This window comes from Nonomuraea sp. NPDC049625 (assembly GCF_040675285.1).
GTDB lineage: Bacteria > Actinomycetota > Actinomycetes > Streptosporangiales > Streptosporangiaceae > Nonomuraea > Nonomuraea angiospora_A.
Window position 1 is genome coordinate 340921 of record NZ_JBFAOQ010000011.1, and the last position, 51569, is coordinate 392489.

Annotated in this window: 49 protein-coding genes and 1 pseudogene (1 of these 50 running past the window's edge); 19 read left to right on the forward strand and 31 right to left on the reverse strand. The window is 72.2% G+C overall.

Annotated features, from left to right (window positions below):
* The 8 genes in view from AB0J87_RS40305 to AB0J87_RS40340 are tightly spaced (at most 28 nt apart) and all read right to left on the reverse strand, a layout consistent with a single transcriptional unit that may run on beyond the window.
* Positions 1-756, reverse strand: the 5' portion of a protein-coding gene (locus tag AB0J87_RS40305) for an exo-alpha-sialidase (protein WP_363974780.1). The gene continues 471 nt to the left of window position 1, outside the view; 756 of the gene's 1227 nt are visible here — the first part of the coding sequence; it begins with the start codon at positions 754-756; its stop codon lies beyond the left edge, outside the window.
* Positions 753-1535, reverse strand: a complete 783-nt coding sequence (locus AB0J87_RS40310) for an aldolase/citrate lyase family protein (RefSeq protein ID WP_363974783.1) — start codon at positions 1533-1535, stop codon at positions 753-755. Before AB0J87_RS40310 ends, AB0J87_RS40305 begins: the two co-directional genes overlap by 4 nt.
* Positions 1536-1563: 28 nt before the next feature.
* A complete protein-coding gene (locus AB0J87_RS40315) occupies positions 1564-2580 on the reverse strand; it encodes an aldo/keto reductase (RefSeq protein ID WP_363974786.1) in 1017 nt (338 codons plus the stop codon).
* The gene (locus tag AB0J87_RS40320) at positions 2577-3440 is read right to left on the reverse strand and encodes an ATP-binding cassette domain-containing protein (protein ID WP_363974789.1); all 864 of its coding nucleotides are present in this window, start codon (positions 3438-3440) and stop codon (positions 2577-2579) included. Before AB0J87_RS40320 ends, AB0J87_RS40315 begins: the two co-directional genes overlap by 4 nt.
* Positions 3437-4333: an ABC transporter ATP-binding protein gene (locus tag AB0J87_RS40325; RefSeq protein ID WP_363974792.1), complete on the reverse strand. Its 897-nt coding sequence runs from the start codon at positions 4331-4333 to the stop codon at positions 3437-3439. The genes AB0J87_RS40320 and AB0J87_RS40325 overlap by 4 nt, the downstream gene beginning before the upstream one ends.
* Positions 4330-5277: an ABC transporter permease gene (locus AB0J87_RS40330; protein ID WP_363974795.1), complete on the reverse strand. Its 948-nt coding sequence runs from the start codon at positions 5275-5277 to the stop codon at positions 4330-4332. The genes AB0J87_RS40325 and AB0J87_RS40330 overlap by 4 nt, the downstream gene beginning before the upstream one ends.
* On the reverse strand, positions 5274-6209 hold the full coding sequence (locus tag AB0J87_RS40335) for an ABC transporter permease (protein WP_363974798.1): 936 nt from the start codon (positions 6207-6209) through the stop codon (positions 5274-5276). The genes AB0J87_RS40330 and AB0J87_RS40335 overlap by 4 nt, the downstream gene beginning before the upstream one ends.
* A 3-nt stretch (positions 6210-6212) precedes the next feature.
* Positions 6213-7739: an ABC transporter substrate-binding protein gene (locus tag AB0J87_RS40340; protein ID WP_350727680.1), complete on the reverse strand. Its 1527-nt coding sequence runs from the start codon at positions 7737-7739 to the stop codon at positions 6213-6215.
* Between the two features lie 291 nt (positions 7740-8030).
* Here AB0J87_RS40340 and pdxA point away from each other — a divergent pair, with 291 nt between their 5' ends.
* Positions 8031-10496: a 4-hydroxythreonine-4-phosphate dehydrogenase PdxA gene (gene pdxA, locus AB0J87_RS40345; protein WP_363974801.1), complete on the forward strand. Its 2466-nt coding sequence runs from the start codon at positions 8031-8033 to the stop codon at positions 10494-10496.
* Between the two features lie 38 nt (positions 10497-10534).
* The gene (locus AB0J87_RS40350; RefSeq protein ID WP_350727678.1) at positions 10535-11356 is read left to right on the forward strand and encodes a DeoR/GlpR family DNA-binding transcription regulator; all 822 of its coding nucleotides are present in this window, start codon (positions 10535-10537) and stop codon (positions 11354-11356) included.
* A gap of 51 nt (positions 11357-11407) precedes the next feature.
* On the opposite strand, the gene AB0J87_RS40355 is transcribed toward AB0J87_RS40350, so the two are convergent.
* The 4 genes from AB0J87_RS40355 to AB0J87_RS40370 form a co-directional block, all read right to left on the reverse strand.
* Positions 11408-12121, reverse strand: coding sequence for an SDR family NAD(P)-dependent oxidoreductase (locus tag AB0J87_RS40355; protein ID WP_363974804.1), 714 nt, complete (start codon positions 12119-12121; stop codon positions 11408-11410).
* Positions 12122-12171: 50 nt separating this feature from the next.
* Positions 12172-13053, reverse strand: a complete 882-nt coding sequence (locus tag AB0J87_RS40360; protein WP_363974807.1) for a helix-turn-helix transcriptional regulator — start codon at positions 13051-13053, stop codon at positions 12172-12174.
* Between the two features lie 66 nt (positions 13054-13119).
* Positions 13120-14142, reverse strand: a complete 1023-nt coding sequence (locus tag AB0J87_RS40365; protein WP_363974810.1) for a zinc-dependent alcohol dehydrogenase family protein — start codon at positions 14140-14142, stop codon at positions 13120-13122.
* 199 nt (positions 14143-14341) lie between these two features.
* Entirely contained in the window at positions 14342-15826 is a 1485-nt protein-coding gene (locus AB0J87_RS40370; RefSeq protein ID WP_363974813.1) for an IclR family transcriptional regulator C-terminal domain-containing protein, read from the reverse strand.
* A 99-nt stretch (positions 15827-15925) separates the two neighbouring features.
* Here AB0J87_RS40370 and AB0J87_RS40375 point away from each other — a divergent pair, with 99 nt between their 5' ends.
* From AB0J87_RS40375 to pcaG, 5 genes are read left to right on the forward strand one after another with little or no spacing between them, the layout of a single operon-like run.
* A complete protein-coding gene (locus tag AB0J87_RS40375; protein ID WP_363974815.1) occupies positions 15926-16678 on the forward strand; it encodes a CoA transferase subunit A in 753 nt (250 codons plus the stop codon).
* The gene (locus tag AB0J87_RS40380) at positions 16675-17304 is read left to right on the forward strand and encodes a CoA transferase subunit B (RefSeq protein ID WP_363974818.1); all 630 of its coding nucleotides are present in this window, start codon (positions 16675-16677) and stop codon (positions 17302-17304) included. Before AB0J87_RS40375 ends, AB0J87_RS40380 begins: the two co-directional genes overlap by 4 nt.
* Positions 17301-18446 (forward strand): thiolase family protein, encoded by a 1146-nt coding sequence (locus AB0J87_RS40385; protein ID WP_363974821.1) that lies wholly within the window; start codon positions 17301-17303, stop codon positions 18444-18446. Before AB0J87_RS40380 ends, AB0J87_RS40385 begins: the two co-directional genes overlap by 4 nt.
* A gap of 6 nt (positions 18447-18452) precedes the next feature.
* Positions 18453-19205 (forward strand): protocatechuate 3,4-dioxygenase subunit beta, encoded by a 753-nt coding sequence (pcaH, locus tag AB0J87_RS40390; RefSeq protein ID WP_363974824.1) that lies wholly within the window; start codon positions 18453-18455, stop codon positions 19203-19205.
* A complete protein-coding gene (pcaG, locus tag AB0J87_RS40395) occupies positions 19202-19726 on the forward strand; it encodes a protocatechuate 3,4-dioxygenase subunit alpha (protein WP_363974827.1) in 525 nt (174 codons plus the stop codon). Before pcaH ends, pcaG begins: the two co-directional genes overlap by 4 nt.
* Before the next feature lie 5 nt (positions 19727-19731).
* Here pcaG and AB0J87_RS40400 read toward each other — a convergent pair whose 3' ends face one another.
* The 4 genes from AB0J87_RS40400 to AB0J87_RS40415 form a co-directional block, all read right to left on the reverse strand.
* Entirely contained in the window at positions 19732-20397 is a 666-nt protein-coding gene (locus tag AB0J87_RS40400) for a hypothetical protein (RefSeq protein WP_350727666.1), read from the reverse strand.
* A gap of 68 nt (positions 20398-20465) precedes the next feature.
* Positions 20466-20891 (reverse strand): hypothetical protein, encoded by a 426-nt coding sequence (locus AB0J87_RS40405; RefSeq protein ID WP_363974830.1) that lies wholly within the window; start codon positions 20889-20891, stop codon positions 20466-20468.
* Between the two features lie 76 nt (positions 20892-20967).
* Positions 20968-22662 carry a histidine kinase gene (locus AB0J87_RS40410; protein ID WP_363974833.1) on the reverse strand — a complete coding sequence of 565 codons (1695 nt, stop codon included), beginning with the start codon at positions 22660-22662 and terminating at the stop codon, positions 20968-20970.
* A gap of 78 nt (positions 22663-22740) precedes the next feature.
* Positions 22741-24588: a serine hydrolase domain-containing protein gene (locus AB0J87_RS40415; protein WP_363974836.1), complete on the reverse strand. Its 1848-nt coding sequence runs from the start codon at positions 24586-24588 to the stop codon at positions 22741-22743.
* Between the two features lie 123 nt (positions 24589-24711).
* On the opposite strand from AB0J87_RS40415, the gene AB0J87_RS40420 reads away from it, so the two are divergent.
* Positions 24712-25317 carry a response regulator transcription factor gene (locus AB0J87_RS40420; protein ID WP_363974839.1) on the forward strand — a complete coding sequence of 202 codons (606 nt, stop codon included), beginning with the start codon at positions 24712-24714 and terminating at the stop codon, positions 25315-25317.
* Between the two features lie 7 nt (positions 25318-25324).
* Here the strand turns inward: AB0J87_RS40420 and AB0J87_RS40425 are convergent, their stop codons facing one another.
* Positions 25325-25516, reverse strand: a complete 192-nt coding sequence (locus AB0J87_RS40425) for a DUF5708 family protein (RefSeq protein ID WP_363974842.1) — start codon at positions 25514-25516, stop codon at positions 25325-25327.
* Between the two features lie 123 nt (positions 25517-25639).
* Positions 25640-26059, reverse strand: coding sequence for a hypothetical protein (locus AB0J87_RS40430; protein ID WP_363974845.1), 420 nt, complete (start codon positions 26057-26059; stop codon positions 25640-25642).
* A gap of 290 nt (positions 26060-26349) precedes the next feature.
* On the opposite strand from AB0J87_RS40430, the gene AB0J87_RS40435 reads away from it, so the two are divergent.
* Complete coding sequence (locus tag AB0J87_RS40435; protein ID WP_363974848.1) at positions 26350-28728, forward strand: LuxR C-terminal-related transcriptional regulator; 2379 nt, start codon at positions 26350-26352, stop codon at positions 28726-28728.
* Positions 28725-30893, forward strand: coding sequence for an AAA family ATPase (locus AB0J87_RS40440; protein WP_363974851.1), 2169 nt, complete (start codon positions 28725-28727; stop codon positions 30891-30893). The genes AB0J87_RS40435 and AB0J87_RS40440 overlap by 4 nt, the downstream gene beginning before the upstream one ends.
* Here AB0J87_RS40440 and AB0J87_RS40445 read toward each other — a convergent pair.
* Positions 30835-31752, reverse strand: a complete 918-nt coding sequence (locus AB0J87_RS40445; RefSeq protein WP_363974854.1) for a LysR family transcriptional regulator — start codon at positions 31750-31752, stop codon at positions 30835-30837. The two genes, AB0J87_RS40440 and AB0J87_RS40445, sit on opposite strands and share 59 nt — an antisense overlap.
* A gap of 101 nt (positions 31753-31853) precedes the next feature.
* Between AB0J87_RS40445 and AB0J87_RS40450 the strand changes: the two genes are divergently transcribed.
* A complete protein-coding gene (locus AB0J87_RS40450) occupies positions 31854-32939 on the forward strand; it encodes a pyridoxal-phosphate dependent enzyme (RefSeq protein ID WP_350727656.1) in 1086 nt (361 codons plus the stop codon).
* 8 nt (positions 32940-32947) lie between these two features.
* Here AB0J87_RS40450 and AB0J87_RS40455 read toward each other — a convergent pair whose 3' ends face one another.
* From AB0J87_RS40455 to AB0J87_RS40465, 3 genes are all read right to left on the reverse strand, one after another.
* Positions 32948-33466: a nitroreductase family deazaflavin-dependent oxidoreductase gene (locus tag AB0J87_RS40455; RefSeq protein WP_350727655.1), complete on the reverse strand. Its 519-nt coding sequence runs from the start codon at positions 33464-33466 to the stop codon at positions 32948-32950.
* 66 nt (positions 33467-33532) lie between these two features.
* Entirely contained in the window at positions 33533-34078 is a 546-nt protein-coding gene (locus tag AB0J87_RS40460) for a GNAT family N-acetyltransferase (protein ID WP_363974859.1), read from the reverse strand.
* The gene (locus tag AB0J87_RS40465) at positions 34078-34650 is read right to left on the reverse strand and encodes an ABATE domain-containing protein (protein ID WP_363974862.1); all 573 of its coding nucleotides are present in this window, start codon (positions 34648-34650) and stop codon (positions 34078-34080) included. Before AB0J87_RS40465 ends, AB0J87_RS40460 begins: the two co-directional genes overlap by 1 nt.
* A gap of 86 nt (positions 34651-34736) precedes the next feature.
* On the opposite strand from AB0J87_RS40465, the gene AB0J87_RS40470 reads away from it, so the two are divergent.
* The gene (locus AB0J87_RS40470) at positions 34737-35336 is read left to right on the forward strand and encodes a TetR family transcriptional regulator (RefSeq protein ID WP_363974865.1); all 600 of its coding nucleotides are present in this window, start codon (positions 34737-34739) and stop codon (positions 35334-35336) included.
* Between the two features lie 25 nt (positions 35337-35361).
* On the opposite strand, the gene AB0J87_RS40475 is transcribed toward AB0J87_RS40470, so the two are convergent.
* Both AB0J87_RS40475 and AB0J87_RS40480 read right to left on the reverse strand, forming a co-directional pair.
* A complete protein-coding gene (locus AB0J87_RS40475) occupies positions 35362-36564 on the reverse strand; it encodes a hypothetical protein (protein ID WP_363974868.1) in 1203 nt (400 codons plus the stop codon).
* A gap of 34 nt (positions 36565-36598) precedes the next feature.
* Entirely contained in the window at positions 36599-37285 is a 687-nt protein-coding gene (locus AB0J87_RS40480) for a DivIVA domain-containing protein (RefSeq protein ID WP_363974871.1), read from the reverse strand.
* Positions 37286-37585: 300 nt separating this feature from the next.
* Here AB0J87_RS40480 and AB0J87_RS40485 point away from each other — a divergent pair, with 300 nt between their 5' ends.
* The 4 genes from AB0J87_RS40485 to AB0J87_RS40500 are packed head-to-tail and all read left to right on the forward strand — an operon-like array spanning position 37586 to position 40134.
* Positions 37586-38155, forward strand: coding sequence for a dihydrofolate reductase family protein (locus AB0J87_RS40485; protein ID WP_363974874.1), 570 nt, complete (start codon positions 37586-37588; stop codon positions 38153-38155).
* Positions 38156-38166: 11 nt separating this feature from the next.
* Positions 38167-38505: a YciI family protein gene (locus AB0J87_RS40490; RefSeq protein WP_350727648.1), complete on the forward strand. Its 339-nt coding sequence runs from the start codon at positions 38167-38169 to the stop codon at positions 38503-38505.
* Positions 38506-38508: 3 nt separating this feature from the next.
* Positions 38509-39672, forward strand: coding sequence for a sigma-70 family RNA polymerase sigma factor (locus tag AB0J87_RS40495; protein WP_363974877.1), 1164 nt, complete (start codon positions 38509-38511; stop codon positions 39670-39672).
* Positions 39673-39711: 39 nt separating this feature from the next.
* The gene (locus AB0J87_RS40500; RefSeq protein ID WP_363974880.1) at positions 39712-40134 is read left to right on the forward strand and encodes a thioesterase family protein; all 423 of its coding nucleotides are present in this window, start codon (positions 39712-39714) and stop codon (positions 40132-40134) included.
* A 355-nt stretch (positions 40135-40489) separates the two neighbouring features.
* Here the strand turns inward: AB0J87_RS40500 and AB0J87_RS40505 are convergent, their stop codons facing one another.
* The gene (locus AB0J87_RS40505) at positions 40490-41131 is read right to left on the reverse strand and encodes a nucleoside/nucleotide kinase family protein (protein ID WP_363974883.1); all 642 of its coding nucleotides are present in this window, start codon (positions 41129-41131) and stop codon (positions 40490-40492) included.
* 194 nt (positions 41132-41325) lie between these two features.
* On the opposite strand from AB0J87_RS40505, the gene AB0J87_RS40510 reads away from it, so the two are divergent.
* Positions 41326-41814: a DUF4396 domain-containing protein gene (locus AB0J87_RS40510; protein ID WP_363974886.1), complete on the forward strand. Its 489-nt coding sequence runs from the start codon at positions 41326-41328 to the stop codon at positions 41812-41814.
* A 4-nt stretch (positions 41815-41818) separates the two neighbouring features.
* Here the strand turns inward: AB0J87_RS40510 and AB0J87_RS40515 are convergent, their stop codons facing one another.
* Complete coding sequence (locus tag AB0J87_RS40515; RefSeq protein ID WP_363974889.1) at positions 41819-43615, reverse strand: ABC transporter ATP-binding protein; 1797 nt, start codon at positions 43613-43615, stop codon at positions 41819-41821.
* A gap of 28 nt (positions 43616-43643) precedes the next feature.
* Positions 43644-45353 (reverse strand): ABC transporter ATP-binding protein, encoded by a 1710-nt coding sequence (locus AB0J87_RS40520; protein WP_363974892.1) that lies wholly within the window; start codon positions 45351-45353, stop codon positions 43644-43646.
* A 115-nt stretch (positions 45354-45468) separates the two neighbouring features.
* Here AB0J87_RS40520 and AB0J87_RS40525 point away from each other — a divergent pair, with 115 nt between their 5' ends.
* The gene (locus AB0J87_RS40525; protein ID WP_363974895.1) at positions 45469-45951 is read left to right on the forward strand and encodes a hemerythrin domain-containing protein; all 483 of its coding nucleotides are present in this window, start codon (positions 45469-45471) and stop codon (positions 45949-45951) included.
* On the opposite strand, the gene AB0J87_RS40530 is transcribed toward AB0J87_RS40525, so the two are convergent.
* From AB0J87_RS40530 to AB0J87_RS40540, 3 genes are read right to left on the reverse strand one after another with little or no spacing between them, the layout of a single operon-like run.
* On the reverse strand, positions 45952-47202 hold the full coding sequence (locus tag AB0J87_RS40530; protein ID WP_363974898.1) for a cytochrome P450: 1251 nt from the start codon (positions 47200-47202) through the stop codon (positions 45952-45954).
* Positions 47199-48599, reverse strand: coding sequence for an aldehyde dehydrogenase family protein (locus AB0J87_RS40535; protein ID WP_363974901.1), 1401 nt, complete (start codon positions 48597-48599; stop codon positions 47199-47201). The genes AB0J87_RS40530 and AB0J87_RS40535 overlap by 4 nt, the downstream gene beginning before the upstream one ends.
* A complete protein-coding gene (locus tag AB0J87_RS40540) occupies positions 48596-49672 on the reverse strand; it encodes an NAD(P)-dependent alcohol dehydrogenase (protein WP_363974903.1) in 1077 nt (358 codons plus the stop codon). The genes AB0J87_RS40535 and AB0J87_RS40540 overlap by 4 nt, the downstream gene beginning before the upstream one ends.
* Before the next feature lie 158 nt (positions 49673-49830).
* Between AB0J87_RS40540 and AB0J87_RS40545 the strand changes: the two genes are divergently transcribed.
* Complete coding sequence (locus AB0J87_RS40545; protein WP_363974906.1) at positions 49831-51048, forward strand: CoA transferase; 1218 nt, start codon at positions 49831-49833, stop codon at positions 51046-51048.
* Between the two features lie 120 nt (positions 51049-51168).
* Here the strand turns inward: AB0J87_RS40545 and AB0J87_RS40550 are convergent.
* Positions 51169-51477, reverse strand: a pseudogene (locus tag AB0J87_RS40550) (RNA-guided endonuclease TnpB family protein); the annotation flags it as partial.
* Between the last annotated feature and the right edge of the window lie 92 nt (positions 51478-51569).

Below are 51569 nucleotides of genomic sequence, written 5' to 3' on the forward strand. Positions count from 1 at the left end.
GGCGGGAGCGCTCCAGGTCACGCCCTCGTCCTCCGACCGGCTGGCGTGGATCGAATCCGCCCAGCGGCTGCGGAACAGCGCGAGCAGCGTGCCGTCGGCCAGGAGGTGGACGTTCATGTGGACGCAGCCCGTGCTGTCGGGGACGAGCTGCTCGCGCCAGGTTCGTCCCTCGTCGTCGGAGATCATGAGGGAGCTGGTGTCACGGTCGCCGACCCAGCGCCTGCCCGGCGTGGTGACGCAGTTGAAGACGGGCAGGAGCCATCGGCCGGAGGGCAGCACGAGCACGGGCTGCCGGACGAAGACGCCGCCGCGGCTCGTGGCGGGGAAGAGGGTGTGCACGGGCCCCCAGGTCTGACCGTCGTCTCGGGAGATGCGACGGCGGACTTCGGCGGTGTCCTGGTTCCCGGCGTGCTGGGCGGTGTACAGCAGCCACAGCTCTCCGGCGGGTGTAGGGAACAGGACCGGGTTCTGCTCGGAACGCGTCATGTCGTCGGACAGCCGCGTGGGCGTGGACCAGGTGTCCGCGCCCTTCTGCAGCCGGGAGAACCAGATGGAGATGTCCGAGACGCCTTCCTGCGTGCCGCCGAACCACACGCAGCCGAGATCACCGTCGTGCAGCGACATGAGGTTGGCCGCGTGGTTCTGCACGGCGGGCGCGATCAGGTACGCGTCACGGCGGTCCGGATCGTCGTCGCGAACCCGGATCAGTCCGTCCATGGGCAGGTGATCGGGGACGGAGGTCGGGGACTGGCTCACTGCTCTCCTTGGCGAGACTGGGCTCGGGCGTCGGTCAGGTGGGACTTCGCGACCTGTTCGAGGTGGACGAGGTCGCAGGCGATGGTGGCGAAGGTGTATCCCTCGGCCAGGCGCTTGGCGGCCGACCCACCGTCGGGGGTGTGAATGCCGGCGGCGATACCGGCGGACCTGGCGACTTCACGCACCGTGACCAGCGCGTCCTCGAACTGGGAGGCGATCGCGGGGTCGCCGGGAAAGGCGCCGCCCAGGGCCAGGCACAGATCGGACGGGCCCACGTAGACGCCGTCCAGGTCGGGGGTGGCGCAGATCGCTTCGACGTTCGCCAGCCCCTGTGCCGTCTCGATCATGGCGAGGACCAGCACGGTGGCGTCGCTGTCCGCGGGGCGCGGTCCGATGCGGAGCGCGGAGCGCATCGGGCCGTACGAGCGGCGCCCCTTCGGTGGATAGCGGGTCGCGGAGACAGCGGCCGCGGCGTCCTCGGCGGTGTCGATGAGAGGCACGATGACGCCTGCGGCGCCCGCGTCGAGGGCACGGCCGATGGGGGCGGGGTTGTTCGCCTCGACTCTGACCAGGCCCGCGGACACGCCGCCCGCGTCGATCGCGGTCAGGCCGCTCAGCAACCCCGAGTAGCCCAGCAGTCCGTGCTGGGCGTCCAGGCACACGTAGTCGTATCCGAGGCGCGCGATGCGCTCGGTGGACACGGGCGAATTGAGCACGGACCAGTAGCCCAGTGCGGGTTGCCGGGCACGGATCCTGGCGGTGAAGTCGGTGATGCTCACGGCTGGCCTTCTCCTCGGTGGTCGGCTCTCATCGGTTGTAGGCGGGCATGGGGCCGCGCAGCGCCGCGCCCACGCGGTCACAGGCTGCCACGACGTCCTCGGGGAGGGGTCCTGCCGCGGCGGTCGCGATGTTCGCGCGGAGGTGTTCGACCTTGGAACCGCCGAGCAGGAGGGCCCCCACGCCGTCGCGATGGAGCAGCCACCGCAGAGACAGCTCGACGAGGGGGGTGCCCGACTGCGCGGCGATCTCACCGAGGGCGGTGACGGCCTCGAACAGCGCCGGGTTCCAGTACCGCTGCCGGTACATGGGGGCGAGCTTGGAGTCGCCGAAGCGGCCGGCGGAAGGATCCTGCTCGAAGGTGTGCCGGCCGGTGAGCAGGCCCCCGCCGAGCGGGTTGTAGACCATGGTCGTCAGGCCGGTGCTCTGCGCGAACTCCAGGTATTCCTCCTCCACCCTGCGGGCCAGGAGGTTGTAGAGCTGCTGGGCGACGACCGGGCGCGGCGCGCCGACGGCGTCGGCGGTGTGGTTGAGCTCGGCGATCTGCCAGGCCGCGTAGTTGGAGACGCCGAGCGCGCCGATCTTGCCCTCGGCGACGAACTCGGCGACGGCGCCGAGCGTCTCGGCCGGCGGCGTGCGGCGGTCGGGCTGGTGCAGGTAGAACAGGTCGACGTGGTCGACCCGCAGGCGGCGCAGGCTGCCTTCGAGGCTCGCCCGCAACGCCTTGGCGGACAACGGCGCGTCATCGCCCGCGTCCGGATGGGGCATGCCGGCCTTGGTGGCGAGGACGACCCGGTCGCGCCGGGTGGCGAGCAGCGGTCCCAGGATGGACTCGGTCGCGCCGCCCGCGTAGACGTTCGCGGTGTCCACCCCGGTGATGCCGGCGTCGAGCGCCGCGTCCAGCATGCGCGCGGCCTCTTTCGCGTCGGCCGTGTCGCCGAACGTCATGGTGCCCAGCACCAGCCGGGACAGCCCGATGCGCGCCCCGGACTGTGTCGCTGCCGGTGTCGCCGCCGGTACGGAGATCGCCGGTACAGAAGGTGTCATCGGTCGGTTCCTCGCTGAACAGGTGTCCCGGGGGACTGCTTGGCGGACGGGGCCCGCACCAGATCGCGCGGCTTGCGCCCGCGTATGGCGGACGGGTCCAGCGCGGCCCTGCGGAGGGCGCGGGTGTAGGGGTGGGCCGGCGCGGCCAGCACCTTCCGGGTCGGGCCGGACTCGACCAGGCGCCCTTTGCTCATGACGATGATGTCCTCGCTGATCTCCCTGACCACACCGAGGTTGTGGGAGATCACGACATAGGTGAGACCGGTCTCGGCCTGGATCCTCATCAGCAGGGCGAGGACCTGCGCCTGGACGGACACGTCCAGAGCGCTCGTCGCCTCGTCGCAGACGAGCAGATCGGGTTGGGAAGCCAGGGCTCTGGCGATGCCGATGCGCTGGCGCTGGCCGCCGGAGAACTCCGGCGGGCGGCGCTCGAGGGCCGTGGCGGGCAGGCCCACCTGGTCGATGAGCCTGGCCGCCTCCTTGGCCCGTGCGCGTCTGTCGCGCATTCCGCGCACCCGCAGCGGTTCCGCGACGATCTCCTCCGCCGACAGGTGCGGGTCGAGCGATCCGTACGGGTCCTGGAAGATCATCTGCACCCGGTTGCGCATCGGGCGCAGCTGTTTCTCGCTCAGCCCCGCGATGTCGGTGCCGCCCACCACGATGCGGCCAGCGGTGGGCCTGACCAGCCGTACGATCGACCGGGCGATCGTGGACTTGCCGCAGCCCGACTCCCCCACGATGGCCAGGGTGCCGCCCTGCCGGACGGTGAAGCTGACGTCGTCGACCGCGCGGAACAAGCCGTGCGCGACGGGATAGTCCACGACGAGGCCGTCGACCTCGAGGAACGCGTCATCGGTCATCGGGATTCTCCCAGTGCCACCGGGTCGGCGGGCGACCCGTCGTCGAGGGGCGCTTCCGGCGACTCACCGTCCTCGTCCCACGGGCCGAGCCGCGGGACCGCCTTCAGCAACTTCCTGGTGTACGGATCGCCCGGCGCGTCGACGATCTGTTCGGCCTCGCCGGACTCGACGAATCGCCCGTCCTTCATGACATGGATGCGGTCGGAGACGAGCCGGGCCACGCCGATGTCGTGAGTGATCATGAGGATGCCGATGCCGGTGTTCTCCTGCACTTCGAGCAGCAGGTCGAGGATGCCTGCCTGGACGGTGACGTCCAGGGCGGAGGTCGGTTCGTCGGCGACGAGCAGTACGGGCGACCCGGCGAGCGCGAGCGCGATGAGCACGCGCTGCAGCATGCCGCCTGACAGCTGATGCGGATACTTGCGGAGCTGGGACTCCGGATCGGGGATGTGCATCTTGGCCAGCAGGTCGACGGATCGCGCGATGGTCTCCGACTTGGACAGGCCGCGGTGCCGCAGCCGAACGGCCTCACGGAGCTGCTGCCCGATGGTATGGACGGGGCTGAGCGCCGTCATCGGATCCTGCGGGATGAGGGAGACGGTACGCCCGCGTACCTTGCGCGCCGCGCGCGGATCGGCGATGACGTCGACGCCCTGGAAGCGGGCTCTGCCGGACAGGACCGCCAGCTCCGGCGGGAGCAGCCGCAGAATGCCCATGGCCGTGGTGGACTTGCCGGATCCGGACTCACCGATGATCGTCACGGTTTCGCCCTGGCGGATGAGGAAGCTGACGCCGTCGACCGCGCGGACGATACCGGCTTCGGTGATCAGCTCGATCTGCAGGTCCTCGACCTCCAGCAGGGGACGATCAGCCTCGTCGAACTCGGCTGTCATGCTCGGCTCACCTTCCCTTTCCGCCTGCGTACGCGGTCCCGAAGCCCGTCTCCGAGCAGGTTGACTCCGACGACGAGCAGCACGATGACCAGTCCGGGCAGCGTGACCAGCCACCACGACGTCGTGATGTAGTCCTGGCCGTCGGAGATGATGCGGCCCCAGGTGGCGAACGGGCGCTGCGGGCCGGCGCCCAGGTAGCTCAGCGCGCTCTCCAGCAGCACGGCCTGGGCCAGCAGCAGCAGGATCACGAGTGTGGCCTGCTTGACGACGTTGGGCAGCACGTGCCGGAGCAGGGTGGTGACGCGGCGCAGGCCGAGCACCCGGGCCGCGGCCACATAGGGTTTCTCCCGCTCGACGAGCACCAGGGAACGGGTCAGGCGAGCCACCTCCGGCCACTGCGCGATCGCGATCACGAAGGTGATGACCGGGATGGAGGGGCCGAAGAGCGCGACGACCAGCAGCAGCATCAACAGCAGAGGCAGCGAGAGCTGGGCTTCCAGCAGGCGGGAGACCACGGTGTCGACCCAGCCGCCGAAGAATCCGGCCGCGGCGCCGGCGATGAGGCCGATGATGCCGGACACGACGATGGCCAGCACCCCGACGGTGAGCGAGACCTGGCCGCCGTGCAGGACCCGGGAGAGAAGGTCCCTGCCGAGCTGGTCGGTTCCGAACAGGTGCCCGCCGGTCAGCGGTGGCAGGCGGCGCAGGCCGAGGCTCTGCTCGTCCGGGCCGGGGATCGGCAGCACGTTGGCCAGGACGACGGGCACGACGACCAGGGCCACGCACACCGAGCCGATCCACAGCTTCAGCCGCGCGCCCTTGCGGCGGCGGACCGCCGCGGATCGCGCGAGATCCTTGGCGGTCACCGCGCTGGGCCGGGCGGGGGGCTCCGGGACGTCCTGGTCTCCGAAGCCGTCGGCGGGGCCGGCCTCCATGGCGGTCATGAGGCCACCGCCTTCCCGAGTCGTACCCGCGGGTCGAGCAGCGGGTAGGCCAGATCGATGAGGAGTTGGACGGCCACCGTCAGGATGGCCGTGACCAGGACGGTCGCCTGGATCAGCGGATAGTCCCTGGTTTCCAGCGCGCGCACGACGAGCGATCCGACACCTGGCCAGGCGAAGACGACCTCGACCACCACCACGCCGTTGAGCATGGCGGCGAACCGGGTGCCGAGCGCGGTCACCACCGGGACGGCCGAGTTGCCCATGGCGTAGCGCCAGGTCAGGCCGCGCTCGGAGATGCCGCGGGAGCGGGCGATCGTCAGGTAGGGAGCCGCGAAGCCGGTCCCCATCTCCCGGCGCACCAGGCGGGAGATCAGCGCGATCTGCAGGATGCCGACCGTCACGGTCGGCAGCACCAGGCCGCCCCAGCTGGTGAAACCGGATGCCGGCAGCACGGGGACGAGCACCGCGAAGATGGTCAGGAGCATGATGCCGCTCCAGAACTCCGGCATCGACTGGCCGGCGATCATGGCCACGTTGGCCCCCAGCTCGCGGGCGGTGTCGGCGTGCCGCGCCATCCAGACGCCGAGCGGGATGGCCACGACCGCGGCGAACAGGATGGAGGACACCGCGAGCATGACGGTGTACGGCATCCGGCTGAGGACGACGTCCAGGGCGGGGGCCTGGAAGGAGAAGGACGTGCCGAGATTGCCGCTGAACAGGTCACGAACGAAGATTCCGTACTGCTGTATCAGCGGTTTGTCCAGGCCGAACTGGACGCGGATGCGTTCGAGCTCCGCCGTGGTGGCCAGGGGGCTGGCGTAGGCGGCGGCCGGATCCCCTGGCGCCAGCCGTACGAGGACGAAGACTGTGGAGACGGTCAGGAAGATCGCCAGCAGGCTCTGCCCGACACGTTGGGCGACATATCGGACCACGAGTCATCCATTCAGCCGGACAGATGCCAGGTCGTAGGAGTTGGTGGGACTGAGCAGTACGTTCTGCACGCGCTTGCGCCGGGCGATGACGGTCTTGGGGACGAAGGCCCACATGCAGGGCCAGGTGTTCCAGATCTCCTTCTGGGCGGTGGCGAGCAGGGCGTCCCGGGCCGTCTTGTCGGTTTCCCGGGAGGCCTTCTGGAGCATTTCGGTGATCTTGGGGAACACGTAGCCGTGGTAGGTGTCCCGGGTGGCTTCCTTCTCCTTCGTGCCGGCGAACATGCCCTGCAGCGGAGTAAGCGCCAGCCCGGTCGGGCCGGGGTAGCCGTTGCCGAGGACGTCCCAGTCGCCGCCCCGGCCCTGCCGCCACTTGGAGATGTCGCCGCCCGGCTGGAACTGCTGGAGTTCGGCCTGCACGCCGACCGCCTTGAGCATCTCCACCACGGCCTCCATGACGCTCGTGTCGTTGGCGAACTCCCCGGTCTCCCAGATGATCTTGATCTTGAGATCCTTCACCCCGGCGGCCTCGAGCATCTGCTTGGCCTTCTGCGGGTCGTAGACGTACTCGCCGGTCTGCACCGCCCCGGTCAGGGTGTCGGCCACCACGCCCCGGGCCTGGGTCACCGAATCGGCGAAGACGTCCTTGATCAGGGAGGGGCCGTTGATGGCGTAGCTGAGCGCCTCGCGCACGCGCGCGTCGGCGAGCGGGTGCCCGGAGGGCTTGCGGAAGTTGTAGAAGAGCTGCGTGATGCGGGTGCTCGGCACCTGCTGGATCTCCACGTCGCCGAGACCGGACAGCTGGCTGATCGCATCGGGGGAGATCGCGTCGATCACGTCGACCTCGCCGCTGCGCAGGGCGACGACGCGGTTGGCCTCCTCCGGGAGGAACCTGACCTGTACGGTCTTGATCCCGGGCGCGGGGCCCCAGTACTTGTCGTTGACCTGCAGCGTGTACTCGCCGGTGCCCCGGTTCGCGGAGGTGACGACGTAGGGGCCAGAGCCGATGCCGCCCTGAAGTTCCTCCGCCTTGTTCGCGGCGGCGGGGGTGATCAGGATGTTCGCCATCAGGTAGTCGAGCGTCGGCACCGGGTTCTCGGTCACGAGCTTGAAGGTGCTCGCGTCGACGGGGGTGACCGTCGGCCATTCGGGGAACAGGCCGGCCAGGAACGACCCGGGGACCTTCTGGTACATCTGCAGGGCCGTTGAGACGTCTTCGACCTTGACCGGGCTGCCGTCGGAGTAGCGGACGCCGTCCCGCAGCTTGACCGTCCACTCGGTGGGAGCCGTCAGCTCGAACCTCTCGGCCAGGACGTGCTGCACGGTGAGCTTCGGATCGATGAAGGTCAGCGCCTGGCGGACGCCGCGCTGGACGCTGACGGCGGCGTCGAACTGGTTGAGCTTGTTGTCCAGCGACACGAGCGAGCGGTTGAGCGCCAGCGTGAGGCCAGGACCGGCGGTGGAACCGGCACCAGAGCCGGCGCCGGGGACGGGCCCCGGTCCCGCGCAGGCGGCGAGGGGACTCAACGTCATGGCCGCGCCGGTGAGAGCACCGAGACGGAGAAGACTTCGCCGGGAGTACTGGGGGCCGCTTCCGAGATGAGTCACTGGGCTTCTCGCTTTCTGGACCGTCCTCAGCGGTGCGCTTCTCAGCGGCCGCCTGCCAGGACCGGATGTTTCCCACGTCACAACGACGTTGCTGCACCATTACACGCATGCGCGCTTCGCGCAAGAGCTCTAGCGCATTTTGTGCAAGCTGTGACATCATCCAGTCAAGACGAAGGCTGCGCCGACGTGCACGCCTCACTCCGGAGCGGATCGCGCATGAGGGTTCGCAGGGATAGTGAAAGCCTGTCTGAGGTGCATAGATCGAACACATCGGGGGATTCCTTGACGCCCAGGAGAAGCACGGCCGCGCACGGTGTCCTCATCGTGGCCGACGACCTCTCGGGCGCGGCCGAGTCGGCAGCGCGAATAGTTATGCGCGGAACACGCACGAGGATTGTTCTCACACACCAGGCCGTGCGGGACGAGTGCGATCCCGCCGACATCCTGGTGGTCGATACCGACTCCCGGCACCGGCATCCCGCCGAGGCCGCCGCGGCGGTGCGTTCCGCGGTCGCCCTGGCCTCGGCCGGGCGTCCGCGGCTGGTCTTCAAGAAGATCGACTCTCTGCTGCGCGGCAACGTCGCGGCGGAGGTGGCCGCGCTCATGGCGCCTGGGGCCGGCATCGTCGTCGCCCCTGCCCTGCCCGGTCTGGATCGGGTGGTACGCGGTGGCGTGCTTTACCTGGCCGGTGTGGCCCTCCACCGTGCGAACGCCTGGGCGGTGGACGGCGTCTCCCCTCCGGCGTCGGTCGAGGCGGCCCTGGCGCCGCTTCCGGCCCGCGTGCTGGACCTCGCGACCGTGCGATCGGATCGCCTTTCCGACGCGATCGCCTCCTGCGCCGAAGACTCGCACATCGCGCTGTGCGACGCCGAGACGGATGCCGATCTGGACGCCGTGCTGCGTGCCGCGCTGGCCGTACCGTCGGTGCGGCTGGTCGGATCCGGCGGACTCGCCGACGCGCTCGGGCGTCATCTGCGGAGTCTCGGCACGGCCATCGAGCAGACGCCCACCGGGCAGACGGCCATCGAGCAGACGGCCATCGAGCAGACGCACGTCGAGGAGCATGAGCCCGTCCCTGCTCATACCGCGCGGCACGGCGACGTGGCCCGCCCGGCGCCGCTCGTCGTGGTGGGCAGCGCCGAGCCGGTCGCGGCCGAGCAGGTCCGCCGACTGGTCGAGGCGGGAGCCGTACCCGTGGCCCTGCCCTTGACGGCGCTCCTCGGCACACCCTCCGGACGGGACCCCCTCCCCCGCATCCCGATCGGCGAGCGGGCGGTCGTGGCCTTCCTCGACTCCGCCGGCGCCGTCCTGCCGGCGGCCTCGCGTGACATCGCGCGGCGGCTGGCCGAGGTCGTCGCGGACGCGGTGCGCGCGTCCCCGCGGACGGTGGACCTCGTGCTGACCGGCGGCGAGACCGCCCGGCGCGTCCTTGACGCCCTTCAGGTGCGGGAACTGACACCGGTCGGACAGGTGCACCCGGGAGCCGTCCACTCCCGGACGCCCGACGGCCGTTCCGTGGTCACCCGCCCGGGCAGCTTCGGGGGAGCCGACTCGCTCGTCGAGATCGTCAGGGCCCTGGCCGCGCGCTCCCTCGCAACCCTTGACCCCGCCCCTCCCCAGAACCAAGCGAAAGGTCCCCAAGTGAGCATCACCACCGCCGCCGTCGGCGCACAGCCGCGCACCGCGGCCACCCCGATCATCGCCGTCACCATGGGTGACGGAGCCGGCGTAGGCCCGGAAGTCATCGTCGGCGCCCTCCAGGACCCCCACGTCGCCGAGCTCTGCCGTCCCGTCGTCATCGGCGACGCCGTACGGCTGCGCCAGGCGGCCGACATCCTCGGGATCGACACCGAGATCGTGGCGGTCGACACCGTGGCCGATGCCGTGTTCGAGCCGGGACGCGTCAATGTCATCGATCTCGCGCTGCTGCCGGAGGATCTGCCCTGGGGGAAGGTCTCCCCCGTGGCGGGGGCGGCCGCGTACCACTACGTACGCGTCGCCAGCGGGCTGGCGATGGCCGGGGAGGTGCAGGCGATCTGCACGGCACCGCTGAACAAGGAGGCCCTGCACGCGGGCGGCCACATCTTCCCGGGACACACCGAGCTCCTCGCGCACCTGACCGGGATCGACGAGGTGTCCATGATGTTGTCCTCACCGAAGATCCGGGTCATCCACGTCACCACGCACATCGGGCTGATCGACGCGATCGCGAAGATCGAACCCGGCCTGGTGGAACGGACCGTTCGCCGCGGCCACGAGGCGCTGCGGCGGGCCGGGATCGACAACCCGCGCATCGGCGTGTGCGGCATCAACCCGCACGCCGGGGAGAACGGCCTGTTCGGGTACGGGGAGGAGGCCGAGAAGATCGTTCCCGCCATCGAGGTCCTGCAGGCCGACGGCATCGACGTGCAGGGACCGCTGCCCGCCGACACGGCGTTCTTCGTCGCGGGGCGCGGAGACTACGACCTCATCGTGGCGATGTACCACGACCAGGGCCACGGCCCGGTGAAGATCCTCGGCATCGAGGCCGGGGTGAACATCACCGTGGGACTGCCCGTCATCCGCACGTCCGTGGACCACGGAACCGCCTTCGACATCGCCGGGAAGGGCCTCGCCGAGGTCGGTAGCATGATCGAGGCGCTGCGGCAGGCCGCCCAGATGTCTCCCAGCCCGGCCGTCTGACCCCGGGGCGTTGAACGACAAGCCGAGAAGGAGGAGCGTTGTCCAGTAACTCTGAGCGTCGGCGCGCCGAGATCGTGCGTCTGGCCACGACCAGTGGTCTGGCCAGCGTCGAAGAGCTGTCCTCGACGTTCGACGTGACGTCCTCGACCATCCGGCGTGACCTCGCCCGGCTGACCGCGCAGGGGCTGCTGGCCCGCACGTACGGCGGTGCGATGGCCGTCGTCGCGCACCCCGAGGACTCGTTGCGCCAGCGCGTCGGTGACGCCTTCGAGGCCAAGCGCGGAATCGCCCGGTGGGCGGCCCAGCAGATCGGAGCCGGGGAGTCCGTGTTGCTCGACGCAGGCTCGACCGTCGCGGCGCTGGCTCACGAACTGCGCTCCAGCACCCAGCTCCTGATCGCCACCACGAGCCTGACGGTGCTGAAAGAGCTCGACGACGTCGAGGGCCTCCATGTGGAGTGTCTCGGCGGCAGGCTGCGCCACCTCAGCCAGGGATTCGTCGGCCCCGTCACCGAGACCGCCCTGGAGCGGATGTCGTTCGACCGCGTCTTTCTCGGGGCTGACGGAGTCACCGCCGACCGCGGGATCTGCGAGGCCGACCTCCAGCAGACCCGGCTCAAGGAGCTCATGGCGCGCAGTTCCCACAGGACCTACGTGCTGGCGCATGCGGCCAAGCTCGGGCGACGTCCGTTCCATGCCTGGGTCCGGCTCCCCCGGCCCTGGACGCTGGTGACCGACGCCGGAGCCTCGGAGGACGCGCTGGCCCCGTTCTCGGCTGAGGGAGTCGAGGTGGTCGTGGTCGACGCCGAAGGACAGATCAGCAAGCCGAAGCCGGCCGCGGGTCAGCCGATCGCTCCATAACGCGGGTGCCCGAGGTGACCCGCTCCGGCCTTGGTGCGGCGGGGTCCGCGGTCAGACGAGCGGGACGCCCGTGTGGCTCTCCAAGGCGCGAATGAGGCGATCTTGGAAATCTTCGTCCTGCGACGCGGGGTGTGGCGTCTGCACCTGCCGGTGATGCCAGTAGCCGCCGGTGCCCGGGCGCACGTCATGGTGAGTGGCGAGCCACACTTGTGTCTGGTGTCCGGCTGCCAGGTCATCCGGCGCGCCGGCGCCGCCCATGCGTGTGGGGACCCACCCCGGGTCGACCGCATGGCTCGAGGTTCCCTCCCACCGCGACGCGACCGCCAGCGCGAGCGTGGTGACCCACAGCTTGCTGTCGCTGTAGGAAGCGGTGCCGGTGCCCAGCCGGCGCAGGTCGGTGGAACCGCTTCGGTGCATGGCGCTGCTGAGGTAGATGAGCGTGCCTGGTTTGTCCATCAGGACCGTCAGCATGTACGGCGCGACGGTGTTGACGATGCCCGCTTCGGGAGACCGCATGGTGCCGGCGTTGTGGATGACGGCGTCGAAGCGGCCGAACCTGCGGGCTTGCCGGGCAACGTCGTGGATCTCGTCCAGCTCGGCGAGATCCCCGATGACGACGTCCTTCCACCGGGCGGTGCCATCCGCGCCGGTGAGACGGGCCCGGTTGCGGACGTGGATGACCACGTCGTGCCCGCCGTCGGCCAGCGCGTTCGCCGTGTCGCGCCCGAGCCCGGTGGATGCCCCGGTTACCAGAATCAGTGCCATGTCAGTCCTCTCGCGCCTGCGTGACCGGCTGGTTCCGCGCTGTCTGCCGGTTACTCACCGTGGGCCGCGGTCACGCCCTGCCGGCTCCCGAATCCCTGGGTGGCGGCCCAGCTGGACAGGAGGGCGAACCTGTCAGCGGACGGTGAGCCCTCTTCGACGCTGAAGGCGCAAATGGACAGGCCCGGCTCGCCGGGCAGTTCGAACACGTCGAAGGTGACGTCGATCTCGCCGACTTCGGGGTGGCGGTAGACCTTCCGGCCGGTGCGGTGCTCGTGCACGTCCCGCTCGGCCCAATCCGCGCGGAACTGTGGGCTGAGCGTGGAGAGCTCTCCGATGAGTGCGGTGAGCTCCTGGTTGAGCGGGTCGCGTCCGGCTTCGAGTCGCAGCATCGCGGCGGTCATACTGCGGGCAAGGGGCCAGTCGACGTAGAAATCTCGAGCGCGAGGGTCGAGGAAGATGAAGCGGGCCAGGTTCGGCTCCTCGGCCTCGAAGTGCGGGGCGAACAGCGCGCGGCCCATGAGGTTCGCGGCGATGAGGTCCTGCTGTGCGTTGACCACGACCGCGGGCACGGCCAGCTTGCCGAGGACCCGGTGCACCGAGGCCCGCACCGACGGCCCGGCCCGCCGCCGGCTGCGCGCGGCCGGTGTCGTCGGGGTGGGGCGGGCCAGGTCGAACAGGTATTCGCGTTCGACGTCGTTGAGTTGCAGCGCTCGCGCGACGGCGTTGAGCACGCTCTCGGAGGCGCCGCGGATCTTGCCGCGTTCGAGCTGGGTGTAGTAATCGACGCTGACACCGGCGAGCATGGCGACCTCTTCGCGGCGCAGGCCGGGCACGCGCCGTTCACCGCCGAAGTCGGGCAGTCCCGCCTGTTCGAGGGTCACGTGCGCCCGGCGGGAGATCAGGAACTCCCGCACCTCGTCCTTCCTGCTCATATCCTCCACCGTAGACCTGTCGCCTGACCTGGTCGGCGCTGCGGTGCCGTCCGCCACAACCGCGCGTCAGACGGTCAGCAAGACCTTGATGGCCCGACGCTCATCCATCGCCGTGTAGCCCTCCGCGGCGTCCTCCAGCGGAAGGGTGAGGTCGAAGACCTTGCCAGGATCGATCTTGCGGTCCCAGATGAGCTGGATCAGCTCGGGCAGGAACCGGCGAACCGGGGCAGGCCCGCCGTGGACGTGGATGCCGGCGAAGAACAGGTCGATGCCGGGAATCGCGACGTCGTAGTTCACCCCGACGAAGCCCATGTGCCCGCCGGGACGGGTCGCACCGATCGCCTGCATGGTGGACTCCTGCGTGCCGACCGCCTCGATCACGCTGTGGGCGCCGAGCCCGTTCGTCAACTCCTTGATCTTCGCCACGCCTTCGTCGCCCCGCTCGGTGACGATGTCGGTCGCGCCGTAGAACCGGGCGAGCTCCTGCCGCTCGGGGTGGCGGGACATCGCGATGATCCGCTCCGCGCCGAGCTGCCTGGCGGCCAGGACACCCATCAGGCCGACCGCCCCGTCACCCACGACGGCAACAGTCTTGCCGGGGCCGGCCTCGGCGGCGACGGCGCCGAACCAGCCGGTGCCGAGCACGTCGGACGCGGCCAGCAGCGAGGGGATCAGCTCCGGATCTGGCTGCCCCGGCGTGGGAACAAGCGTGCCGTCCGCGTAGGGGATGCGAGCCCGCTCGGACTGGGTACCGATCGTCTGCGCCACGAAGGAGCCATGCACGCACTGGGACTGGTAGCCGGACCGGCAGATCTCGCACGTGTTGTCGGAGATGACGAACGACCCGACCACGAAATCGCCGACCTTGACGTTCTTCACGTCCGCGCCGATCTCCTCGACGACGCCGACGTACTCGTGGCCCATCACCTGGTGGTCAGCCGGTTCGACGCCACGGTACGGCCACAGGTCCGACCCGCAGATACACGTCGCCGTCAACCGGATGATCGCGTCCGTGGGCTCGACGATCCTCGGATCCTCGCGCTCCTCCACGCGGACGTCTCCGGCGGTGTGCATCACCACTTGCCGCATGACCGTTCTCCTTGCTGTTTCTCGCATCGACACTCGCGCAGGCCGACGACGACTTCGTCAATGGCGCGCCATTCGCACCTTTCGCGATCCATCGAACCCGGTGAACGCGCTCGCTGGCAGGGGCTGACAGCACCCCCCAGCCGGACCGTCCGTTCCCGGCCGAACGGCGTCCCGTCCCGGCCCGGCACCTGGGTACGTCCTAAGTCGTCCAGGGCGTCACGGGGACGTGCCGCAGGTCGGCGGACATTTTGGCGGCCGTCTCGGCCAGCGCGGGCAGGACGTCGCGGAGCAGGTCGGCGCGGGTGGCCCGGCTGGCGTGGGTGGCGACGTTGACGGCCGCGACCACCCGCCCGTCCCGGCCCCGGACCGGCACCGCGATGGACCGGACCCCCTCCTCCAGCTCCTGGTCGACCAGCGCGTAGCCGTCCTCGGCGGCCTGCCGGACGGCGGCCCGCAGCCGGTCGGGCGCCGTGATGGTGTGGCGGGTCAGCGGCTCGGGCGCGATGGCGGCCAGCCGTTCTTCGGGCTGGTCGGCCAGGAGCACCCGGCCCATCGAGGTGGCGTACGCGGGGAAGCGGGTGCCGACCGTGATGTTGACGGTCATGATGCTCACGGTGGGCACGCGGGCCACGTACAGGACGTCGTCGCCCGACAGCACCCCGACCGAGGCGGACTCGTGGACGCGGGCCACCAGGTCGGCCAGGTGCGGCTGGACGACCTCGCCGAACGTGCGCTCGGACAGGGCGGCGTAGCCCAGCTCCATCGCCTTGGGGAGCACGGCGAAGCGGGAGTCGGCGCAGGCCACGTAGCCCAGCCGCGCCAGCACCTGCAAGGATCGCCGCACGGTGGCGCGCGGAAGCCCGGTGATCTTGGCGGCGTCGGCCAGGCTCAGCCCGCCGCGGGCCGAGCCGAGCGCCACCAGCACGGCAAGACCGCGAGCCAGCGACTGCAGGTATCCCGCGCCCAACTCCTCCTTCGCGGCGCGAGAAGGGTCCGCGGGGGCCGGTGCCAGAGGGGGCCGGGGCGCCGGCTCGGTCAGGGCCGCCTCCATGGCCGCGACCGTCTCGCGCAGCCGGGGCAACGCGTAGTCGCGCAGGCTGGCGGCGGTGTGCCGGCTGGTGTGGCTGACGACGCTCGCCGCGCAGACCGCCTCCCCCCGCGGGTCGCGTACGGGCACCGCGACCGCGACCAGGCCCGGCTCGATGAGCTGGTCGTCCTCGGCCCACGGCGCGGCGGGGTCGCGCAGGGCCAGGCCCGCCGCGCAGCGGTCGGCGGGCAGCAGGTCGCCGACCCGAAAGGCGACCGACATGGTGCGCCTGCGGGTGAACTGGCCGATGAAGCGCACCCCGTCGCCGTCCGGGACGGCCAGCGACACGGACTCGTCCAGCTCCTCCGCGAGCCGCTCGGCCGGCGGCGCGAGGGAGTCGCGCAGACCACCGCAGGCGAGGTACGCCTCGCCCAGCTCCATCAGGCGCGGCGCGGGCAGCAGGTCACGCCCCTCCGCGCGGACGTAGCCGAGGTGGACCAGCGTGGCCAGCACGCGGTCGACCGTGGACCTGGCCAGGCCGGTGGCGCGTACGAGGTCGGTGGCGCGCACCCGCATGGGGCGCGAGCACCCGGCGGCATCCGCCGTCAGCGCCCGAAGCACGGCCAGGCCGCGTTCGAGGGTCCCCGCAGGCTCCATCGGCCCTCCTTTGACACGGGCGCGGTCACGTACGCATACTCGACATCACAATAGTGAACTAAAGTTCACTATGCGAACACTCCCGATGAATGGAGCGTCGTGCGGAGAGACAAAGTGGTCGCGACCGCGGAGGAGGCGCTGGCCGGCGTGTCGGACGGCGCGTCGTTCGCGGTCGGCGGCTTCGGGCTCAGCGGCATCCCCAACGTCCTGATCCAGGCCCTCTACGCCACCGGCGTGACGGGGATCGGCGTGGTGTCGAACAACTGCGGGGTGGACGGCGGCGGCCTCGGCATCCTGCTTGCGGCCGGCCGCATCGCCCGCGTGACGGCCTCCTACATCGGCGACAACAAGGAGTTCGCCCGCCAGTACCTCGCCGGGGAGCTGGAGGTGGAGCTGACCCCGCAGGGCAGCCTGGCCGAGCGGCTGCGGGCGGGCGGCGCCGGCGTCCCCGCCTTCTACACCCCCGCCGGGGTCGGTACGCCGATCGCCGACGGCGGCCTGCCCTTGCGCCACAACCCGGACGGGTCGATCGCGGTGGCCTCGCCGCCGAAGGAGGTCCGCGAGTTCGACGGCCGCTCCTACGTGCTGGAGCGCAGCATCACCACCGACTTCGCGCTGGTGCGGGCCGCCAAGGGTGACCGCTACGGCAACCTGGTCTTCAACAAGGCCGCCCGCAACTTCAACCCCCTCGCCGCGATGGCCGGGCGGGTCACGGTCGCCGAGGTCGAGGAGCTGACCGAGCTGGAGCCGGACGAGGTGCACCTGCCCGGCGTGTTCGTCCAGCGCGTCCTCGTCCTGACCCCCGAGCAGGCGACCGACAAGGCCATCGAGAAGAGGACGGTCACCTCATGAGCTGGACCAGGGACGAGATGGTCGCGCGGGCGGCGGCCGAGCTGCGCGACGGCGACTACGTCAACCTCGGCATCGGGCTGCCCACCCGCATCCCGTCGTTCCTGCCGCCCGACGTGGACGTGATCCTGCACTCGGAGAACGGCATCCTCGGCGTCGGCCCCTACCCCGCCCCCGACGCGCTGGACCCCGACCTGATCAACGCCGGCAAGGAGACCGTGACCGTGCTCCCGGGGGCGGCGTTCTTCGACTCGTCGCTGTCGTTCGGGATGATCCGGGGCGGCCACATCGACGTGGCGGTGCTGGGCGCGATGCAGGTCTCGGCGCGGGGCGACCTGGCCAACTGGATGGTGCCCGGGAAGCTGGTCAAGGGCATGGGCGGGGCGATGGACCTGGTCCACGGCGCGGGCCGGGTCATCGTGATCATGGACCACACCGCCAAGGACGGCACGCCGAAGATCGTCAAGGAGTGCTCGCTGCCCCTCACGGGGAAGGAGTGCGTGCACCGGATCATCACCGACCTCGGCGTCCTCGACGTCACCGGGGACGGGCTGAGGCTGGTCGAGACCGCGCCCGGGGTGAGCGTGGCCGACCTGCGCGACCGCACGGAAGCGGAGGTAGCCGTATGAACACCGTCTACATCGTGGACGCCGTCCGCACGCCCTTCGGCCGCCACGGCGGGGCGCTGTCCGGCATCCGTCCCGACGACCTGGCCGCCCACGTCGTCAGGGCCGTCGCCGAGCGCAACGGCGTGGAGGCCCCCGACGAGGTGATCCTCGGCAACGCCAACGGCGCCGGCGAGGAGAACCGCAACGTCGCCCGCATGGCCGCGCTGCTCGCCGGCCTGCCCGTGACCACTCCGGGCGTGACCGTGAACCGGCTGTGCGGGTCCGGCATGGAGGCCGTCATCCAGGCGTACCGCATGATCGCCCTCGGCGACGCCTCCACCGTGATCGCCGGCGGCGTGGAGTCGATGACCCGCGCGCCGTGGGTGCTGCCCAAGCCGGACAGGGCGTTCCCGGCCGGCGGGCAGGAGCTGGTCTCCACGACGCTCGGCTGGCGGCTGGTCAACCCGCAGATGCCCGCCGAGCACACCGTGCCGCTGGGCGAGGGCGCCGAGCTGATCGCCGACCTGCACGGCGTCGCCAGGGCGGAGCAGGACGCGTACGCGCTGGCCAGCCACCAGAAGGCGGCCAAGGCGTCGTTCGAGCGCGAGATCGTCCCCATCGGGGGCCTGGCCAGGGACGAGAGCATCCGCGAGGACACCGGCCCCGACCAGCTCGCCCGGCTCAAGCCCGTCTTCCGCCAGGGCGGCACGGTCACCGCGGGCAACTCCTCCCCGCTCAACGACGGCGCCGCCGCCCTGCTGCTGACCGACGAGGCGGGGCTGCGCGGCCGCGAGCCCCTGGCCAGGATCGTCGCCGGCGCGGCCAGTGCGCTCGAACCCCGCCACTTCGGGCTCGGCCCGGTCGAGGCGTCGCGCAGGGCCCTGGCCAGGGCGGGCAAGGGGTTCGGCGACCTGGCGTCGGCCGAGCTGAACGAGGCGTTCGCCGCGCAGGTGCTCGGCTGCCTGGCCGAGCTGCCCGACCTCGACCCCGCCATCGTCAACCCCGACGGCGGCGCCATCGCCCTGGGCCACCCGCTCGGGGCCTCCGGCGCCCGCATCACCGGCACCCTGGCCCACCGGCTCGCCGCCGCCGGCTCCGGCACCGGGCTCGCGTCCCTCTGTATCGGCGTCGGCCAGGGCCTGGCCGTCGTCCTGGAAAGGTAGCCGCAGATGACCCCACCCCTCACCCAAGCCGACATCGACCGCGAGATCGCCGAGGTCCACAAGGCCCGCGAAGGCGCGGAGGCCGACCATCCCGATCGCGACTTCGCCCCCTACCGCAGCAGCGTGCTGCGCCACCCCAAGCAGCCGCTCGTCGCGCTGAAGGACCCGGAGGCGGCGGAGCTGGCCGGGCCGGTCTTCGGCGTCGCCGACGTCGCGCCGTTCGACGCGGACCTGACCAGGCAGCACGCCGGCGAGCCGCTCGGCGAGCGGATCACCGTCCAGGGGCGGGTGCTGGACCGCGACGGCCGCCCGGTACGCGGCCAGCTCGTGGAGGTCTGGCAGGCCAACGCCTCGGGCCGCTACCTCCACCAGCGTGACGATCATCCCGCGCCGCTCGACCCCAACTTCTCCGGCGTGGGCCGCTGCCTGACCGACGACGAGGGCCGCTACGCCTTCACCACGATCAAGCCCGGCGCGTACCCGTGGCGCAACCATGTCAACGCCTGGCGGCCGGCGCACATCCACTTCTCGGTGTTCGGCACGGCCTTCACGCAGCGGCTGGTGACCCAGATGTACTTCCCGAACGACCCGCTGTTCCGATACGACCCCGTGCTCAACTCCGTCACCGACGAGCGGGCCCGGCGGCGGCTGGTCTCCGCGTACGACCACGACCTGTCCGTGCCGGAGTGGTCGCTGGGCTACCGGTGGGACATCGTGCTGGACGGCCCCGCCGCGACCTGGATGGAGGAAGGCCGATGAACCCCACCCCCTCGCAGACCGTGGGCCCGTTCTACGGCTACGCGCTGCCGATCCCCCGCGGCGGCGACGTCGCCGACGGCGGGATCACCGTCCACGGCCACGTCTACGACGGTGCGGGCGAGCCGGTGCCCGACGCGCTGCTGGAGTTCTGGCAGGCCGACCCGTCCGGCGGCCTCGCGGGCGCGCCGGGCACGCTCCGGCGCGACCAGGTCACCGGCGTGCCGCTGGGCAGGAGCGGCGTCGACTTCACCGGGTTCGGCCGGGTGGCCACCGACGCCGACGGCGGCTGGGCCCTGCGCACGCTCCCGCCCGGCAACGGCTACATCAGCGTCTGCGTGTTCGCCCGCGGCCTGCTCCACCACCTCTACACCCGCATCTACTTCACCCAGGACGCCTTCCTCGGCTCGCTGCCGCCGGAGCGCGGGCGAACGCTGGTGCCCGTGGAGGAGCGTACGGGCGTCTACCGGTTCGACATCCACCTGCAGGGCGACGAGGAGACCGTCTTCCTGGACTTCGGCTGATCTCCTCAGACCAGGCCCACCATGAAGCCCTCGTCGCGGATGCCCAGGTAGATGGCCGGGCGGTACTGACGCATGGCGTGCTCGATGACCGGGATGTACTTGGGGTTCGAGCCCAGCGGGAGCCGGTAGCCGTTCTTGACCGTGTGGAACTCCCACAGGTGCTCCATGTCGGGATGGCGCGCGCGGAAGCCCGGGTCGGCCGGGAAGAGGTCGAGGCGGACCATCGTCTTGCGCATGATGTAGTCGGCCGGCTTGACGCGGCGCTGCTGCGTGCGCGAGATGCCCACCCCGGACAGCTCGGCCCACGGGGCCGCCCACGGGCGGCCCTGGGGGTCGTCCCAGCGCACGCCGTGGACGTCGAAGACGAGCTTGCGCGGCCGGCTGAGCTTGCGCCAGGTGATGATCGGCAGCAGCCCGATGAACAGGAAGATCAGCCCGAGGACCAGGACGGCGACCGCGGAGCCCGCGCCGCCCGTCGTCTGCCCGGTGAGCGCCGAGAAGACCGCCATGAGCCCGATGGCCCCCGCGACGGAGCCGCCGATCAGCGCCTTCACCTTGGCGTCGCCGCCGACGTCGATCACCACGGGAGGCGGCGCGAAGGCGGGCTGCTGCTGCGGGGGGTAGGGGGCGTTGAACCGCTGCGGTGGCTGCTGCTGGGGGCCGTACATCATGAGACGGCAGGTTAGCCGGGATCGCCCGTTGTGCCGTGACGCTTCGTACATTTGCGAAGCATCCAGAGTCACCCGGACTCGGCGGGGCGGATCTCGGTGAACAGGCGCAGCGTCACCGGCCGCAGCCGCCACCTGGGCCAGCGCAGCCGCAGGGGCGAGAACCTGGCCGTGAGGACGATCTTCAGGTACGAGCTCCCGGTCTGCCCCACGGGCACCCGCGCGCAGAACCCCGACACGTCGGCGCGGGCCGCCCGCCCGTCCAGCAGCAGCCGGCTGCTCCCGCGGACCTCGGATCCGCCCTCCAGGCTCACCGACTCCCACAGGAGCTCCGGCGCCCCGGGCAGGGAGAGCCTTAGCGTGAAGCCCGCCAGCGACCCGGCCGGGCTCAGGTAGAAGGAGCCGTCGAAGTCGCCGCTCCCGAGGCCGGCCGGGAGCGTCGCCTCGCTGGCGTCCATGGCGATCCGCCAGGCGTTGGGATCGGTATAGGGGATCAAGGGGCTCACCTCGCTGTCCGGTAAGACGCGTCTACACAGACAAGACGTCGTAGCCCCCGCGAATGTGACAACCGGGTCAGCGTCGCGCGGGCACGGTCGCGTCGAGCCGGAAGCGATGATCCCGGGAGGCGGTCGTGAGGCGGCCGCCCCGGGCCGCGAGGCGGGCGGTGAGGTTGGCGACGCCCTGGCCGGGCTCGGCGGAGCGGCCGGTGACGCCGTCGTTGTCCATGCGCAGCCGTACGAGGTCGTCGCCGGTGGTCAGGGCGATCGTCACGTGGCGGGCCTCGCTGTGCCGCAGCACGTTGGTGGCCGCCTCGCGGACCACGACGGCGAGCAGGGCGTCGACGCCGGCGGGCAGGGGTGCGGGATCGGGGTCGATCTCCACGGTCGCGCCGGTCGCCTCGAGGACCTCGCGGGCGGAGGCCAGCTCGGCGCGCAGGCTGAGCCCGGGTTCGCCGTCCCCGGGGATGGCGCGCAGGTCGGCGAGCGCGGTGCGGGCCACGGTGACGATGCCGGCCAGCTCGGCCTCGGCGCGGGCGGGGTCGCGGGCGGCCAGCTCGGCCTTGACGGTGATCGCGGACAGGCCGTACCCGATCAGGTCGTGGACGTCCTGGGCGATCCTGCGCCGCTCCCGGGCCGCGGCCAGCCCGGCGAGCGCCAGCCGCGACTCGCGTACCTGGTAGACCAGCCGCGTCACGGCGGTCAGCCCGTAGAACATCGCCGACAGGCCGACCACCTCCACCAGGGCCGCCGGTATGCCCGCGGCCGAGCCGGACCGGGCCAGCAGCACCGCGGGCACGCTCGCCACCACCGCCGCGTACAGCGCCCACGCCAGGCGCGGCGCGGGGATCACGATCAGCAGGGCGGCGGCGGCCCAGCCGACGAGCTGGTAGTAGGGGCGGTCCGGTTCGAGCAGCGGCAGCCACGCGAGCAGCAGCTGCGCGGGCAGCGTCCAGGCGGCGTGCCTCGGCCGGACGCCGGGAGGCCGCGGCAGCGCGTGGTACGCCTGCAGCGCGACCACCGCGATGACCGCGGCCCAGTACGCCACCCGCAGCCCGGCCGGCACCGGCGCGCGGGCGATGACGATGATCGCGGCGACGGGGACCCACAGGTAGACCACCGTCAGGATGGGCAGCGCGAGCCGCGGGGTCAGGTCGCCGGGCGGCGGGATCGGCGGCGGTTCGGGGCGCTGCCTGACCTGCCGCGCGGCCCGCCGGGTCAGCGGCGGGATCTCCACGGCCCGCCCGGCGGCGGCCAGCCCGATGACGCGGGACAGCGTGGACCCGAGCACCGCGTCCAGGTCGTGGCCGGCCCGCTCGCGCTCCTCGGCCACCGAGCGCGCGGCCAGCTCGGCCCGGGTGGCGTGGAGCTCGTCGCGCAGGTCGCTGAGCCGCGTGAGGGCGAACACGACCAGCCCCTGCGTGGCCGTGTTGCCCACCGCGTTGACCCAGACGTAGGCGTCGGCGCCGAGGTTCACGACGCCCGCGGCGGCCGTCACGCCGCCGAAGAGCACCCACCGCAGCGGCCCGCGGGCGACCAGGAGGACGGAGGCGGCGAAGAACGCCGACGGCCCGCCGAACGGCACCGGCCCCATCCAGGCGAACAGCGCCGCCTGGCCGGCCACCAGCCACCAGCCCCGCAGCCGCCGGGTCCGCGGCAGCGAGCACAGGAGTTGCAGAGCGAGGGAGAGCAGCGCCGGCACGCCCGGCAGTCCTGCGGCCGGGGGGATCACCAGGAGGAGGAGCACGACCAGGATGATGAGCGTGGACACTCGATCCCCACCGCGAGACGACCTTCACCGTTTCGCGGCCAAGCATCCCACAGCGCGGGTCCGGGTCCCGGGCGGGGATCAGCCGAACACGCCCCCGACCATGTGGTACGCGTACGCGACGGCCATGAAGCCCGCCGAGACGAGCGCGAAGGCCGTGTAGGAGATCCGCCCGGCCGGTCCCCACCAGCCCTTCCACCAGGCGCCCGCCGAGCAGGCCAGGACCCCGCCGCTGAGCACGAACGCCGTGGACGAGGCGATCAGGGCGGCCGTGAGCAGCGGGGACCCGAGGAAGATGGCGTCGGTCGGCGCGATGACGATCGTGACGGCGAGGCCGTACGCGAAGACCAGGACGAGCACGCCGGTCAGCCAGGCCAGCCACCACGCGGCCCGGTGCCGGGCGGGCCTGCCCCGGAGCCTGCGGACGAGCGCCGCGACCGGCATCCCGAGCCCGGCGAGCACGTACGCGGCCAGGCCCGCGTACACCAGCCACACGTGCAGGCCGGCGGCCGAGCGTTCGAACGTGGCCGCCTCCTCCTGATGGCCGCCCGCGAGCAGGCCGTGGCCGTCGAAGGCGATGCGCTCCTGTCCGCCCCGCTCGGCGAACAGCCCCGGCCCGACGAGCTGCCACGTCTGCACGGGCCTGGCGGGGTCGCGGGACAGGCCCGTCGTGGTGATCGTCCCGTCCCCCGCCGCCTCCACGGTCACGTTGCCGAACAGCGCGCCCAACCTCAGCAGGTCGCCGCGGATCCGGGTCGAGGTGTACGTCCCCGCGTACGCCGAGGTGTCCCCGCGCACCGGCCGCGGCTGCTCCGGCTTGCCGGGGAAGTAGCGGTCGACGATCCGGTCGACCAGCTCGGCGGCGGCGGCCGCGGAGTCCTCGCCGTTGTAGACGGCGTACACGCCGGTCCTCTGGTCGGGCAGCAGGGCCAGGACGTGGTGGAAGCCGTTGATGTCGCCGCCCTTGGAGAAGATCCGGCGCCCGTTCCTGGCCGTCTCCTCCAGGCCGTACCCCATGCCGGGGAGCCGGTCGTCCTGCGTGTAGTGGCGGGTCATCATGGTCGTGCCGACGTTCCTGCCCAGGCGGGGGTCGTCGCCCAGCAGCGCGATCATCAGCCGACCCATGTCGGCGGCGGTGGTGACGGGCCCGGTCCCGGAGGCGGGCGACCCGTAGTAGCGCTTGTACGGAACGTCCCCGTTGTATCCCTGGGCCAGGGTGCCGAGCAGGGCGGCGGGCAGCGGCGCCTTGAACGACGTGCCCTCCATGCCCAGCGGCCCGAGGATGCGCGAGCGCACGTACTCGGCGAACGGCCGTCCCGAGGCCACCTCGACCAGGTAGCCCGCGAGGTTGTAGGCGTAGTTGTCGTAGGCGAGGACGGTCCCCGGCGGGCGCACCCGCTCCGGCCGGCCGTTCTTGACGACCTCGGCCAGGGGCTCGGCGGCGCCGGGATCCTCCCAGGACGAGCCGAGCACGCTGTCCGCGAAGCCGGCCGTATGGGTCAGCAGGTGCTCCAGGGTGACCGGCCGCCCGGGGAAGGTGTTCTCGATCTTGAAGGTCTTCAGGTACGTGTTGACGTCGGCGCGCAGGTCGAGCTTGCCCTCCTGGACGAGCTGGAGCGCGGCGATCGCGGTGAACGTCTTGGCCGTCGAGGCGGTGAAGAACCCCGTGCGGGCCGCGTCCACCGGAACGCGCCCGGCCAGGTCGGCGTAGCCGTACCCGCGGGAGAAGACCTGCCGGCCGCCCGACACCACCGTGACCGCCGCGCCGGGGATCCCGTGCGCGGCGAGCTGGGCGGGCACCACCTGGTCGACCAGCGTTCCGACGTCCTCCAGGTCGGTGGAGGCGGCGGCGGCCCCGCCGGACAGGCCGCACACCAGCAGCCCGGTCATCAGTGCGGTCGCCAGGCCGGGGAACAGGGCTTTCTGCATGCCTCCCAAGATCGCGAACCCGGCCGGTCCCGGACCAGTGCCAGGCACCTCGATCCGGCATGTGAAACGCACGAACCGGACATCGGAAATATCATGGTCCCCGAGCTTCGGGGGGAGTCGAGAGTGATCCGGGTGCTGCTGGCCGAGGACCTGCATCTCATCCGCGGGGCGCTCGCCTCGCTCCTGCGCCTGGAGCCCGACATCGAGGTCGTCGCCGAGGCGGCGGACGGGGACGCGGTGCTGCCCGCGGCGCTGGCGCACCGGCCCGACGTGGCCGTGCTGGACGTGCAGATGCCCGGCATCGACGGCATCGAGGCCGCCGCCGCGCTCCGCGAACAGGTCCCCGGCTGCCGCCTGCTCGTCCTCACCCAGCTCGGCCGCCCGGAGGTGCTGCGCAGGGCGCTGGCGGCCGGCGTCCAGGGGTTCATGCTGAAGGACGCGCCGCCCGCCGACCTCGCCGCGGCCGTGCGCCGCGTCCACGCGGGCGAGACGGTGGTCGACCCCGCCCTCGCCGCGGCCACCATCGCGGCCAGGGCGAACCCGCTGTCACCGCGCGAGGTGGACGTGCTGCGCCGGGCCGCCGACGGCGACGACCTCCCGGAGATCGCCGCCGCGCTCCACCTGACCAGGGGCACGGTACGCAACTACCTGGGGGCGATCGTCACCAAGCTCGACGCCCGCAACCGGCTGGACGCGGTCCGCATCGCCACCGAGGCCGGCTGGCTCTGACCCGCCGTCAGGCGCGCTCGCTCCGGGCCATCCGGTAGAGCCCGTACGCGGCCTCGATCGCGCCGAGCACCATCATGACCACGCCGATCTTCGACGGGGTGAACACCACGATCTCGACATCGGTCCCGAACAGCCACAGCGCGAGCCCGATGACGAGGACCGCCAGTCCGGTGAGGAACGTCTTGCGGGCAGGAGCCATGGGGACCTCTTTCGATCAGGGCCGTTTCCAGCAACGCTAGCGACGGCCCGGGTCTCCAGGCTTCCTGCCCGCTGAGGAGATCGGTGTACATCCTTCGGGTGACGCCATGGGACCTCGTGATCGTCACGTGGGAACGCCGGTGGCCCCCTTGGGCGGCGCGATGAGGCCGTACATGACCAGGGCGCAGAGCGCGATCGCGATCACCGACCAGAGCGGGAAGGCCACCATGAAGGCGAAGTGGCCGATCATCGCCAGCCCGGCCAGGACGACCCCGGTCCAGCGGGCCCAGGTCTGCCCGGCCAGCACGCCGAGCCCCACCGCGAACATCAGGACGCCGATCGCCAGCCAGATCACGCCCCAGGCGGTGTAGTTCCACACCAGGAGGCGGCCTCCGGGCGTGACGAAGAAGTACGTCTTGAACAGGGCTATGACGCCCTCGATGATGTTGAAGACGCCCAGCACCATCGAGAGGGTGCCGGCGAATCCGAGCCAGCCCGAGTAACCACCACGGTGGAATGCGAACGGTGACGTTGACGTCGCCATGATCGTCTCCTTCCCGGCGAGTCGAAACTCCGGGTCGCCGTCTGCATCCATGCCCGAGATGCCTAAAGACAAAATCCCGCCGGGCAAAGCTATGTCCTCGCATCGGTAAAGTGCGCCGCCATTTAGCCACCGACTTTTCCCAATTTTTCCGGAAAATGGGGATTTGCTTGACCGACTGCACCCGCGCGGAAACGACAAAGTGCGAGGGGTACCTTCACCGAATAATCTGGGAGTGGAAGCTCGGGCACCGGAGGCGCGGTGATCCGAGCACCGGAGCCGTTGGAGCATTCATGACCACAACCGCACCGAACGTTTCGTGTCACCTGCCCGCCGAGCTCAACAGCTTCATCGGCAGGCGGCACGAAATCGCCGAGGTCAAGCGGCTGCTGTCCGATGCCAGGCTGGTGACCCTGATCGGCGTCGGTGGCGTCGGCAAGACCCGCCTCGCCATGCGGGTCGGCTTCGACCTGCGGCGCAGCTACCCCGACGGCGTGTGGCTGGTCGAGCTCGCGGGGCTGGAGAGCCCCGAATTGCTGGTGCAGACGGTGATGGAATGCCTGGAAATCCAGGACCGTTCTGTACGGCCCTCCATAGAGGTGCTCACGGATCATCTGCGTGACAAGAGAATGCTCCTCATCCTGGACAACTGCGAGCACCTGCTGGACGAATGCGCCGCGGTGGCCGAAACGCTCATGCGCGCCGCGCCCGGTCTGCGGATCCTGGCCACGAGCCGGCAGACGCTCGGCGTCGTGGGCGAGCAGATGATGCCTGTTCCGCCGATGCCCATGCCGGATTTTGACGGTTCGCGGTCGTCCACGGATTCGCTGAAACAGTTCGACGCGATCCGGCTGTTCGCCGACCGGTCCCAGTCCGTGCTGCCGGGGTTCGAGGTCACCGACGACAACCAGGACAGCGTGGCGCGGATCGTACGGCGGCTGGACGGCATCCCGCTGGCGATCGAGCTGGCGGCCGTCCGGCTGCGGGCGATCTCCGTGGAGCAGCTGCTGGCCCGGCTGGACGACCGGTTCCGGCTGCTCACGATGGGGGCGCGTACCGCGATGCCCCGCCAGCAGACGCTGCGGGCGCTGATCGACTGGAGCTACGGCCTCTGCACCGAGCAGGAGCGGCTGCTCTGGGCCCGGCTGTCGGTGTTCTCCGGCGGTCTGGACCTGGAGGCGGCCGAGCACGTGTGCGCCGGCGACGGCATCGAGCCGGACGAGGTCGTCGATCTGGTGGTCGGTTTGGTGGGCAAGTCGGTGCTGGCCCGCGAGGGCGACCAGACCACGGTGCGCTACCGGCTGCTGGAGACGATCCGCCAGTACGGCCGTGACCGGCTGCGCGAGTCGGGCGACGAGGCGGCGCTGCGGGCCCGGCACCGCGACTGGTTCGCGGACCTCGCGAGCCGCGGGCAGCGAGAGTGGTTCGGCCCCGACCAGGTGGCCTGGTTCAACCGCCTGCGCGCCGAGCACGGCAACATCCGCAGCGCCCTCGACTACTGCCTCACGACGCCGGGCGAGGCGGTGCGTGGCCTGGCCATCGCCACGGCGCTGCGGTTCTACTGGATCGCAACCGGGTCGCTGCGGGAGCCCCGCGACTGGCTCGACCGCCTGCTCGCGACGGGCGACGCGGCGGCCCCTCCGGCGGACCGAGCGGCGGGCCCGGCGGCAGGTGACGCGGCGGCGACCGCGCGCGCCAACGCGCTGTGCGTCAACGCGCGGCTGGCGGTGCTGCAGAGCGACTTCGCGCTGGCGGCGGACATGCTCGAGGAGGCCCGCGAGCTGGCGAAGCGGCTCGACGGCGCGGCGATCCCCGCCGAGATCTCCTACGTCTCCGGCCTGGCGACCCTGCTCCAGCGCGACATCACCGGCGCGGCGGCCCTGCTGGAGGAGGCGGTGGCGGGCTACCGCGAGGCGGATGCCCCGATGGGGGTGGTGAACACGCTGCTGTACCTGGCCACCGCCCACTCGCTCCTCGGCCATCCCGACGAGGCGGTCACGCGTTTCAAGGAGGGCCTGGAGGCCTGCGAGGCCCGCGCGGACCACTGGTTCAGGTCGTACACGCTGTGGGTGTACGGGATCGAGGTGTGGCGGGAGGGCGACGTGGCCAGGGCGGTCGAGATGGAGCGCGAGGCCATCCGGCTCAAGCGGCCCTTCGACGACCGGCTGGGCACCGCCCTGTGCATCGAGGCGCTGGCGTGGATGGCCGCCGACGGCACGCCCGAGCGCGCCGCCGTGCTGTTCGGGGCCTCGCAGGAGCGCTGGCGCTCGTTCGGCGCTCCCCCGTTCGGCTACCTGTCCGGCCACCACGACGCCTCCGAGGCGCTGGCGCGCGAGCGCCTCGGCGAGGAGAAGTTCGAGGCCGCCTTCCGCCGGGGCACCGAGCTCACCCCGGCCGACGCGCTCGCGTACGCGATGTGCGAGAGCGTGAAACCGGCCAAGCCCGCGGCGGCGGCGGCCCCGGCCTCGCCGCTCACCCGGAGGGAGATGGAGATCGCCCGGCTCGTCGCCCAGGGCATGACCAACAAGGCCATCGCCTCCTCGCTCGTGATCGCCCAGCGCACGGCCGAGGGACACGTCGAGCACATCCTGACCAAGCTCGGGTTCAACTCGCGCTCCCAGATCGCGGCCTGGGTCGGCGAGCAGGGCCTGCTTCCCGGGGGCACCCCATGAGGTCCGGCGCCGGCGTTCTGACCGACAAGTCCACCTTCGTCGGGCGGGCCCACGAGCTGTCCACGGTGCGGAAGCTGCTGGGCAGGTCCCGGCTGCTCACCTTGACGGGCGCGGGCGGCGTCGGCAAGACCCGGCTGGCGCTCAGGGCCGCGGAGCTGCTGCGGGACACCTACCAGGACGGGGTCGAGGTGGTCGAGCTGGCCACTTTGGAGACGGGCGATCTGCTGGAGTCGGAGGTCGCCATGGCGCTGGGGTTGCGTGACGTGCGCCGCGACCCCATGGGCGTGCTGGTGGACTACCTGTCCCGCAAGCGGATGCTGCTGGTCCTGGACAACTGCGAGCACCTGAGCGCGGTCTGCGCCCGGTTCGTGGACCGGCTGCTGCGCTCCGCGCCCCGGCTGCAGGTCCTGGCGACCAGCAGGCAGACGCTGCGGGTCTCCGGCGAGCAGGTGCTGACGGTCGCTCCGCTGTCCACTCCCGATCCCGGCCCGGGTTGCGGCCACACGGTCAGGGAGATCGGCCGCCACGACTCCGTCCGGCTGTTCGTGGCGCGCGCGGCGGGCGCCGTGCCCGGCTTCCGGCTGAACGCGCGCAACGTGGCGCCCGTGGCGGAGCTGGTCCGGCGCCTGGAGGGCATCCCGCTGGCGATCGAGCTGGCGGCGGTCCGGCTGCGTTCCATGCCGCTCGAACGCCTGGCGCGGGAGCTGGAGGAGCGCTTCGACGTGCTGGTCGCGAAGACGCCCACCGCCCTGCCCCGCCACCAGACGATGCGCGCGACCATGGAGTGGAGCTTCCGCCTCTGCTCGGCCGGGGAGCGGCGGCTGTGGGCGCGGCTGGGGCTGTTCCCCTCCGGGGCCGACCTGGAGACCGCCGAGGCGGTGTGCTCCGGCGACGGCATCGACCGGCTCGACGTGCTCGACCACCTGACCGGGCTGGTGGACAAGTCGGTCCTGGTCAGGGAGGGCTCCAGATACCGCATGCCGGAGGCCCTGCGCGCGTACGGCTGCGAGCAGCTGCCGCCTCCCGAGGAGCGTCGGCTGCGCCGGCGTTACGCCGAGCACTACCGGGACCTGGTGACGGAGCACCGGATCGACCGGATGGTCCCCGAGCAGCTGGACCGCTACCTGCTCCTGCAGCGGGAGCTGCCCAACATCCGCGTCGCCCTGGAGATGTGCCTGAGCGACCCCACGCTGGCGCCGATGGAGCTGGAGGCCGCGTCGGCGATGTGGTGCTTCTGGCTCCTGACCGGATCGTTCGTGGAGGGCCGCTACTGGCTGGGACGCGGCCTGGAACTGGTGCCGGAGGGCAGCCGGTGCCGTGCGTTGGCGGTCTGGGCCGACAGCCTGCTCTCCCTGCGCCAGGGCCAGGCCGTGACCGCCACGCGGCGGCTGGAGGAATTCATCGCCTTCGCCCGGCGGGAGGGTGACGAGCAGCTCGTGGCGCACGGCATCCGCAGTTCGGGCGTCGCGGCGTTCTACACCGGCGACGCCCGGCGCGGCCTGGCGCTGATCCGCGAGTCCCTCGCCCTCCACGAGGCCATGGGCGACATCGACGGCATCATGTTCAACCTCTACGTCGGGGCCGCGTACGGCTCGACCGAGGATCCCCGCCAGGCGAGCGAGTTCGGCGAGCGGCTCCTGACCCTGTGCGAGAGCCGGCGGGCCCTGGTCTTCCGCGCGTACGCGCAGCTCGCGCTCGGTGTCGCGCACTGGAATCTGGGCGAGCGCGGGCGCGCGGAGGCGTTGCTGACGGCGGCCACCGAGTTCACCGGGAGGATCAACGACCGGTGGTGCCTGACCCAGTGCCTGGAGATGCTGGCCTGGCTCGCGGGCGCGCGGGACGAGCACGACCGGGCCGCCGCGCTGCTGGGGGCGGCGCACGCGATGTGGCAGGCGGTGGGGACCTCGCCCGAGTGGATCAGCTACCACGCGACCTCGCACGAGCGTTGCACGAAGCAGGCCCGCGCGGCGCTGGGCCGGTCGGCGTTCGCGACGGCGTTCCGCCAGGGGTCGCGGCTGGGGCCGCAGCGGGCCGCGGCCTACGCGGTGAGCGGCGCGCTGCGGGAGCGGTCGGGGCGGCGGGGCGTCCGGGGTTCGAAACCGCCCGTCACGACGGCCGTGGGAGGCCGGCGGCGACCTCGGTCAGGCACGTCTCCAGCCGGGTGACGATGGCCGGCGCCCCGGCCGTGTCGATCCGGCAGCAGTACAGGAAGCGTACGAGGGGCTCCTCGGCGATGGCGCGGGCGACGACGCCGTCCACCGTGTCCGTGAGCGCCAGCGCGGGCAGCACGGCGATGCCGAGCTCGTGGGCGACGAGTTGCAGCACCGTCCTGAAGTCGTCGCCCTCGAAGGCGAGCCGGGGATGGAAGCCCGCGGAGCGGGCCAGCTCCGCGAGGGGGCCGAGCGTGGGGCCGGTGACGGGGGTGCCGATCCACGCCTCGCCGGCCAGGTCGGCCAGGCTCAGCGACGTGCGCCCGGCCAGGGCGTGGCGGGCGGGGAGCGCGACCATGACCGGGTCGCGGCCGATGAGCGAGCGCCGCAGGCCCGGTGGCGGCGGCAGGGGGAACCAGCTGTAGTCGAAGGTGACCGCGAGGTCGAGATCGCCGCGGAGCAGCCGCTGGTAGGCGTCCTCGGTCTCGTACTGGCTCAGCGTGACCCGCACACCCGGGCAGGCCCGGCGGAACGCGGCCAGGGCCGGCGGGACGAGGCCGGCCGCAGCCGAGACGAAGGCGCCCAGCCGCACCTCGCCCGACTGCCCGGCGTTCAGGGCCTCCAGCTCCGTCCGGGCCCGGGTCATCGCCGCCCGGACCGCCTCTTCGGCTCGCAGGAGGACGGTGCCGGCGGCGGTGGGGCGTACGGGACGTCGGTCCAGGAGCCGCAGCCCCGCCCGCCGTTCGAGGTCGGCGATCTGCTGGGAGACGGCCCCCTGCGTGTAGCCGAGCTCCTCGGCGGCCGCCGCGAACGAGCCCAGCCGGACGACTGCCTCCAGCGTGGCCAGGAGGCGGGGCTCCAGTTGTCCGGGCACGAGCATTAGCCTACCTAATGCCAGGCTTAGCAGACTTTGCTGGTGCTTATGGTCGGGCTGATGGAGCATGGAGGCACGTCGCCTGAAGAAGGGTTTCCACCATGGACCTCGCCGCCCTTGACGCGCTGGTCGACCGGCTGCCCCGCAGGCGGATCGGCTTCTACCCGACGCCCTTCCACCGCCTGGACAATCTGTCGGCCGCCTACGGGGCCGGCTTCTTCCTCAAGCGGGAGGACCTGGCGGGGCCCGGCACCATCAGCGGGAGCAAGACCCGCCTGGCCGAGTTCATCATCGGCCAGGCCCTGGAGGACGGCGTCACGCACCTCATCACGCAGGGCGTCTACCTGACGAACTCCGGCATGCAGTTCGCCGCCGCCTGCCGGGCGGCCGGGCTCACGCCGATCCTCTTCCTCACCCGGGACGAAGGACGCCACGGCGAGCTCGCGGAGTACCGCGGCAACCTGCTGCTGAGCAAGATCATGGACGTGGAGACGCACTACCTGCCGACCCGGGGCGGCGCCTACTGGGACACGGCCGACGAGCAGCAGCGCATCGCCGACGCGATGACCGCCCGCAAGGCCGAGCTGGAGGCTCAGGGGCACAAGGCGCTGATCGTGCCCACCGGCGGCGCGCATCCGTACGGCTTCGTGGCGCACACGCTGACGTTCACGGAGATGATCCAGCAGGCCGGGGCGTCCGGGGTCCGGCTCGACTACCTCTACCACACCGCGGGCACGGGCACGGCGCTGCCGGGCCTGATCGCGGCGAAGCTGGTGACGGGGAGCCCGGTCGTCGTGCGCTCCATCGCGATCTGCGACTACCGGCCCGGGAATTGGATCAACGTCGAGGTGATCGTCGACCGCGTGAAGCACATCCTCAAGCTGCTCGAGGTCCCGGTCCCCGCCGACGAGGTCATCCGCGCCGAGATCGACGTCGACGAACGGTTCATCGGCGAGGACTACGCGGTGCCCTCGCCGGAAGGCGTCGCCGCCATCAAGGAGCTGGCCCGGTCGGACGGCGTGTTCATGGGCCCCGTCTACACGGGCAAGGGCTTCGCGGGGCTGCTCGACCACGTGCGCTCGGGGCGGGTCGAGCCGGGCCGGAACGTGGCGTTCCTGCACACCGGGGACACCGCCAACCTGTTCGAGATCCCGCAGGTCGTCGGCGACGTGGCCGGCGGCCGGTAAGCGGGCGGTCAGGAGCGCGGGGACAGGCGGAAGACGCGCAGCTCGCGGCCGGAGCGCTCGGTGTAGCCGTCGTACAGCGGCCAGAAGCCGGTGAGCGCCTGCCAGGCCTGCTCGCGGTCGGCCCCGGCGAGCAGGGCGGCCGTGACGGGGATGACCCGCCCGCGGAAGGTCACGGTGGCCTGCGGGGTCTTGAGCAGGTTGCCGCTCCAGGCCGGGTGGTGCTCCCTGCCGAAGTTGCTGCCGACCACCAGGAACGTGCCGCCGTCCTCCGGCAGGCAGGCCAGCGGGCTCTGGCGCTCCTGCCCTGACTTGCTGCCGGTCGTGGTGAGCAGCAGGTGGGGGATCATCTGGTCCCCCATGAGCACCCGGCCGCCCGTCACCCGATTGACGAAGCGATCAAGAGGCGGGACGATCTTGGGCGCGACCCGCGCGAAGCCCCTCGTGCCCGCGAGCCACTGGAAGAACGGGCGGAGCGCGGTGCTGACGCGTGCCATGAAACCGCCGCTGGACTGCTGCTGCTCGACCACGGTGCCCTCACGTCCTCGTTGCGCTGCCGACGGGGGCCAAGAATACTGCCCAACCAAGCGATTGGTCTACTCGGGGTCGGCCGGCCGGTCGATCCGGTAGACGTAGTGGGCGCGATCGTGGATCGGGTTGTCGGGCTCGAGCTCGCCCTCGGCCACCCGGCGCATCCCGGCCTTCTCCAGCGCCCGCCACGACGCGCGGTTGGCCGCCGAGACGGGGACCAGCACGCAGGTCGAGCCGGGGATCTCCGTCCAGGTCCGCTCGATCACCGAGCGGATCATCTCCGGGCCCAGGCCCCGGCCGACCTGGCCGGGGTCGCCGATCAGGTAGTCGATGCTCACCGCGCCGTCGGGGACGGGGGTGATCGTCGCCAGTTCGGCCAGGTAGTCGGGGTAGTCCGCGTACCTGGACCGCTGGACCAGGCCGAGCGGCCGGCCGTCGAGGAACACGAGCAGGTCCTCCGACGGCTCCTCCCCGCGGGCGGCGGGGCCGAAGTCGCGGGTCACCGCCTCCGTCGAGGTCTCGTGGTTCCACCACAGCGCCACGTGCGGCTGCTCCAGCCACGTACGCAGCAGGGGGAAGTCCTCCTGGCCGAGCCGACGCCATGTGATCATCAGGACGCTCCTGGGGTGTGCTGCCGGCGGTAGTAGCGGGCCTGGCGGTCGCGGTGACCGCACGAGGGGTGGCACCAGCGCCGGCGGGGGTGGTTCTGGACGAAGAACAGCGAGCAGCCGGGGCCCTGGCAGCGGCGTACCCGATCCGCCTGGGGGCCGGTCAGCAGCTCGACGCAGCAGGTGGCGATGCTCCCGAGCACGGCGGCCGGGCCGTTGACGGTGTCGGCCCAGCGCGAGGCCGGCGCGCCGCCGCTCCAGTCGAGCCACAGGTACGTCGGCGCCGCCGCCGTGAAGTCGTTGACCCGCCGGACCGGCGCCGCGTCGGGAACGCGCCCCTCGACGGCGGCCGACAGCAGGGCGTGCACGCAGTCGCGCAACATCCGCACCCGGGCCGCGTGCGGACCCATCGGGACCGCGACCCCATGGCGTTCGGAGACCTGGGCGAACCACTCGCCGACCCGCCGGGCGTCCGGCAGGAAGTCGATCCGCGCCTCCCCCGCGCCGTACAGCGTGTTGGCCAGCTCCACCGCGAGAGGTTCCGTCCCGAGGATCGGGAACTCGACTGCCGTCACGACACTGACGCTAACAGAGCAAGGTAACCGTCAGCATCTGATTATAGGGGTAGCAAGTCCCTGTACGGGGATATAACTTGGCGGCCGTGGAGGAACGCACAGGCAGGACCGGGCGGCGGCCGGGAGCCTCGACCACCAGGGAAGAGATCGTCGCCGCGGCGGCCAGGGCCTTCAGCTCGGGCGGCTACGAGGCCACCAGCATGCGCCAGGTGGCCGCGGACGCCGGCGTGGACCCGGCGCTCGTGCGCCGGTTCTTCGGCGGCAAGGAGCAGCTGTTCAGCGCGGTCGTGACGTCGGTGTTCCAGCCCGAGCAGGCCGTGGCCATGCTGCTGGACGGGCCCCGCGGCAAGCTCGGGGAACGGCTGGCCGGATACGTCCTCGGCCTGCTCGGCGCGGTGGACCGGCCCGGCCCGGTGCTGGGCCTGATGCGCTCGGCCGCCACGAACGCGCACGCGGCCGCCCTGATCAGGGAGTTCCTCGCCAACGACATGCTCGGCAAGGTCACCAGGAAGCTCGGCGTGGACCAGCCCGAGCTGCGCGCGGCGCTCGCGGCCGGCCAGCTCGTGGGGCTGGCCATCACCCGCTACGCCGTACGGGTGGACGCGCTGGTCTCGTCCTCTCCCGACGAGCTCATCGCCTGGGTGGCGCCGACGCTGCAGCGCTACCTCACCGGCCGGGCCCCCTGATAGGCCCCCTGATAGGCGCTACGGCTCATCCTGCCGGGCTCGCCGGGATGGCGCCGAGGGCAAGGAGGAGGTAGTGGCGCTGGCGCAGGGTGAGGTCCCCGATGCTGGCGCCGCTGAGGATCCTGCCCCTGCGCAGCACGCGGGTGATCTCGGTGGCGCTGCGCCCGGGCAGGGCCCGCAGCACCGTCTCCACGTCGGCCCCGATGGTGGCCAGGTCGGTGCGCGACAGCAGGGCCTCCAGGCCGAGCCGCCCAGCCGCGACGGCGGTGCGCAGCTCGCCGGCCGTCATCGGTTCGGGTCCGGTCGTCGGCTTGGGCCTCGGGGACGGCGGGTGCGGCTGCGGGGTGGGCGGCGCGCCCAGGCGGGCGGCGGCGACCGGGACGGCCGGGGCGGGGAGCGCGCCGGGAAGCATGGTCTGGGCGGTGACCAGCAGGCCGCCCACGGCCAGCACGCCGGTCGCCACCACGACGACCTGGCGGCGCGGCAGCCGGCCGCTGGCGCGGGCCATCTGCAGCCCGACCATCGCGGTACGCAGCAGCACGCCGGTGAGCACGCCCAGCAGGATCGGCACGCTCTGCGGCGGCAGCGGCGCCACGCTGGCCAGCACGACGCCGGCCGCCGGGCTGAGGCAGGCCAGCGCCAGCCAGGGAGCCAGCGGCTTGCGGGCCAGGTCGAGCATGGCCGTCAGGGCCACCCCTTCACCGGCCGAGTGGATCATGAGCGCGGCCACGACGATGATCGAGGCGGCCAGCACCAGGGTGGCGCCCTCGATCATGCGGTGCAGGCTCAGCGCGACGGCGGTGCCCACTCCCCCGTACACGGCGGCGCTGACGGCCTGCTCGACCCGCCGGTGCATGCCGGGGGCGTGCCGGGCGCGCCGGCCCACGTCGTGCTGGTGGGCGCACCCGTGGCGGGTGAAGTGCGTGATGACGACGTACCCGAACAGCCCGGCCAGCGCCACCAGCCACACGGGCACATGGGTCGCGACGGCCTCCCGCCAGGCGTCGGGCATCACGTCAGTCAGGGCGGTGATGAGCATGAGCGCCGAGGCGACGGCCAGCCAGACGCTGATCCGGTCGGCCTTGCGCTGCGCCAGGTGGGCGCCGGCCAGCGTGGACAGGGCCACCAGGCCCACGGCGGCCCACACCGTCCAGACCGGCATGGCGGCGCCCATGGCCGCGTCGCGCGCCGGCAACGGCAGTACTGACCCCCCGAGCGGCAAGAACATGTGACGGCCTTTCTGGCTGGTGGACGGTGATCGATCACTGAGCCGCAAGAGGGCCGGTGTGCGTGCCGTGGCCGGGCGTCGCGACGTCCTCCAGGACCGTGCGCAACCGGCCGAGCTGGGCGTGCAGGCTGTCCTGCAGTTGCCTGCCGTGGTCGGCGAGGACGGCGTCGAATTCGTTGAACTGCTCCTCGATGGCCTCCTGATAGGCCAGGCGGGCGGTCCTGGTCAGCGCCTCGGCCGCGGCGGCGGCATCGAGCCGCACCCGTTCGGCGCCGGCGCGGGCCTCGGTCAGCATGTGGCGCGCCTCCTGCCTGGCGGCTTCGACGGTCTCCCGCGCCTCCTCCCGGGCGGCCTCGACGGCCTGCCGAGCCTCGTGCCGGGCGACCTTGACGGTCTCCCGCGCGCTCTCCTCCGCGGCGGCCAGCATGTCGGCCGGGGCGGGGGTGGCGGCGGCGAGACGCTCGCGCAGGTGGGCGTTGTCCTGCCAGAGCAGGCTGATCGTGGTCTCCACGGTGGACAGGAACGCGTCCACCTCGGCCAGGTCGTAGCCGGCCCGCAACCGGACCACGGTGAAGACCTGGTGGTGCACGGCGGTGGGGGTCAGCAGCGTGAGCTGGCCGGGGCCGGCGGCCTGGGCCGGCACGGTGACGAAGCCGTCGCCGACGGCGTGGCCGTGCGGGATCGGGAGGCCGTAGACGTGGTCTTCGTGCTCGATGTGCATGACGGAGTTTCACCGAACCTTTCACCGTCAGCGCTGGAGCGGCCGGGCGCGCCCGCACCGGCCCCGGGGCATGGAGGGGTGCCCCGGATCGGGGGGAACCGGTGCGAAACCTTGACCGTCCAACCAGGCATTCTATACGCACAGTAGTTGACACGTTACCGTGTGCTTAAACATGTGGGCAGCCGCTCACGGGTAAAGGCCGCTTCGGATGTGACCAGGGTCACATCGACGGCCTGTCCCCCCGGGCCCGACCCGTCCGTCCTCCTGCCGAGCAACCGGCTACGAGGAAGGTTCAAGGACATGGGCAAGCTGATCGTCATCGAGTTCGTCTCCCTCGACATGGTCATCGAGGACCCGGACGGAGCGGACGGGACGCCGTGGGGAGGCTGGGCCTTCCGGTACGGGCCCGAGTCGGTGGCCGGCGACAAGTTCGCGCTCGGCGAGGTGCTGGACACCGGGGCCATGCTGCTGGGCCGCGCCACCTGGCAGCGCTTCTCCCGCATCTGGCCCGGCAGGGACGACGAGTTCTCCCGGAAGATGAACGCCATCCCCAAGCTCGTCGCCTCGCGATCGTCGGACGGCGTCGAGGCGTGGAGCAACTCCTCCCTCCTGCGGGGCGACCTGATCGAGGAGGTGGCCGGGCGCAGGCGGGAACGGGATATCGTGGTCGCCGGCAGCGGCAGCGTCGTCGCCGCGCTGCGGGCGCATGACCTGGTCGACGAGTATCGGCTGCTGGTGTTCCCGACCGTGCTGGGCCGGGGACGCCGCCTGTTCGATCAGGATGACCGGCCCCTCGGCCTGGCTCTGGAGTCCGCCGAACGCATGGGTCAGGCCGTCCGCCTCGTCTACGGCCGCGACGCGGCGGCGTGAAGGAGACCACCGTGAGATACGCACTGCTGATCAACGAGCGGCCCGGAGCGTACGACGGGCTCACCGCCGACGAGCGCGCCGCCATCACCGCCGAGTACGTCGCGCTGATGCAGGACGAGCGCATGATCTCGGGCGAGCGGCTCCAACCGGCCGAGACCGCGACCACCGTCCGGGTCCAGGGCGGCCGGACGCTGATGACCGACGGGCCGTTCGCCGACACCAAGGAGATCTTCGGCGGGTTCTACATCGTCGAGGCGGACGACCTCGACGACGCGCTGGAACTGGCCGCCCGCGTCCCCGCCGCCCGCCTCGGCGGATCGGTCGAGGTGCGGCCGCTGGTGGAGCGGTAGCCGGTGCTCGAGGAGATCTTCCGCGACCAGTGGGCCCGCGTGTTCGCCGCCCTGGTGAGCTACACCGGCGACGTCGACGTGGCCGAGGAGGCCGCTCAGGAGGCGTTCGCCGTCGCGGCCGAGCGCTGGGCCCGCGACGGGGTCCCGGACAATCCCGGGGCCTGGCTCGTGGTGACCGGGCGCCGCCGGGCGATCGACCGCCTTCGCCGGGACCGTACGTATGCGGACAAGCTCCGCCTGCTGGACCGGCCGGAGCCGGGCGAGGAGGTGACGATGGACGAGTCGGCGGTCCCCGACGAACGGCTCGAACTGTTCTTCCTGTGCTGCCATCCGGCCTTGGCGGACGAGGCCCAGGTCGCGCTCACCCTGCGGGCCCTGGGCGGCCTGTCCACCCCGGAGATCGCCCGGGCGTTCCTGGTGAGCGACGAGACGATGAAGCGGCGGCTCTCCCGGGCGCGCGACAAGATCCGCGCGGCCGGGATCCCGTTCGGGATCCCCCGGGAGCACCTGCTGCCCGCCCGCCTGGAGGCGGTGCTCTCCGTGCTCTACCTCATCTTCAACCAGGGGTACGGCGACGGCCGGGCCGATCTGGCGGCCGAGGCCGTCCGGCTGGCCCGGATCCTGGTCGAGCTCGTGCCCGGCGAGCCCGAGGCCGCCGGACTGCTGGCGCTGATGCTGCTGCACGACTCGCGGCGCGCCGCCCGGGTCCGCGACGGTGAGATCGTCCTGCTGCACGAGCAGGATCGCGGCCTGTGGGACGCGGCTCAGATCGAGGAGGGGCAGGCGCTGCTCGACCGCGCCCTCGCGCTCGGGGCCCGCGGCGCCTACGTGGTGCAGGCGGCCATCGCGGCGCTGCAGACCGAGGAGCGGATCGACTGGCGGGCCGTCGCCGCGCTCTATGACCGGCTGCGGGAGCTGACGGGCTCGGCCGTGGTCGAGCTCAACCGCGCGGTGGCGGTCGCCGAGGTCGACGGGCCGCGGGCGGCGCTGGCGATCGTGGACGGGCTCGGTCTCGACGGCTACCGGTACTTCCACTCCACCCGGGCCGAGCTGCTGCGTCGCCTGGACGACATCGCGGGGGCGCGGGCGGCGTACCGGAGGGCGCTCGACCTGGCCACGACGGAGGCCGAGCGCCGCTTCCTCACCCGCCGCCTCGGCGAGCTCTGACCTCTTGTCCCGGGTTTACAGACCTGTCAGTGTAGGGCCATGCGTGAGCTGAAGCCCGGACTGGAGCACACCTTCCGTTTCCGCGTCCCGGAGAGCAAGATCGTGGCGGGGCTGTATCCGGAGTCGCCGGAGTTCGCGGTCATGCCGCCCGTCTTCGCCACCGGGTTCCTGGTGGGGCTGATCGAGTGGACGTGCGTTCAGGCGGTCGTGCCGTACCTGGACTGGCCGCGCGAGCAGACGGTCGGGACGCACGTCGACCTCAGCCACGAGGCCCCCACGCCGCCGGGCCTGGAGGTCACCTGCCGGGTGCGGCTGACGGGGGTGGAGGGGCGGCGGCTGCGGTTCGAGGTGAGCGCCGAGGACGGGGCTGACGTGATCAGCACCGGCACCCACGAACGCACCGTCATCGACGCCACCCGCTTCACCGCCCGCGCCCACGCCAAGACCGCCCCCACCCCATAACCAACCGCCCCACCGCCCACCCGCCTCCCCGCCGCCGACCGCGGCGCGCGCACCGGGCACAGCGGGGTCGGGGGGGCACGACGGGCGCGGGGGGCGCTGATCGGGCACGGGCCGCACCCATCGCACGGGCCTCGCACCACCGGCGCCGGGTCGGCGGGATGCGACGCGGCGGAGGTCGGCGCAACACGGACGGCGCCCAGCTCGGCGCTCTGGGGCGCTCCCCTGCGCGCCGGGGCGGTGGGCTACGGGCGGGCCAGGGCTGCGGGCAGGTCGGGGTGCCGATGGGCCAGGCGGTGCCGGAGGTCAGGCGGTACCGGAGGTCAGGCGGTGCCGGAGGGTCGGCCGAGATCGTGGGTCAGGGGGACGGGGTGAGGGTGTCGGGGTTGAGCAGGAGGTCGGCGCGGTCGCGGGTGGTGCGGATGGCGGCGGCGTTGGGCTCGTCGACCTCGGCGACCCAGCGGGCGGCCTGGGAGGGCGTCTTGCCGAACTGGACGTGCCGCCTCGTGAGCCGGTCCAGGCGGACGCGATCGTCGATCTCCGCGTACCAGACCTCGGTCATGGCCCCCCGCACCCGCCGCCACGTCTCGTCGTCGGCGAGGAGGTAGTTGCCCTCGCTGACCACGACCCGCGCGGCCGGCGGCACCGGGATGGCGCCGGCGATCGGCTGCTCGATCTCGCGGTCGAAGGACGGGGCGTAGACGACGGTGCCGGTCTCGGCGCGGAGGCGGTGGAGCAGCGCCAGGTAGCCGTGGGCGTCGAAGGTGTCCATGGCGCCCTTGCGGCGCAGCCGCCCGAGGCGTTCGAGCTCGACGTCGGCCAGGTGGAAGCCGTCCATCGGCACCCAAACCGCCGGCAGCCCGGCGGAGGTGAGGTTCTCGGCCAGCCAGCCGGCCAGCGTGGACTTGCCCGCGCCCGGGCATCCCGCGATGCCCACCACGACGCGCTCGCCGGACGCGGCCAGCCCGCGTACGCGCTCGATCAGCCGCGCGCCGGTCACCGGACGCCTCCGGCGAGCGGGACCGCCGGGAAGCGGTGGGCGGCGGGTGGCTGGGTAGGGCTCAAGATTCTCCTCGAATACGGATTTAGCGCGATATGTCGCCAATGAGCCGCAAGCTTATCCACGCCCCGCCCCCGATTAGCGATATACCCCATACCCCTACAATGTGTCTCCCCTCTACTAAGGAGCATCGTATGGATCACAGCGAGCACCACCACGCACACCATGAGGCCCCGCCCGCGGCCACGTGGGGAATGGCCGCGCAGGCGACCCTGCACTGCCTGACCGGTTGCGCCATCGGCGAGGTGCTGGGCATGATCATCGGCACCGCCGCCGGCCTGTCCAACCTGACCACCGTGGTGTTGTCCGTCGCGCTGGCCTTCGTGTTCGGCTACGCGCTGACCATGCGGGGCGTGCTGCGGGCCGGTGTCGACTTCCGCACCGCGCTGAGGGTGGCGCTGGCCGCCGACACCATCTCCATCGCGATGATGGAGATCCTGGACAACGCGGTGATGCTGCTCGTGCCCGGCGCGATGGACGCGGGCCTGTCGAACTGGCTGTTCTGGGTGGCGCTGGCCGGTTCGCTGCTGGTGGCGTTCGTGCTGACCACGCCGGTGAACAAGTGGCTCATCTCACGGGGCAAGGGCCATGCGGTGACGCACCAGTACCACCAGGGCCACTGAGCGTTCACTCCCCGTGCCATGAGCGCCAGAGCTCGGCGTACGGGCCCCCGGCCGCGACGAGGTCGTGGTGCGTGCCGAGCTCGGTGAGGCGGCCCTCCTGCATGACCGCCACCCGGTCGGCGTCGTGGGCCGTCTGGAGGCGGTGGGCGATGGCGATGACGGTACGGCCGTCCAGCACGGCGGCTAGGGCGCGCTCGGTGTGGCGGGCGGTCCTCGGGTCCAGCAGCGCGGTGGCCTCGTCGAGGATCAGCGTGTGGGGGTCGGCCAGTATGACGCGGGCCAGGGCCAGCTGCTGGGCCTGCGCGCCGTCGGGCCGGTGGCCCCCGGGGCCGAGATCGGCGCCGAGGCCGTCCGGGAGGTCGTCGATCCAGTCGGCGCCGACGGTGGCGAGGGCCGCGCGCAGCTCGGCGTCGGTGGCGGAAGGGGCGGCGATGCGCAGGTTGTCGCGTACCGTGCCGAGGAACACGTGGTGCTCCTGGGTGACCAGGACGACGCGTTCGCGCAGGCGGCCGGGGTCGAGGGCGGCGACGGGAACGCCGCCGACGGTGACCGTGCCGGTGCGCGGGGCGTCCACGCCCGCCAGCAGCCTGCCCAGCGTGGTCTTGCCCGCGCCCGAGGGCCCGACGATCGCCAGCCGCTCGCCGGGGCGGACGGTCAGGTCCACCCCGCGCAGGACGTCGGGGCCGCCGTCGTAGGCGTAGTGCACGCCGGCGGCCACGAGCCGGTCGCCGTCCGGTACGAGCTCCGGCCCGGCGGCCGGCGCGGGCCGCGGGACCAGGGCGAGGCCCTCGACCCTGGCGAACGAGGCGCCGCTGCTCTGCATGCCCTCCAGGTGCAGGAGGATCGTGTCCAGGGGCTGGCCGAGCTGGCGGAGGTAGAGGGCGGCGGCGACGACCGTTCCGAGGGTCATGGAGCCGTTCGCCATGAGGCCGCCGACCAGCAGCACGCCGGCCACCGGGATCGCGTACGAGATGTCCACGACGGGGAAGAGGACGCTGCGCAGGAACAGGGTCCGGACGCGGGTCCGGCGGCACTCGCCGATCGCCGCCTGGCAGGCCGTGATGCGGCGGTGTTCGAGGCGCAGCGCCGCGACGGTGCGGGCGCCGGCGGTGGTGGCGGCGAGCTGCTCGGCCAGCGCGGAGTTGGCCTCACCCTCGGCCAGGTACGCCGGGATCGCGCGGCGCAGATACCAGCGGGCGGCGAACCAGATGCCCAGCAGGCCGAGCACCCCGCAGGCGCCCAGCAGCGGATCGAGCACGAAGACCGCGGCCAGGATGAACGCCGCCTGGACCGCGGCGATGAGGACGTCCGGCCCGGCGTCGCGCAGCGTGGCGCCGAGCGCGGCCACGTCGGTCGTCCCCCGGGTGGTCAGGTCGCCCGTGCCGGCCCGCTCGACCACCGAGACGGGCAGGTCGAGGGCGCGTTCGGTGAACCGCTCGCGGATGCGCGCCAGGGTGCGCTCGCCGAAGCGGTGGCCGACGTGGCCCGCGTAGCGGGACAGGACGAGCTGGACCAGGGCGGCGGCCAGGATGGCCAGGGCCAGCCGGTCCACGGCGGCGGCCCCGGCGCCGGACTTGACCGCGTCGACGATCCGGCCGAGCAGCCATGGCCCGGCCAGCCCCGCGACGGCGGCCAGGGCGTTGAGGGCGATCATGGCGGCGAAGGCGCGGCCATCCAGGCGGATCAGGCGCAGCGCCGCCCGCCGCACCCGGGCCGGCTCGGCGACCGGCAGGGCCCCGGTCATCGCACGGGCCGGCTGGGCGACGGGGGCCGGCTGGGCGACGGGCTGCGGCTCGGTCATCGCGCGGCCTCCTCGGGCGGGGATCCGGTCATCGGGCGGCCCGCTCGGGCGGTGTGCTGGGCTCGTCGTCGCGTGACACCAGCAGGCGGTAGCCCGGGTGCTCGTGCAGCAGGTCGCGATGCTCGCCGGCCGCCGCGACCGAGCCGTCCACGAGGTAGTACACCGTGTCCGCCCGGTCCAGCAGCAGCGGCGAGGTCGTGGTGACTGCCGTGGTACGGCCCCTTCGCGCCTCGCGCAGCCGGGCGGCGATGGTCGCCTCGGTGTGGGCGTCCACGGCGGAGGTGGGCTCGGCCGCCAGCAGGATCTCCGGGTCGGCCAGCAGGGCCCGGGCCAGGCGGACGCGCTGGCGCTGCCCGCCGGACAGGTTGCGGGCCTGGGGGTCGACGGCGGAGTCCAGCCCGTGCGGCAGCCCCCGGACGATGTCCTCGGCCATGGCCGCGTGGACCGCCCGGCCCACGGCCTCGTCGCCGGGATCGTGCCGGCCGGCGACGACGTCCCGCAGCATGCCGGCGAACAGGTCCGCCTCGTTGTCGGCCAGCAGGATCCGCTCGCGGACCCGTACCGGGTCGATGGTGTCGAGCCGGATCCCGCCCCAGGTCGCGGCCGACGCGGTGAACCCGCCCAACCGGTCGAGCACCGCGGCCGAGTCCCCCGGCCGGGCGCTGACCAGCGCGGTCAGCATCCCCGGCGCGATCTCGACGCCGGAGGCCGGGTCGCGCAGCGGCGCGGGCGACGCGGGCGGATCCGCGTCGCCGCCGGTGACGTCCGGTTCGAGGGTGAGGAAGTGGATGACCCGGCGGGCGGCCACGAGGCCGCGGCTGAAGCCGTAGCCGGTCTCGATGAGGTTCGTGACCGGCACCACCAGCACGCCGGCGTACCCGTACACCGCGACCAGCTCGCCGGTGGTGATGTCGCCCTGCGCGGCCATCCGGGCCGCCAGCCACGTCACGGCGCCGAGGAACACCGTGGGCAGGCCGACCCCGAGAGCGTGGATCCAGCTGGTGACCGCGCCCACCTGGTAGCCCTTCTCCCGGAGCTCCTGGGAGCCACGCCGGTAGCGCTCGGCGTACACGTCCTTGCCGCCGATGCCGTTCAGGACCCGCAGCCCTCCGGCGATGTCCCCGAACCGGGCGGCGAGCTCGCCCTGCCGCAGCCGGTACGCCGTCTCGGCGCCGCGCAGCCGTCCCAGCAGCGGCCCGACCAGCATGACCAGCAGCGGCACGCCCAGCAGCACCACCGCGGCCAGCAGCGGCGAGACGGCCAGCAGCAGCCCGGCCACGACGACATAAGCGAGCACCGCGCCGACGCCGGGGCCGGTGATGGTCAGCGCGTGGGCGATCAGGCCGGCGTCGCCGAACCCGATCGTCACCACCTCCCCGGCCGTGACCTTGCGCGGGAGCGCCGCGCCCAGCCGCGTCGCGTGCAGCACCACCACCTGTACGGTGCGGAACGATGCGTCCATCCGGACCCTGGTCATCGTGCGATGGCGCATGATGGCCAGCCAGGCGTTCAGGACGCCGACGCCGAGCACGGCGGCGGTCCAGCCGGCCAGCGCGGGCTTGTCTCCCGGAGCCAGGCCGTCGTCGATGGCGCGGGACAGCAAGTACGGCGGCAGCGTCAGGCAGACCATCCAGGCGGAGCCCAGCAACGCGCCGACGGCGATGCGGCCGGGCTGACTCCTGACCAGCCACCACAGGTATCGTCCGGCGCCTCGGCGGTCAGGAGTCCCAGGTTCCACGAACTTCACCCTATTTGACCGATCGCCGGAACGATGATGGGGTACGTCCCAGCGTCGCGGTGCACCCGGCAAACAGATCGCCGAGGGCATGGAGGCGCCGAAACATGGGACGACCATGGAAACACCCGACGGACGCCTGGAGGCGTTCGGCAACCAGTTGATCGACGTGCACCTCTGGCTCCGCGAGCAGCTCGACGCGCTGCGCGAGGACGTCGAGGCCTATCTCGCGGGCGGCGCGCTCCCCCGCGACCTGCGTACCCACTGCCTGACCTTCTGCTCCGCGCTGGAGCGGCACCACACCGGCGAGGACGGCGGCGCCTTCCCCGAGCTCGCCCGGAGCTTCCCCGAGCTGCGACCGGTGCTGGAGGAGCTGCGCCGCGACCACCGGCTGGTGGACGATTCCCTGCGGCGGTTACAAGCGCTTCTCGACGGCCTCGGCCGGGACCACGACCCGGTCCTGGTGCGCGGCGAGCTGGACAGCCTCGCCGCGCTGATGGAGACGCACTTCGTCTACGAGGAGAAACGGATCGTCGCGGCGCTCAACGCGCTGGACACCCCGGAGTGGCGCCGGGCCAGGCCCGACTTCCTCATGTCTTGATCAGCGGCGGAGCTTGTACCGGATGGGCAGGTGCTTGATGCCCCCGACGAAGGTCGTGGCGCTCCATTCGGGCCGGCCGGCGAGCTCGACGCTCTCCAGGCGCGGCAGCAGCTCGGCGAACAGGGCCTTCAGCTCCATCCGGGCCAGCGCCGCGCCGAGGCAGTAGTGCACGCCGAACCCGAAGGCCAGGTGGCGGTTGGGGTCGCGGCCGGCGTCGAAGGCGAACGGGTCGGTGAACACCTCCTCGTCGCGGTTGGCCGACGGGTAGGACAGCAGCACCGACTCGCCCGCCTTGATGTCCACGCCGTTGAGGCTGGTGTCGGCCGAGGCCGTGCGCATGAACTCCTTGACCGGGGTGACCCAGCGGATCATCTCGTCGACCGCGAACGGCAGCAGGCCGGGGTCCTCGCGCAGCCGGGCGAGCTGGTCGGGGTGTTCGATGAGGGCGTGCAGGCCGCCGGCGACGGTGGAGCTGGTGGTGTCGTGGCCGGCGGAGGCGATGATGACGTAGTAGGAGGCCGTCTCCATGTCGTTGAGCGGCTTGCCGTCCACCTGGGCGTTGGCGATGGCGGAGGCCAGGTCCTCGGTGGGGTGGGCGCGGCGGGCGGCGGTGAGCTGCTGGAAGTAGGCGAAGAAGTCGAGCAGCACCGCGAACTGGTCCTCGGCGGTGTCCCCGCGCCTGGTCTCCGCGTCCGCGCCGCCGAACAGCTCCTGGGTGAGCTTGAGCATGCGGGGGAAGTCGGATTCGGGCAGCCCGAGCAGGGAGAGGATCACGTACAGCGGGTAGTGCACCGCGACCTGGGTGGCGAAGTCGCATTCGCCGCCGTACTCGGCCAGCCGGTCCACGTAGCGGCGGGCGAGCTCCTGGATCCGGCTCTCCATGGCGCGCATGGCCTTGGGGCGGAACCAGTCGGCGCCGATCGCCCGGACCACCCGGTGGTCGGGGTCGTCCATGTGGACCAGCGTCTTCAACTGGATGCCCTGCGCCGCCTGCTGCCTGGCGTGCTCCTCGAACGCCTTCTTGCCCAGGACCGGGCGCGGCGCGCTGAGCCAGAGGGCGTTGTCGCGTTCGACCCGCATGATGTCGGCGTGCCGGGTGACGGCGTAGAAGGGCGTGTACTCGGGCGCCTCCACGAGATGGACCGGGGCCTCCCGGCGCAGCAGGGTGAGCGCCTGGTGCAGCCGCGGCTCGTCGGCGTAGGCGAGGGGGTCGGCCAGCATGAGCCCCGCCTGCTCGATGGTCATGTTCATGATTGATTCCCTATCAGGACTTGGAGCTCGGTGTAGCCGTACAGGCCCCAAGGGCCGTTCTCGACGCCGAGGCCGCTCCACTTGTGGCCGCCGAAGGGCAGGTCGGGGCGGACGCCGCGGCCGTGGGCGTTGATCGAGACCTGGCCGCAGTCCAGCTCGGCCGCCACCCGCGCGGCCCGGTCCAGGTCGGGCGACCACACCGACGCCGTCAGCCCGTAGGCGGTGCCGTTGGCGCGCTCGACGGCCTGGCCGAGGTCGCGGTAGGCGATGACGGGCAGCGCCGGGCCGAACTGCTCCTCGTCGACGACGCGCGTGCCGTCCGTCGCGCCGGACAGGACGGTGGGCTGGTAGAAGTAGCCGGGCCGGTCGATCGGCCGGCCGCCGGCCGCGGCCACCGCGCCGTGCTCCAGCGCGTCGCCGACCAGGCCGGCGACGCGCTCGTACTGCGGGCGGTTGTTGATCGGGCCGAGCTGGGCGCCGTCGGCGGTGCCGGCGTCCACCCGCACCGACCGGGCCCGTACGGCCAGGGCCTCGACGAGGTCGTCGTACAGCCGCTCCGGCGCGTAGACCCGCTTGACCGCCAGGCAGACCTGGCCGTTGTTGGCGAACGCGCTCCAGAACAGGCTGTCGGCGATCCGCCCGGGGTCGGCGTCGTCGAGGACGATGGCCGGGTCGTTGCCGCCGAGCTCCAGGGTGACCCGTTTGAGGTCCTCGGCGGCGGCCGCGGCGACGCGCTTGCCGGTGGCCGTCGAGCCGGTGAAGCTGATCTTGCGAGGTACGGGATGGGCGGTCATGAGGGCGCCGAGGGGGTCGCGGCCGCTGATGACGTTCAGCACGCCGGGCGGGAGGATCTGCGCAAGCATCTCCCCCATCGCCAGGGTGGTCAAGGGCGTGTACGGGGAGGGTTTGAGCACCATGGTGTTGCCGGCGCGCAGGGCCGGCGCGATCTTCCACATGGCCAGGGCGATCGGGAAGTTCCACGGCGTGATGGCGGCCACCACGCCGAGCGGGCGCCGGATCACCTCGGCGGAGCCGTCCTGCGACACCTCGCGGGGCAGGTCCAGGTCGGCGTAGTAGCGCAGCCACGTCACGGCGGTGGCGACCTCGCGCCGAGCGTCCTTGAGGGGTTTGCCCTGCTCGGCCGTGAGGATCGGCGCGAGCCGGCCGGCCGCGGCCTCGAGCGCGCCTGCCGCCTCCCTGAGCAGGTCACGGCGGTGCCGCTCGTCGCGCCGCCAGGCCGGGAAGGCCGCGCGGGCGGCCGCCATGGCCTGGTCGAGCCGGTGGGCGCCGCAGTCGGGCGCCCGGGCGAAGACCTCGCCCGTGGCCGGGTCGACGACGTCGAACGTGCCGGCGCCGGCCGCCGCGGCGCCGCCGACGGTCATGGCGAAGTCCGTCATGAGGCCGGCAGCAGGACGGGCTTGACCGTGGCGCCGCTCGCGGAGTCGCGTTCGGCGTCGTTGATGCCGCCCAGCGGGTACGTGCGGATCAGCCGGTCGAAGGGGAAGCGGCCCTGCCGCCACAGCCCGATCAGCATGGGGATGAACTGCTGGGGCACGGCGTCGCCCTCCAGGATGAAGCGGACGGTGCGCCCGGCGAGCGCGGTCGGCCGCAGCGTGACCTCGCCGCCGCCCGCGCCGACCAGGCCGCACGACCCGCCGGGGCGCAGCACGGCGATCGCGGTGCGGATCACCTCCGGCACGCCGGTGGTGTCGAAGGAGTGGTCCACCTCTCCGACGGCGTCGGCCAGGCCGGGGTCGGCGCCGTCGAGCGCCCGGGTGGCGCCGAGTTCCAGGGCCAGCTCGCGCCTGGAAGCGTGCAGGTCCACGGCGACGATCTCGCCGGCGCCCGCGACCTTGGCGGCCATGACCGCCGCGAGGCCGACCGCCCCGGCGCCGAACACCGCGATGGCGTCGGCCGGGCGGACCTTGAGGGCGATGAACACCGAGCCCGCGCCGGTCTGCAGGCCGCAGCCCAGCGGTCCGAGCAGCTCCAGCGGCAGCGACTTGTCGACGGTGACCAGGTTGCGCTCGGTGGCGACGGCATGGGTGGCGAAGGAGGACTGGCCGAACCAGCGGGCCGCGACCGGCTCGCCGCCGCTCCCGGTGGCCCCGGCCGACCCGTCCGCGCGCACCCCGCTGAGGTTGCGCGCCATGAACTCGTCGCAGTACGAGGCCGCGCCGGTCACGCACCGCCCGCACCAGCCGCAGGAGTCGTAGCTCATCACGACGTGGTCGCCGGGCGCCACGCGGGTCACCCCGGGGCCGACCGCCTCGACCACGCCCGAGCCCTCGTGCCCGAAGACCATCGGCATCGGCAGCTCCGCCAGCCCCCGGAACAGCACGTCGGTGTGGCACATGCCCGCGCCCGCCACGCGGACCAGCGCCTCGCCGGGGCCGGGCGCGGCGAGCGAGACGTCCTCGACGGTGAACGGCCTGCCCGGGTCGCGCAGGACCGCCGCTCGAGCTCGCATCACTCCCCCCGGGCTTTTTTTGGACGGAGCTGTCCAATTCAATGGCGACGCTATGGCCGTTCCCTGGGCGTGTCAAGCATGCGGCGCGGTCATCGACACGTCCGCCTGAACCGCTGTACGGTATTTTTGGACCACATAGCGGTACGGACAGGGGTTCGATGACCGACAACTCATCACCGCGGCTGCTCGACGGCGTACGCGTGCTCGACATGACGAACGTCCTGTCCGGCCCGTACGCCGGCTACCAGCTCGCCCTCATGGGCGCCGACGTGATCAAGCTGGAGATCCCCGGCACCGGAGACCTGGCCCGTCAACTCGGCGCCGACCCCCGCCTCAGCGGCGAGAACCTCGGCGTCTCCTTCCTGGCGCAGAACGCGGGCAAGCGCTCGGTCACCGTCAACCTCAAGCACGCCTCCGGCCGCGAGGTCTTCACCAGGCTGCTGGGCGAGGCCGACGTGCTGCTGGAGAACTTCCGCCCCGGCGTCCTGGACAAGCTCGGCTTCGGCTGGGAACGGCTGCGCGAGATCAACCCCGGCCTGGTCTACTGCGCGCTGTCCGGCTTCGGCGCCACCGGGCCCATGCGCGAGCGCCCTGCCTACGACCAGGTGATCCAGGGCCTGGCGGGCATCATGAGCGTCACCGGCACGCCGGACACCGCGCCGGTGCGGGTGGGCTACCCGGTGTGCGACAGCGCCGGGGGCATCACCGCCGCCTTCGCCGTGGCCGCCGCCCTGCACCGCAAGCTCCGCACCGGCCAGGGCGCCCACCTGGACGTGTCCATGCTGGACGCCGCGCTCACGGGGATGGGCTGGGTGGTCTCCGACTACCTCGTCGCCGGGCGGGAGCCGGTGGCCATGGCCAACGAGAACCGTACGTCGGCGCCGTCGGGCACCTTCGAGACCGCCGACGGCCAGCTCAACATCGCCGCCAACAAGCAGGAGCAGTTCGAGACCCTCTGCCGGGTGCTGGGCCGGCCGGAGCTCATGAACGATCCCCGCTTCCGCACCAGGGACGACCGCAAGGCCCACCGCGATGCTCTGCGCGAGGAACTGGAGAAGACGCTGAAGACCAGGTCGGCGGCCGAGTGGGACGAGATCCTGCTGCCGACCGGCGTGCCCGCCGCGCCGGTGGTCACCGTCCCGCAGGCGCTGCGCTCGCCGCAGGTCGAGCACCGCGGCCTGCTGCACCGACTGCCCTCCCCTGCCTCCGGCGGCGGCGAACTCGTGCTGCTGGGCGGTGCCGCCCACGTGGACGGCCGCCCCCTGGCCCCCGCCGGCCCGCCCCCGAGGCTCGGCGAGCACACCGACGCGGTGCTGCGCACCCTCGGCTACTCCGACACCGACATCGCCCACCTGCACCAGGAAGGAGCCATTTGACTTCCTCCCTCTCGAAATCGAGAGGGATCCCCACGGTCGCCCATGGAAGTTCCTGTTTCACCGCCGGTCGCCCGCCCGAGAGGACTCTCGTTGAGGTCTTACACCAGCTCCGCAGGCGTTTTACTTGTCCGCCAGCCCAGCGGCCAAGAGGTTGCGGGCCGCGTTGACGTCCCGGTCGTGGATCGCGCCGCACGCGCAGGCCCACTTCCGGACGTTCAGCGGCATCCTGTCTTGCACGCTTCCGCAAGCCGAGCACAGCCTGGAGGAGGGGAACCAGCGGTCCACCGCGATCACGGCCCGGCCATACCAGGCGGCCTTGTACTCCAGCATGCTCCGCAGCTCCCGCCACGAGGCGTCGGAGATGGCTCGGGCGAGTTTGCCGTTCTTGACCATGCTGCGGACGGTGAGGTCCTCGATCACGACCGTTTGGATGCCCCTATGTTCGTCAAGTCGTCAGGCTGGGGCGGGAGCGTGGTCGGCTGTCGCTGCTTTGATCAAGGCGTAGACCTCGCGGGCGACGT

What these genes read in the sequence shown, in the direction of transcription:
- AB0J87_RS40315 (WP_363974786.1), bottom strand. Translation starts at nt 2,580, where the DNA reads ATGACACCTTCTGTACCGGCGATCTCCGTACCGGCGGCGACACCGGCA.
- AB0J87_RS40320 (WP_363974789.1), bottom strand. Translation starts at nt 3,440, where the DNA reads ATGACCGATGACGCGTTCCTCGAGGTCGACGGCCTCGTCGTGGACTAT.
- AB0J87_RS40325 (WP_363974792.1), bottom strand. Translation starts at nt 4,333, where the DNA reads ATGACAGCCGAGTTCGACGAGGCTGATCGTCCCCTGCTGGAGGTCGAG.
- AB0J87_RS40330 (WP_363974795.1), bottom strand. Translation starts at nt 5,277, where the DNA reads ATGACCGCCATGGAGGCCGGCCCCGCCGACGGCTTCGGAGACCAGGAC.
- AB0J87_RS40340 (WP_350727680.1), bottom strand. Translation starts at nt 7,739, where the DNA reads ATGACGTTGAGTCCCCTCGCCGCCTGCGCGGGACCGGGGCCCGTCCCC.
- pdxA (WP_363974801.1), top strand. Translation starts at nt 8,031, where the DNA reads ATGAGGGTTCGCAGGGATAGTGAAAGCCTGTCTGAGGTGCATAGATCG.
- AB0J87_RS40355 (WP_363974804.1), bottom strand. Translation starts at nt 12,121, where the DNA reads ATGGCACTGATTCTGGTAACCGGGGCATCCACCGGGCTCGGGCGCGAC.
- AB0J87_RS40360 (WP_363974807.1), bottom strand. Translation starts at nt 13,053, where the DNA reads ATGAGCAGGAAGGACGAGGTGCGGGAGTTCCTGATCTCCCGCCGGGCG.
- AB0J87_RS40365 (WP_363974810.1), bottom strand. Translation starts at nt 14,142, where the DNA reads ATGCGGCAAGTGGTGATGCACACCGCCGGAGACGTCCGCGTGGAGGAG.
- AB0J87_RS40370 (WP_363974813.1), bottom strand. Translation starts at nt 15,826, where the DNA reads ATGGAGCCTGCGGGGACCCTCGAACGCGGCCTGGCCGTGCTTCGGGCG.
- AB0J87_RS40380 (WP_363974818.1), top strand. Translation starts at nt 16,675, where the DNA reads ATGAGCTGGACCAGGGACGAGATGGTCGCGCGGGCGGCGGCCGAGCTG.
- AB0J87_RS40385 (WP_363974821.1), top strand. Translation starts at nt 17,301, where the DNA reads ATGAACACCGTCTACATCGTGGACGCCGTCCGCACGCCCTTCGGCCGC.
- pcaH (WP_363974824.1), top strand. Translation starts at nt 18,453, where the DNA reads ATGACCCCACCCCTCACCCAAGCCGACATCGACCGCGAGATCGCCGAG.
- pcaG (WP_363974827.1), top strand. Translation starts at nt 19,202, where the DNA reads ATGAACCCCACCCCCTCGCAGACCGTGGGCCCGTTCTACGGCTACGCG.
- AB0J87_RS40400 (WP_350727666.1), bottom strand. Translation starts at nt 20,397, where the DNA reads ATGATGTACGGCCCCCAGCAGCAGCCACCGCAGCGGTTCAACGCCCCC.
- AB0J87_RS40415 (WP_363974836.1), bottom strand. Translation starts at nt 24,588, where the DNA reads ATGCAGAAAGCCCTGTTCCCCGGCCTGGCGACCGCACTGATGACCGGG.
- AB0J87_RS40425 (WP_363974842.1), bottom strand. Translation starts at nt 25,516, where the DNA reads ATGGCTCCTGCCCGCAAGACGTTCCTCACCGGACTGGCGGTCCTCGTC.
- AB0J87_RS40430 (WP_363974845.1), bottom strand. Translation starts at nt 26,059, where the DNA reads ATGGCGACGTCAACGTCACCGTTCGCATTCCACCGTGGTGGTTACTCG.
- AB0J87_RS40435 (WP_363974848.1), top strand. Translation starts at nt 26,350, where the DNA reads ATGACCACAACCGCACCGAACGTTTCGTGTCACCTGCCCGCCGAGCTC.
- AB0J87_RS40440 (WP_363974851.1), top strand. Translation starts at nt 28,725, where the DNA reads ATGAGGTCCGGCGCCGGCGTTCTGACCGACAAGTCCACCTTCGTCGGG.
- AB0J87_RS40450 (WP_350727656.1), top strand. Translation starts at nt 31,854, where the DNA reads ATGGACCTCGCCGCCCTTGACGCGCTGGTCGACCGGCTGCCCCGCAGG.
- AB0J87_RS40460 (WP_363974859.1), bottom strand. Translation starts at nt 34,078, where the DNA reads ATGATCACATGGCGTCGGCTCGGCCAGGAGGACTTCCCCCTGCTGCGT.
- AB0J87_RS40475 (WP_363974868.1), bottom strand. Translation starts at nt 36,564, where the DNA reads ATGTTCTTGCCGCTCGGGGGGTCAGTACTGCCGTTGCCGGCGCGCGAC.
- AB0J87_RS40480 (WP_363974871.1), bottom strand. Translation starts at nt 37,285, where the DNA reads ATGCACATCGAGCACGAAGACCACGTCTACGGCCTCCCGATCCCGCAC.
- AB0J87_RS40485 (WP_363974874.1), top strand. Translation starts at nt 37,586, where the DNA reads ATGGGCAAGCTGATCGTCATCGAGTTCGTCTCCCTCGACATGGTCATC.
- AB0J87_RS40500 (WP_363974880.1), top strand. Translation starts at nt 39,712, where the DNA reads ATGCGTGAGCTGAAGCCCGGACTGGAGCACACCTTCCGTTTCCGCGTC.
- AB0J87_RS40510 (WP_363974886.1), top strand. Translation starts at nt 41,326, where the DNA reads ATGGATCACAGCGAGCACCACCACGCACACCATGAGGCCCCGCCCGCG.
- AB0J87_RS40515 (WP_363974889.1), bottom strand. Translation starts at nt 43,615, where the DNA reads ATGACCGAGCCGCAGCCCGTCGCCCAGCCGGCCCCCGTCGCCCAGCCG.
- AB0J87_RS40525 (WP_363974895.1), top strand. Translation starts at nt 45,469, where the DNA reads ATGGAAACACCCGACGGACGCCTGGAGGCGTTCGGCAACCAGTTGATC.
- AB0J87_RS40530 (WP_363974898.1), bottom strand. Translation starts at nt 47,202, where the DNA reads ATGAACATGACCATCGAGCAGGCGGGGCTCATGCTGGCCGACCCCCTC.
- AB0J87_RS40535 (WP_363974901.1), bottom strand. Translation starts at nt 48,599, where the DNA reads ATGACGGACTTCGCCATGACCGTCGGCGGCGCCGCGGCGGCCGGCGCC.
- AB0J87_RS40540 (WP_363974903.1), bottom strand. Translation starts at nt 49,672, where the DNA reads ATGCGAGCTCGAGCGGCGGTCCTGCGCGACCCGGGCAGGCCGTTCACC.
- AB0J87_RS40545 (WP_363974906.1), top strand. Translation starts at nt 49,831, where the DNA reads ATGACCGACAACTCATCACCGCGGCTGCTCGACGGCGTACGCGTGCTC.